This is a genomic window from Escherichia sp. B1147 (genome assembly GCF_001660175.1).
GTDB lineage: Bacteria > Pseudomonadota > Gammaproteobacteria > Enterobacterales > Enterobacteriaceae > Escherichia > Escherichia whittamii.
This window is the reverse complement of the sequence record NZ_LFHY01000007.1, coordinates 115,343-173,013: the sequence shown is the minus strand read 5'-3', so window position 1 is coordinate 173,013 and position 57,671 is coordinate 115,343. Positions and strand designations below refer to the sequence as shown.

Here is a 57,671-nt window from a genome sequence, read left to right as displayed (position 1 = left end):
TCACAACGTGTTACCCCACGATGGCAATATGTTGCACGTTAAAGGCCATCAGGGACGCGCACTTGGGCGTGATGGTGTTATTGATGTGACGGTGACTATTCGGGACAACCAACCGGAGAAAGTCACCATTTCTGGCACAGCGGTGATTCTGTTCCATGCTGAATGGGCCATTGATCTCTGAAACCGTTGCCTGATGCGCTTTGCTTATCAGGCCTACAACCGGGCTAATGTAGGCCGGATAAGGCGTTTACGCCGCATCCGGCACTCTGGCAGAAACTATTTCCCCGCCTCCGGATGTGTATCAAACGCTGCCATCACCAACGCTAACTCATCCACAGTAACCCCATGTTTCGCATCATCCACGCCCAGTCCAAACTGCTCCTGCATAACGGCATACAACGACACCACATCCGGTAGATTTAGCTGCTCCACTGCATGTCCATTTTCATAATGGGTAAAATGAAAATTGGTCAGTGTCAGTTTGCCACCGTCCGGTAAATGGCGGCACATCAGCAAATGATGGCGGAAATGCGATTGCGGCCAGTGCGCCGACCAGAAATTACCCATCACATAATCGCTTTGTTGTTGCTCGCAGAGATCAAAACGGTACATCGACTGCCAGTGCTGATGATGATTAAACTGCAAAATCCAGTCGTCCCCTTCCTGTAACAGCCGATATTCGCCATGTGGCGTTGTTTGCGCGATATCCGCCACTAAACGAATCGGCGCAGTCAATGTCTGACCTCCGAAACCGACATCAGCAATCCATTTTTCACCTTCCAGTTCCACCAACAGCAAACGATGGGTACGCGGCGGTAATGCTGGAGGATTAGATAACACTACGCGCCCTAAAAGACTGCGTACATGAAAACCCAGCTCGCGTAATACCCGCTCAAACACGCCATTCTGTTCAAAGCAGTAACCGCCACGCCGGGCGAACACCAATTTCTCTTCCAGAGATTGATCATCAAGCTGCATTTCCCTCGGCAGCAGAACATCAAGATTTTCAAATGGAATGGTGCAATTGTGTTTCAGGTGTAATGCACGAAGCGTATCGATATTGACCGCAGCGGCTCCCGACCAGTTAATGCGGGCAAAGTAATGATTCAGAATGGGCGTCATCAGGCGTTTCCGTTAGTGGTTTTATCAACTTATAACCTGGAATAGACACCGCACAGGCGATTTTGTGCGATCGTGGACATGCATCACGTTCGCAAATCGCCGATCCCGTTAATTTTGTTGCTTATTGCGTTACGAGCTACGCTTTTAAAACACCCTTCATAGCGAGGCGCTATTGTGAGCCGATTTATCCCCGTCGATTTGCATCATGCCAGCCGTCTGTTAAACCACGGCCCTACCGTCTTGATAACCAGTTTCGATGAGCAATCCCAGCGACGTAACCTTATGGCTGCGGCCTGGTCGATGCCCGTAGAGTTCGAACCGCCACGCGTGGCAATTGTGGTAGATAAATCGACATGGACCAGGGAGTTGATTGAGCGTAACGGTAAATTTGGCATCGTTATTCCGGGCGTTGCGGCGACTAACTGGACGTGGGCGGTAGGAAGTGTGTCGGGTCGTGAAGAGGATAAATTTAATTGCTACGGCATTCCGGTAGTGAAAGGCCCGGTGCTTGGTTTACCGCTGGTCGAGGAAAAATGTCTGGCGTGGATGGAGTGCCGCTTGCTACCTGCGACTTCCGCGCAAGAAAAATACGACACACTATTTGGCGAAGTAGTATCAGCAGCGGCAGACGCTCGGGTATTTGTCGAAGGCCGCTGGCAGTTTGATGATGATAAACTCAATACACTACATCATTTAGGCGCTGGCACCTTCGTTACCAGCGGCAAACGTGTTACGGCAGGTTAAGCATTACATGCTGTAACCCGGTTTCTTTATCAAAGTCTCCATTTGGGGCGCGATTTCGGCGTCCCAGATAGCTTGCCATGATTCTGGTTGAATCTGCTGTAGAGCAATGCTTATCGAACTGTCTTTACTGTTCAGATGGCGAATAATAACGGCGGTAATATCTGCAGCAAGCGCTGCTTTTTGTTGTTCGTCCAGTTCACGCGGAAAACATTTGATGTCTATGTGCGGCATTTTTGTGCTCCTTTTGAAAGATGTCAGTAAAATTAACACACGTTGTGAGTGTCATGTGTCCGATGATGCGTTTTTACGGCAATAATGCCTGCTTGAAATTGTGCATATTTGTACTACTGCCTTTTAAATAAAGCGCCAGCACAAACGTTAACTTGCAGAATATATTCTTCTGCCAACATACCATTAAGAAAACATCAAGTTCCCGGCTTGCCAATTTATTAACGCCAATTATAGTTATTCTTGCCCTCACTAAAATTTTTCATTCGTAATTACCCCCAATAAAAATCCATTCTGGAGACACTTAAGATGCAGCTTAATCATATTGTTAAAAGTCTGCTAATAACGGGATTATTCACCACCAGTTCGTTACCTCTCCTCGCGGCGGAAGCCCCTAAAAACGCCACCGCAGCCACGCAGCAAGCAAACAATTTACTCTATAACCAGCTGCCGTTTTCCGATAACACTGACTTTACTGATGCCCATAAAGGTTTTATTGCCCCTATTCCTCAAGACGTGATTAAGGGCGAGCAAGGAAATGTTATCTGGGACCCACAACAATACGCTTTTATCAAAGAAGGCGATAAAGCCCCTGATACGGTGAATCCAAGTTTATGGCGTCAGGCGCAACTGATAAATATCAGCGGTTTATTTGAAGTGACTGAAGGTGTCTATCAGATTCGTAACCTCGATTTATCAAATATGACCATCATTGAAGGCAAAGAGGGTATTACCGTCGTTGATCCACTTGTTTCAGCAGAAACAGCCAAAGTGGGTATGGATCTTTATTACAAAAATCGCGGCAAAAAACCGGTAGTGGCGGTTATCTACACACACAGTCATGTCGATCACTACGGTGGTGTTCGCGGTGTAATTGATGAAGCTGACGTTAAATCAGGAAAAACAAAAATCTATGCGCCAGCCGGATTTTTGGAGGAAGCCGTTTCCGAGAACATTATGGCTGGCAATGTGATGAGCCGACGAGCCAGTTATATGTATGGCAACTTATTGAAACCTGATGTTAAAGGCCAGGTCGGCGCGGGGCTGGGGACAACCACTTCAGCAGGAACGGTTACGTTGATTGCTCCTACTAACTACATCACCAAAACCGGGCAAAAAGAAACTATTGACGGGTTGACCTATGATTTCCTGATGGCACCAGGTTCCGAAGCGCCTTCTGAAATGCTGTGGTTTATTGAAGAAAAGAAACTGATCGAAACCGCAGAAGATGTCACGCACACCCTTCATAACACCTATTCGCTGCGTGGGGCTAAAATTCGCCAACCGCTGCCGTGGTCAAAATACATTAACGAAGCACTCAATTTATGGGGGGATAAAGCCGAGGTTATTCTCGCTCAACATCACTGGCCAACCTGGGGCAACGATAACGTGGTCAAACTGCTTAAAAGCCAGCGTGATTTGTATCGTTACATCAATGATCAAACTCTGCGAATGGCAAATCAGGGGATGACCCGTGATGAAATTGCCGCAAACTTTAAACTGCCCTCTTCGCTGGCTAACACCTGGGCGAATCGCGGTTATTACGGTTCGGTAAGTCATGACGTGAAAGCAACTTACGTGCTTTATCTCGGCTGGTTTGATGGTAACCCCGCGACGCTTGATGAACTGCCGCCAGAAGAAGGCGCAAAAAAATTCGTCGAGTATATGGGCGGTGCTGATGCCATTTTACAAAAAGCCAAACAGGATTATGACCAGGGCAATTTCCGCTGGGTTGCTCAGGTTGTCAGTAAGGTGGTGTTTGCCGATCCAAACAACCTGGCAGCGAGAAATCTGGAAGCTGATGCGCTTGAGCAGTTAGGCTATCAGGCTGAATCTGGGCCGTGGCGTAATTTTTATCTCACTGGCGCACAGGAATTGCGTAGCGGCGTACAAAAATTACCCACACCAAATACTGCCAGCCCTGACACTGTGCGTGCAATGACGCCGGAGATGTTCTTTGATTATCTTGCCGTCCATATTAATGGTGAGAAAGCGGCAGATGCCAAAGCCGTGTTGAATTTCGATTTTGGTGAAGACGGCGGCAACTATAAAGTGGAGCTTGAAAATGGAGTTCTCAATCATACCGCCGGTGTAGAGGCTTCGGATGCTGATGCCACTATCTCTCTGACTCGTGATGTATTGAACAAAATTGTATTGAAAGAAGAGACACTGAAAGAAGCCACGGACAAAGGAGATGTCAAAATTACTGGCAATGCGGAAAAACTCAACGAACTGTTAGGTTATATGGATAATTTTGAGTTTTGGTTCAATATAGTGACACCATAAATTTACTCTGTATCGGGCAGGTATCCTGCCCTTTTTTGGTTAAAAAATGGCTGAAAGAAGAAAACCGCATCACTCGTGGCAAACACGCCGCGATATGGTTATTCGCGGCATGACAATTAGTCTGCCATGGTTTGCTTTTATCAATGTAAGTTTTGCATTGATGATTTTGCTGCGTCATGTTCTGTTTAATGACCTTACTCCTCCATGGTTAAATGAAAAAAACCTTATACATTCTATTGATATATCCGCAATGGGTATTCTGCTGATTTGCAGTGGCTTACTACTAATCCCTCGGCAAAACGCATTACCTATCCAGGTGCTATTAGTGGCCCTGAGCCTGCTATGGTCCTGGTGTAGTTATCACTTTATTGCGCACTGGACGCTGCAGTTTGCTTATCCACTATGTGTATTATTAATGCTTAGTGGCGTTGTCGCACTTTATTTCCATACCCCATCATTGCTCGCATTTATAATTCCTTTATGGCTCACTACTCCAATAGCGAGTCTTATGCTTAATCAACAGATTAATATTCATTTTGCGGTTATCTGGTGTATTTTTTCACTGGTGCTGTATGGTGGGCGACTTATTTTGTTACGTTGGTTTGAAGAAGCATGGGAACAAAACAGCTACAACAACCAGTTAATTAATCGCCTTGATGCATTAGCACATCGTGATCCTTTGACTGGGGCAGCAAACCGACGTGCGATGAACAGTATCTTATACGACGCGATAGATAACGGCGGGTCATTTGCTCTAATTATGCTGGATGTCGATTTTTTTAAACATTACAACGACACTTACGGGCATCCAGCTGGTGATCGTTGCCTGATACAAGTTGCCGACGCTCTACAGCGTTCAACTCGCCAGTCAGAGGATGTTGTTGCCCGTTATGGTGGCGAAGAGTTTGCCATCATACTGTTTAATGCAACATTGCCGGAAGCTGAGGCGGTAGCAGACAGAGTGAAGCAAGAACTTAAACTGACAGCAATCCCGCATCAGGCATCTGCTGTCAGTACATTCGTTACGGTTAGTCAGGGGATTACCTGTTCTGCTCCCGCAAAAACGGCTGAACAAATTGTTTCAGATGCCGACGCCGCGTTATACCGGGCGAAAGAAAGTGGGCGAAATCGATGGGCTTTATAAGCATTACGGGACTGGCCAGATTACGTCTCTCCGAGCTTAACAAGGACTGACGGGGGATGATAATTGTCTATAGCTATCTTCTCTGCGATGTCTTTCTGGCATCTCATTGTTTAGTACAAAAAGTGTACTTCTCATGTTCTTTCCCTGACGGGCAGGCATAGAGGTGATCTCATTGAATTTGTTAACGCAATCAGTCGATCACAAAACCCTATGCCTGTCTTCTTTTCTGGGGATTCCTCAGCCTCAAAGAAGGAGAGACAAAAAACAGCGCTATTAAATACACGCAATTGATATTATAGCATTTAATCAAGGCTACTTATTAACATCTCTTTGCTTTTAAGAATACTAGTTAACTATTTTTGGATATTTCAAGCAATATATTTAATTCATCTTTTGGTAAATTCATTTTCCTCAGATATTGCTCTGGCATGGCTATTTTTTTCTTTTCCTCCAGCGAAAGTTTCTTATAGTAATCCATATTGAGTTTCTCATAGGGATAAAGCTGATAGGATTGAAGTTTAGGGATATACAAATCGAAAATCTTTTTTAAATGCTGGGGATGATCCTCATAAATAACAGAAGAGTATTTTTTAAAATACTCTTCCTGAGGTAGCGTTGCATCAGTTGTTGCCAGAGGATTGTTCCTTGCCACATCAGATCTTCTGCTATAATATTTTAAATAAACATGATCGCCTTCACGAAAAACATAAAACATATTAACATCATGGCCTTCCCTGGCATTTTTTGGAATCTCAGCATCTATTTTAAACATTCCAACCTGCTGCCTGTAAGTATAATGGATCACATAGTTTACTATGTCATCATTATTTTCAGAGAATTGAAATCGCTTGCCTTTGCATAAGAGACTGACGACTTTCCATATAGAAAATCCTGGATACTTTTCACTGTTAGCATAGATTTCCATATTAATTGTCATGTCATCAAGAACACTTTTCTCACCATAGACCTCAAATACTGGATTGATCAGATTTTTTTTCATATCGCACCCGCATATAATAAAAACACACACTAACAAATAAAAACAGTTAACTGACAATTTTCGATTTATGGTCATTAAATACTCCCTGGTGATTGCTTCCAACCTTAACACCATTTATGAACTTATTCATAAATCTGGCATTCGGATGAGGGCCTGTTATCGCTTTACTACCTTCCCCCGGGCCACCACCGACCATATAGGTTTGACCAACATCCCATCCCGTATTCATTGATCTTGCTGGAGTGGTAATTCTAATATTAGGCTCAAATGAAGGAAATGAGGATGCTGATTGGCCCCAAATAGCAACATTCCGAAAATTTTTCTGTTGTGAAATTCTTAGAGCAAAACCTTCAGGTATATCATGCCCAGAATTACAACCATAAAAAACACACATAGCGCAATTACTTTTCCAGTTGAAGTCAATAGAATCCCATCCCCCCGAGATGCCCATTTGTATTGACCAATTAGGAGCTGGGGGGATATTTGGCGTGTCATAACAAATTGGCCCATGCAAAGTAGCAGAATGTGAAAAAACACCAACTTCTCTTACTGTTACTTTATCTCTTCCACCATATTTATCTATCCATACAGAAACAATTGTTTTAATCTCATGAAATGCCTGTATCGGAGGGCAATGGACTTTATGTATATTCTCATCATACCATGATGCTCGTTTTATATTTTTCAAACGCGTCTGACTAGCCTCTGAAAACATCTTTTCCCCTTTATCATCTTCATTAATCCAAAATAATAAAAATAATTCCTTAGGCCGGGTTATCTGCTGAGTAATTATATTATTCCCATGAGCTTTCGTAGTTCCTGTTGTAACTTTTTCCATATTTTACCTCACAAGTAATTAATCATACATACCACTATTAAATTCTGGCATACCTTCCTTTTTATGCTAGCCAATAATGACAATTTATGTTCTACTTCCCGGGCTTGTCTGTAATCGGGGATAATCGGAATATGTTCTATCTATTTTTCAAATTCCATTTTGCTCTCCTTGTTTATATAAGGAGCATTTGATTATACAATTTCAAGCAATGAGGAATATCTCATTTTTTGAACATAATATACAAATCATTTAGTACAAAAAGCGTGTCCCCGATGTTCTTTCCCTGGATTACGATCCCTTAACATTAAGCCTCAATACCCTTATTTATCTTCAGCATCAATAATTGATATACATAATTGCACAGATAACATAGCTTATATCAATTAATTAATATCCGTAAACGCTACCGCCCCACCCTGAGATTTTAATCTGCACCTGGCTATCTTAACGTTATGCCCCAAACATTAGTAATGTAAATTAAGAATTAGGAATATATCAAATTCACTTCACAAATTAATATCGAGAATGATATACACATTAATTATATTGAAGTAATTTTTAAGCGTTGTAATTCCCCTGGAACAGGACTAATTCAAGAAGTTCCTGTTGGGCAATAGCGCGTGTATCAACCAACATTCCTCTTACATTTTTTGGCACCTTCTGTAACGTCGGCAACTGGCACATCAAATCTGCAATTGTATTGGTATTTGGCGTATTACCCCTGAAACCAGTCCCCTCACTATTCAATGATAATCAGCGAAGGGATATGTTGGCGACCAACCACACTAGTGTTCACTGCAACCACTGGCGTTCAGAGCGACGAACGAGTGACGAAAGAGTCGGACTGCAGCCGAGTATCATCAAAGCAATAGTGCTTGTTTCTGTCATGATTTCATCAGGTTGCTATTTTGTCGCCAGCCGCCTTTATCCCCGTACATCTATAGTGGGATTATTTTGCATCGTTACACGATAAAAGGTAGGATTCTGCGCCGACCGTTATACCCATAAAGAATAATGGTGAATATTGTCATCGCCAGGATGAATAAACATTGTTCATGGCGACATAAAAGACTTTTTTCATTAAAGCAATCAGGGAGAGCAATGAGTAAACACGACACCGACACTTCAGATCAACACGCCGCGAAACGCCGCTGGCTTAATGCCCACGAAGAGGGGTATCACAAAGCGATGGGCAATCGCCAGGTGCAGATGATCGCCATTGGCGGCGCGATTGGTACGGGTTTGTTTTTAGGCGCAGGGGCCCGACTGCAAATGGCGGGGCCAGCACTGGCACTGGTCTATTTAATCTGCGGCCTGTTTTCGTTTTTTATTTTGCGTGCGTTGGGTGAGTTGGTATTACATCGCCCTTCCAGTGGCAGTTTTGTCTCTTATGCTCGTGAGTTTTTAGGAGAGAAAGCCGCTTATGTTGCTGGCTGGATGTACTTCATCAACTGGGCGATGACCGGGATTGTCGATATCACCGCCGTCGCACTGTATATGCATTACTGGGGCGCATTTGGTGGTGTACCGCAGTGGGTATTTGCCCTTGGCGCTCTGACTATCGTTGGCACCATGAACATGATCGGCGTGAAATGGTTCGCCGAGATGGAGTTCTGGTTTGCACTCATTAAAGTACTCGCCATTGTTACTTTCCTGGTGGTAGGTACGGTGTTTCTCGGTAGCGGTCAACCGCTGGATGGCAACACGACTGGCTTTCATTTAATTACCGATAATGGCGGCTTCTTCCCCCATGGTCTGCTGCCTGCTTTGGTGTTGATTCAGGGCGTAGTGTTTGCTTTTGCCTCCATTGAAATGGTGGGTACTGCCGCTGGGGAATGTAAAGATCCACAGACCATGGTGCCAAAAGCAATTAACAGCGTGATTTGGCGTATTGGCCTGTTTTACGTCGGCTCCGTAGTGCTGCTGGTTATGTTATTGCCGTGGAGCGCATATCAGGCTGGGCAAAGTCCGTTTGTGACGTTCTTTTCCAAACTGGGCGTGCCTTATATTGGCAGCATTATGAACATTGTGGTACTGACTGCTGCCCTCTCCAGCCTGAATTCGGGTCTGTACTGCACCGGACGTATTTTGCGCTCAATGGCGATGGGCGGTTCTGCACCAGGTTTTATGGCAAAAATGAGTCGCCAGCATGTGCCGTATGCTGGGATTCTGGCGACGCTGGTCGTGTATGTCGTCGGCGTATTCCTCAACTATCTGGTACCTTCGCGCGTATTTGAGATTGTGTTGAACTTCGCGTCGCTGGGAATTATCGCCTCCTGGGCGTTTATCATCGTTTGCCAGATGCGTCTACGTAAAGCCATCAAAGAAGGCAAAGCTGCGGATGTCAGTTTTAAACTCCCAGGCGCGCCCTTTACGTCATGGCTGACGCTACTGTTTTTACTGAGTGTGCTGGTGCTGATGGCGTTCGATTACCCTAACGGGACTTACACCATCGCGGCGCTACCGATTATCGGTATTCTTCTGGTTGCAGGATGGTTTGGCGTGCGCAAACGCGTTGCCGAAATTCACAGCACTGCACCGGTAGTAGTCGAAGAAGAGAAACAGGATATTGTCTTTAAGCCTGAAACGGCGAGTTAATTGCAAAATTTGCCCGGCGCAGTGCCGGGCAAATTGAAGCGCTCTTTGTTCATGCCGGATGCAGCGCTAGCGCCTTATCCGTCCTACGAAAGACACACTCCCCCATGTCTGTTACAGCGCAATACGAATCACATCGTCCGGCTGGGTGGCTTCTTGCTGTTTAGTGGATTTTTGTTTCACACTGACATACAGCGTTTTACCATCGGCAGATAGCGCCAGACTGTTCGGATGAGTCGGCGTATCGAACGTTTTAACCACTTTGTAGGTTTTCGCGTCAATCACACTCACTTTACCCGCCTGACGATGAGTCACGTAGGCTTCATTACGCGCTGGGTTAAACAGCACAGCCAGTGATTCCGGTGCCGAAACCTTCGCCAGAACATTACCATCACGGGTATCGACCACTAACACTTCTGCAGCTTTAGAGTCGGTGATAAATGCGCGGTTGTTGTCGGTATCAAGACTGATATTGATAAAGAAATGTTCTTTGCCATCATCCAGAAGCTTTTTACGGCTTAGGATTTTGTTGTTGGCAGTGTCGACGGTGATCAATTCACCATCAGCGTTGGTGGTGTAAAGACGCTTACCTTTGCTATCCAGCGCTAAACCAGTGCTCATTTTACCGGTGTTCTGGATGGCGGTTTTCAGTTTGATATTCTCGCCATCAACGACCCAAATTACGCTCTCTTTACCAATACCACTGATGTAAACGGTATTCGTGGCATCGTCTGCCACCAGCTCACGCGGTTGCAGCGGACGCACCTCTTCCGTGCGCTTACGATCATCCAGCACCAGACGGCCTTTCACCGCCCCCGTTTTGGCATCAATTGCCGTAACCGCGCTATTTACCGTGTTACCAAACCACAACGTTTGAGTAGCGTTGTTAATGGTGGCACCAAACGGCTTGAGATCGTTATGGATCACCTGAGTCACTTCCAGAGTGACCGGATCAAGACGATAAACCACCCCGCCTTTATCCAGTTTTCGGCTTTGCGAAGTAGCAAGCCACAGCGCGTTCTCCTGCTGGCTATAAGCCATTTCGTAGGCACCTTTACCTACCGCTTTACGCAGCATTTCTTCTGCGGCCTGCGTACTGAATGATGAAGCAACGAGCAATGAACCTAACAGTAATGAACCACGCAGGCGCGATGAAAACAGATGACGTAAATGCATGACGACTCCCTTTGATGAACCGATATTTTTGCTGCTTCACAATGCTTCGCTGAACGTAATCTTCGTTACGCCCTTGTTATAAATGGGAATGGTAATCATTATTTTCTCAAATGTGGAGTATTTCTTGCCGTTACGACTACAATTTTTTCAATCAATTAACGTATTGTGCCGTTTCGTTTCCCATAAATTTACATTTTCATTACCATGGCAGCGTTTTTCCATCCTTAACCTGGCTTTTTTCATGAAGATTTTCTCCGTCCGACAAACCGTTTTGCCCGCACTGATTGTCCTTTCACCTTCCGCTTTTGCAACCAATGAACAAACCATGATTGTCAGTGCCGCGCCGCAGGTGATTTCCGAGCTGGATACCCCAGCAGCTGTAAGCGTGGTGGATGGCGAAGAGATGCGCCTGGCAACACCGCGCATTAACTTGTCTGAATCACTGACCAGTGTGCCAGGTTTACAGGTACAAAACCGGCAGAACTATGCGCAAGATTTACAGCTGTCGATTCGCGGATTTGGTTCCCGTTCCACTTACGGTATTCGCGGTATTCGCCTGTATGTGGACGGTATTCCCGCCACCATGCCAGACGGACAAGGGCAAACATCCAACATCGATTTAAGCAGTGTGCAAAATGTGGAAGTGCTGCGTGGTCCCTTCTCTGCCCTGTATGGCAACGCGTCTGGCGGTGTCATGAATGTCACCACCCAGACCGGGCAACAGCCGCCAACCATTGGAGCCAGTAGTTACTACGGCAGTTTTGGCAGCTGGCGCTATGGCCTGAAAGCAACGGGCGCAATGGGCGACGGCACACAGCCTGGCGATGTCGATTACACCGTTTCAACCACGCGCTTTACGACCCACGGCTATCGTGACCATAGTGGCGCGCAGAAAAATTTAGCCAATGCTAAATTAGGCGTACGCATTGATGACGCCAGCAAATTAAGCCTGATTTTCAATAGCGTGGATATCAAAGCAGATGATCCTGGTGGATTAACCGAAGCAGAATGGAAGGCCAATCCACAACAGGCGCCGCGCGCTGAACAGTACGACACACGAAAAACCATCCAGCAAACTCAGGCTGGGTTGCGCTATGAGCGTAGCCTGAGTTCGCGGGATGATTTGAGTGTAATGATGTATGCCGGAGAGCGAGAAACCACACAGTACCAGTCGATTCCGATGACTCCGCAGCTTAATCCGTCACATGCGGGCGGCGTGATTAGTTTGCAGCGCCATTACCAGGGTATAGACACCCGCTGGACACACCGTGCTGAACTGGGCGTTCCAGTCACGTTCACCACCGGTCTGAACTACGAAAATATGAGTGAAAACCGCAAGGGCTACAATAACTTCCGCCTGAATAATGGCGTGCCAGAGTACGGACTAAAAGGTAATTTGCGCCGTGACGAACGCAATTTGATGTGGAACGTCGATCCCTATTTGCAAACCCAGTGGCAACTGACCGATAAACTGTCGCTGGATGCTGGCGTGCGCTACAGTTCCGTATGGTTTGATTCTAACGATCATTACGTCACGCCTGGAAATGGCAATGACAGCGGTGACGCCAGTTACCACAAATGGCTACCGGCAGGTTCACTGAAATATGCGATGACCGATGCCTGGAATATCTATCTGGCGGCTGGTCGAGGTTTTGAAACACCGACCATCAATGAGCTGTCTTATCGTGCTGACGGTCAAAGCGGTATGAACTTTGGTTTAAAACCATCCACCAACGATACAATTGAAATCGGCAGTAAAACGCGTATTGGTGATGGGCTGCTTAGTCTCGCATTGTTCCAGACCGACACCGATGATGAAATTGTTGTCGACAGCAGTAGCGGTGGACGCACTACGTATAAGAATGCAGGAAAAACACGTCGTCAGGGCGCAGAACTGGCGTGGGATCAACGCTTCGCCGGAGATTTCCGCGTAAAAGCATCATGGACCTGGCTCGATGCGACCTATCGCAGCAATGTTTGTAATGATCAGGACTGTAATGGTAACCGGATGCCAGGAATAGCCCGTAATATGGGCTTTGCGTCTTTGGGGTATGTGCCGGAAGAAGGCTGGTATGCAGGCACAGAAGCGCGTTATATGGGCGATATTATGGCGGATGATGAAAACACAACCAAAGCACCTTCTTATACCCTTGTCGGAGTGTTCACCGGATACAAATATAATTTCCATAATATGACCGTGGATTTATTTGGCCGTGTTGATAATTTATTTGATAAAGAATATGTCGGTTCAGTGATTGTTAATGAATCAAATGGCCGATATTACGAATCTGCTCCCGGGCGTAATTATGGCATTGGAGTAAATTTCGACTGGCGATTTGAATAAAAATCAAGATGCCCGGTAATTACTGGGCATCTTTTCGTCGTTATCATTCATGACTATACTGCTGGTTAATAATCGCAATATTCTTTTTCATAATATCTGTCAGATAATGACAGCTTTGCTTTTTATCTTTTTCTTTCAATGCTGCGAGTAGAGCCTGATAAATTTCAATACCATCGCGCAATTCGTCAGTATTTACCGCTTCATAAAGATAATGTAACCCAGGCCCCATCCGAACCCACAGTTGCTCAATTATTTCACACAGGATAGGCATTTTTGAATAACGATAAATTACAAAGCGGAATTGCCGATTAGTATTAATGAGTTGTGCCATATCGCCATTTTCTTGTGCCTGCTGTAATTCCTTGAGTAAATCCTGAAGCTCTGCTATGCCTTCCGGGGAAATATTTTCAACCGCTAAAGCGACTGCCATTAATTCCAGTTCGTAGCGGATACGATTGATTTCATCTAACCGCCCCGCCCCCACTTCCGGTACCGTAAAGGCCTGTGCCGGCGCGACAGATAGCGCATTAACAGAAACCAGACGCAATAACGCTTCGCGTACTGGTGTAATACTCATACCCAGTTGCTCCGCCAGATTTTTGGTGATCAACCGTGCGCCAGGTTTCAGTGCACCAATACTAAGTTGGTACTTCAGATTATTTTCAACCTGCATGGTCAAACTGACATGCTGCATTTTTTCAGTTCCAGGCATTTTACTTCCTTAAAAGTGTATTCTTTCCGACTCTGCCCACAAGGCAGAAGTAGTTTACCTGGTGTAATAATTAGATAATTAATAACCAATCACTTTTTTAGTTATTAGCAGTCGAACAGTGACGTGGTTAGTTAATTAAAGCTGGGATTAAGATTTTTGCCTGGGTTTTTGTGGCGGCTTTACGCCGCCGTTGAATTGTTAGCCGTCAGTCGCGACACGGATCACCACCTTGCCGAAGTTTTTACCGTTCAACAGACCGATAAATGTCTGTGGAGCGTTCTCTAAACCGTCGGTAATTTGTTCACGATAGTGAATTTTTCCCTCTTTTACCCACTGCTCCATCTCTTGCTGGAACTCATGGATGCGATGACCATAATCCTGATTAATAATAAATCCTTGCAGACGAATGCGTTTTTTCAGCACTGTGGCCATCAGCAGCGGTAAACGATCCGGACCGGAGGGTAATTCCGTAGCATTATAGCCGCTCACTAACCCGCAAACGGGGATCCGCGCGGATGTATTGAGTAAAGGCAGCACCGCATCAAATACCTTACCGCCAACATTTTCATAATAGATGTCCACGCCTTTTGGACACGCTTTCGCCAGTTGTTCGGCAAAATCATCCGCGTGATGATTAAGGCAAACATCAAAGCCCAGCACCTCAGTAGCATGACGGCATTTTTCCGCGCCGCCTGCTACCCCCACTACGCGACAGCCTTTCAGTTTGCCGATTTGCCCCACCGTTGCACCAACCGGCCCTGTTGCTGCAGCAACTACCAGCGTTTCGCCCTTTTTTGGTTGACCGATATCCAGCAGCCCCATATAAGCCGTAAAGCCTGGCATCCCCAGTCCCCCCAACGACCACGAAGGATTTTCTGGCTGATCGCCAAGTTTCACCAGCTCATCGCCACTGGATATGTCGTAGTCCTGCCAACCGCTGTAACTCAGCACCCAGTCGCCTGGCTGGTAATCAGGATGATTCGATTCGACTACCCGGCTCACCGTACCGCCGACCATCACGCCCCCAATATCAACTGGCGGTGAGTAAGAGGGCTCATCGCTCATACGTCCACGCATATACGGGTCCAGCGACAGATAAACAGTACGCAGTAACACCTGCCCCTCACCTGGTGTTGCGACCTCGTCTTCTTCAAGACGGAAATTCTCGGGAACCGGTGCGCCATGCGGACGCGAGGCCAGAACCCAACGGCGGTTACGCTGCTTTTGTTGCCCCATAATGCTCTCCTGTGCTTTTGGCATGAATCGATCAATAGTAGCAGGCTCACGGGATTGGATTTGTTTACGACCGTCACAACGCCTCTGCGACACGCAATAATTTCATCGAGGAATCCGTTGCTTCGGGCTGTTTTCGATAGTATTGATAACGTCATCATCAATATTTAATCGAGGCCAGATATGTCCATCCGTTTTGCCCGCAAAGCCGATTGTGCTGCAATTGCGGAAATTTATAACCACGCCGTGTTGTATACGGCAGCTATCTGGAATGACCAAACAGTGGATGCAGACAATCGCATTGCCTGGTTTGAAGCGCGGACTTTATCGGGTTATCCGGTGTTGGTGAGCGAGGAAGACGGCGTAGTGACTGGGTATGCCTCATTTGGCGACTGGCGTAGTTTCGACGGTTTTCGCCATACTGTGGAACATTCAGTTTATGTTCATCCTGATCATCAAGGCAAAGGTCTTGGGCGCAAATTGTTAAGCCGATTGATCGATGAAGCCAGGGACTGCGGTAAACATGTGATGGTTGCCGGAATCGAATCGCAAAATCAGGCCTCGCTGCATCTCCACCAGTCGCTGGGATTTGTCGTCACCGCACAAATGCCGCAAGTAGGCACTAAATTTGGTCGCTGGCTGGATCTGACATTTATGCAGTTGCAACTCGACGAGCGCACTGAACCGGACGCGATTGGATGAATCAATCGCTCACCCTTGCCTTTTTGATTGCCGCCGGAATTGGCCTGGTGGTGCAAAACACACTGATGGTGCGCATCACCCAGACTTCCTCAACTATTCTCATCGCCATGCTGCTGAACTCACTGGTGGGGATTGTGCTATTCGTCGCCATTTTATGGTTTAAACAAGGGATGGCAGGGTTTGGTGAACTGGTTTCCAGCGTGCGTTGGTGGACACTGATTCCTGGCTTGCTGGGATCGTTTTTTGTCTTCGCCAGTATCAGCGGATATCAAAACGTTGGCGCGGCAACGACCATTGCAGTATTAGTCGCCAGTCAGTTGATTGGAGGGCTGGTGCTGGATATTTTGCGTAGCCATGGTGTGCCGCTGCGGGCGCTGATCGGCCCAATTTGCGGAGCGGTTTTATTGGTAGTAGGCGCCTGGCTGGTGGCCAGACGCACGTTTTAATCACAGGATGGTGCCGCCTTTGGTTAACTGTTCGTGGCGAGCTTCCATATCTTCTTTATGCTTACGCCCGTGATGAGCGATTGCTGTACGCAAACGCTGCTGCTGGGTGTAACGCTCTTCCCGACTTAACTCTGCGTCATCGCTCAGGGCGATTAATAATTCGTTCATATGGGCAATGACGCTCTCCTCAATCGCGGCATCCACGCGCGCGATGACTTCATCCAGATGCGACATACTTTCTCCTTAGCCACTTGTGAAATTTATCGATTCACTCAAATGATATAAGCCTGCGTTGTGCCGTCAAGCTAGCGCTCAAGATTTAAAATAGCGAAATCAGCAGTGCCACCGGAAAACTCATCGGCCAGGTCACCGCCACCAGGAAGGCGCTCAGAAAGCGAATACGCTTCTTATCGTGGGAAAGAAACCAGGTAGTAACAAACGCGATCGCTGCCATAACAGCATAAAAAACAAGCAGGTATTGATAAAGAGACATGTACGGGCGTCCAGCCAGAGGAAGAAAACGCGCGCAAATATGCGTTATTTTTTGATATACATCAAGTTTCCCAACCGTTTTGAGATATGTCTATAACCTGGGGTCTGCCCTTGTCCATCTTCAGAATGAGTATTATTGCGGATTTACTTAACCCGTACTATACACATAGGGGCTATGACAAAAGGTGGCAAAATATGAATGTTTCCAGTAGAACCGTAGTGCTGATAAATCTCTTTGCTGCTGTTGGGTTGTTCGCTCTTATCTCTATGAGATTTGGTTGGTTTATTTGATGTAGCAATATTGCACGCAGTACACACTGTCAGAGAGATATCAACTCTCTGACAGTGCGTTAGATCTTCTCACACTCTTCCAGGCTACAACATTATCCTTAGTGTTTAACCATTACGTGGCGTACTACGGTGTAATCTTCCAGCCCATAAAGTGACATATCCTTGCCATAACCGGAAAGTTTCTGGCCACCATGCGGCATTTCACTTACCAGCATGAAATGAGTATTGACCCACGTACAGCCATATTGCAGACGTGCACTAACGCGATGCGCCCGCCCCACATCTTTCGTCCACACCGAAGAGGCTAAACCATACTGGCTGTCATTTGCCCAGTTAACCACTTGTTCTTCGTTGTCGAAGACAGTCACGCTCACTACCGGCCCAAATACCTCTCTTTGGACGATGGCATCTTCTTGTAACGCACCTGCCAGCAGTGTCGGCGCATAGTAATAACCGTTACCTTTTCGTTTCTCCCCGCCGGTAATCACTTTAATGTGTCCCGTCGCTTTTGCCTCTTCCACTGCTTTGCTGACGCGGTCGAGATGCGCTTGTGAACTCAACGGCCCCAGTTCCGTTGATTCGTCATCCGGCGCGCCCGACTTCAGGGTTGCGACAGCGGCGCCGAGTTTTTCCACCAGCGCATCGTAAATGCCTTTTTGCGCGTAGATTCGACAAGCTGCGGTGCAATCCTGTCCAGCGTTGTAATAGCCAAACGTGCGTACACCTTCGACCACAGCTTCAATATCAGCATCATCAAAAACAATGACAGGCGCTTTGCCGCCTAACTCCATGTGGGTGCGTTTAATGGATGGCGCAGTATGGCTGATGATGTGCTCACCGGTGGCAATAGAGCCCGTCAGCGACACCATGCGCACTTTTTGATGCCCGGTCAGCGGATCGCCCACGGTTTGGCCTCTGCCAAACAGTACGTTGATCACGCCCGGCGGGAAGATATCTTTCGCCAGCTCGGCCAGTTTTAGTGCGGTCAGCGGCGTGATTTCTGATGGCTTCAGTACCACGCAGTTCCCCGCCGCCAGTGCCGGAGCCAGTTTCCATGCTGCCATCATCAGCGGATAATTCCACGGCGCGATAGAGGCCACAACGCCCAGCGGATCGCGACGGATCATCGAAGTATGTCCCTCGAGATATTCTCCTGCCGCCAGACCATTCAGGCAGCGAGCAGCTCCGGCGAAAAAGCGAAAAACATCGACAATCGCTGGAATTTCATCATTGAACGCACTATGCAGAGGTTTGCCACAGTTACGGGACTCCAGTTCGGCAAAAACCTGACCGTTTTCTTCGATAACATCCGCCAGTTTCAGCAGGCATTCTGCGCGCACCTTCGGCGTGGTTTGCCCCCACTCAGCAAATGCCGTATCTGCCGCGCGAACAGCAGCATCAACTTGCTCTGCAGATGCCTCGGCGATCTCCAGTAAAACGTCCCCCGTTGCCGGATTATAGACAGGCTGTTTTTCCCCTTCGCCGCTAACCAGTTCTCCGTTAATCAGTAACTTATGTTGCATAGCATATTCCTGTATCAGTGGTTATTGACCATTGTCGCCTTCGCGGGTTAGCCACCAGGCTCCCAGGATCGGCAAGGTTGTTACCAACATAACCAGCAGAGCCACGACGTTCGTTACCGGTACATCACGCGGTCGCCCAAGTTGATTGAGCAGCCACAGTGGTAACGTCCGTTCATGACCTGCCGTAAAGGTCGTAACGATGATTTCATCGAACGACAAGGCAAACGCCAGCATTCCTCCTGCCAGTAGCGCCGAACTGAGATTGGGCAGCACCACATAACGAAAGGTTTGCCAGCCATTGGCCCCAAGATCCATTGACGCCTCCACCAGACTCCATGAGGTGCGGCGAAAACGGGCGATGACATTGTTAAACACCACCACTACACAAAAAGTCGCATGACCGACCACGATGGTGAAAAAGCCAGGCTCCAGATTGATGGTTTTAAACGCAGTTAATAACGCCAGACCAGTAACAATACCTGGCAGCGCAATAGGCAGCAGCAGTAACAGTGAAATAGCATTTTTGCCGAAAAAGTCTCGTCGCCAGAGCGCAGCGGCTGCCAGTGTCCCCAATACCAGCGCAATTAATGTTGCCAGCGACGCCACTTTAAGTGACAGTGTCACGGCATCAAGGATATCGCTACGCTGCGCCGCCACACTGAACCAGCGCAGTGTCAGGCCTTGCGGGGGGAAGCTAAATGCTGCCTCTTCAGTATTAAAAGCATAGGCAGCAATAATAAGGATAGGAAAGTGAAGGAAAACCACGCCTCCCCAGGCTGCCAGTTTGAGGAAAAACGGTGCGCGTTCAGAGTGCATCGAACGCTCCCAGGCGTTTCACAAACGCCAGATAAAGTGCGATAAGGACTATCGGAACCAGGGTGAAGGCCGCAGCCATCGGCATATTGCCTATTGCCCCCTGCTGGGAGTAGACCATATTACCGATAAAATACCCTGGCGGGCCAACCAGTTGTGGGACGGTAAAATCACCAAGCGTCAGCGAGAAAGTAAAAATAGACCCGGCTGCTATCCCCGGGACCGCCAGCGGCAATACCACATAACGGAAGGTTTGCCGTGGACGCGCGCCGAGATCTGCCGACGCCTGTAACAATGACGGAGGTAAACGCTCCAGCGCCGCCTGCACGGGGAGAATCATGAACGGCAGCCAGATGTAGAGAAACACCAGAAAGCGGCCCAGCCCTGAAGTTGACAGCGTATTACCGCCCACTGCCGGTAGTGTAAGAAACGCCGTGAGTAGTGGCTCCAGCCCCAGATGCTGTAAAAACCACTGCGCTACACCGTCTTTAGCCAGCAATAAGGTCCAGGCATAGGCTTTGACAATGTAGCTTGCCCACATGGGCAACATCACCGCAATGTAAAAGAACGCTTTCATTTTGCCACTGGTATAGCGCGCCATATACCACGCCATCGGGAAGGCCAGAATGGCACTGGCGACAGTCACTGCCACTGCCATCGTCAGTGTGCGGATAATGATGTCGTAATTAGCCGGGTTAAACAGCGCACGGATATTCGCCAGTGTCAGTTCTGGCATTACTGACATGGTGAAATCGTCAAAGGTATAAAAACCCTGCCATAACAGCGTCAGCAGCGAGCCAAAATAAACGATGCCAAACCACATCAGTGGACCAAGCAGTAGTAAAAATAGCCCCAGTCCTGGTTTACGCCAGAAAAATCCGGATATCTTTCCAACTCCCGGGCGCGAAGGTGACTGCAATACGTTCATCGCCATTCACCTCTCCTCAACCAGCGGCACCATCACATCACGCGCCCAGGAAACCATCACCTGTTGACCGGGTATGAGCGTGTCGGGTAAGTCTTCGCCCGTTACATTTGCCTGGCTAACCAGCAGTTTTTCTCCACCGCTAAGTTTCAGTTCAAAACGTGTGGCTGCTCCCTGATATTGCACCGCCTGAATCGTGCCATTGGCCTGCACTTCACCAGGTGTATTCAGGCGGATATGTTCCGGCCGCAGGGCAAAACTGCCCATCATGCCGCAAAGACTCTCGGCCATTAGCGGATCAAAAACGTTGGATGTCCCGACGAATCCCGCAACAAACGGCGTGCGTGGGCGCATATAGAGATCGCGCGGGGAATCGACCTGTTCTATGCGTCCATTATTGAAAACCGCCACACGATCGGACATCGATAACGCTTCGCCCTGATCGTGGGTAACGAAGATAAACGTGATGCCGAGAGACTGTTGCAGCTTTTTCAGCTCCAGCTGCATTTGTTCTCGCAATTTGAGATCCAGCGCGCCGAGCGGTTCATCCAGCAACAATACGCGCGGTTCGTTCACCAGTGCTCTGGCGATGGCGACTCGCTGGCGCTGACCACCAGAAAGCTGTGACGGCTTACGTTGCTGAACAAAACCAAGCGCCACTTTCTCCAGCGCTTCTTGCGCCATAGCATGTCGCTGTTTTTTATCCACGCCTTTAACCATCAGCCCGTAAGCCACATTCTCGAGAATCGACATATGGGGAAACAGCGCGTAGTCCTGGAAGACGGTATTCACATCCCGCTCCCAGGGCGGCAGATTACTGGCCGGTTTGCCGAAGATAGCAATCGCCCCGCCGGAAAGCTGTTCGAAGCCAGCAATCAGGCGCAGACAGGTGGTTTTGCCGGAGCCGGACGGCCCCAGCATAGAGAAGAACTCACCATCTTTTATCGCAATACTGACGCCATCTACCGCGCGCACGTCACCGTACAACCGCGAGACGTTGTCAAACTCCACTGCGTACGTCATAACACACCCCAGTGAAGTTAGCGGCCGCCCATAATGGCAATGTAATCCTGCGTCCAGCGACTGTACGGGACAAATTTGCCCCCTTGCGCAATGGGCGTTTTCCAGAAGGCGATTTTATCGAAATAGTTAAACCCGTTGGTTTCACAGCCTTTATCGCCCAGCAACGGACTGGCTTTGCAGCCTTCCGGCACTACCGGAAGCGAACCAAACCAAGCTGCTACATCGCCCTGCACCTTCGGCGTTAATGACCAGTTCATCCATTTGTAGGCACAAACCGGATGTTTCGCTTCACTATGTAGCATGGTGGTGTCAGCCCAGCCGGTAACGCCCTCTTTCGGGAAGACGGTGGCGATCGGTTGCCCTTCGCCTTTCAATGCGTTGGCCTGATACGGCCAGGCACTGGAAGCCACCACACCCTCGTTCTTGAAATCGCTCATTTGGACGCTGGTGTCATGCCAGTAGCGATGGATCAAGCCATGTTGATCGCGCAGTACTTTCAGTACCGCCTGATACTGTTCTTCGGTGAGTTGGTATGGATCGGAGATGCCCAACTGCGGCTGAGTCGCTTTGACGAACAGCGCAGCGTCCGCAATGTAGATAGGACCGTCATAAGCCTGTACGCGACCTTTATTGCTTTGGCCGTCTGGCAGATTCTGCTCAACAAAAACCACTTGCCAGCTATCTGGTGGTGTCGGGAAGGTTTTGGTGTTGTACATCAACAGGTTAGGACCCCATTGATATGGCGTGCCATAAACCTTTCCCCCCACGTTAAACCAGTCGCCCTTCACGACCCGAGGATCAAGCGTTTTCCAGTTGGGGATTAACGCAGTATTAATCGGCTGCACGCGTTTGCCCATAATCAGGCGTAGCGAAGCATCGCCGGATGCTGTGACCAGATCGTAACCGCCTTTGGTCATCAGGCTGACCATTTCATCGGAAGTCGCCGCAGTTTTCACGTTTACCGCGCAACCTGTTTCTTTTTCAAATTGCGTCACCCAGTCGTATTGTTTATCGGTTTGTCCGCGTTCGATGTATCCCGGCCAGGCGATAATATCCAGTCGCCCTTCCGGTTTATCTAAATTTAAGGGAGGTTCGGCGGCGTGAGCGGTCATTAATGTCATGGTAAGCGCACACAAGCTGCTGCGGGCAAATGTCTTGCTCATAAAGTCTTACTCCTGTCGTAATTAATTGTTCAGCTGCCGTGCCGTAAAAATATCTCCTTGCTTAACCATAGACGTCGGCTTGCAGGCGCACCCTTGCCCCCGAGAAAATTTAATCAGGATGTGAGCTAACGCGCATTATGCCGTTTGTGAAGCTATCTTCTGGAGTATAGACAAGGGGTTAGGAAATATAGCTTCTATTCGAAATTCATATTACCCAACCTGAGAGAAATTAAATGAGGATCTATTTCAGGTATTCTTTAATAAGGTGGCCTAATTGTTTAACCGCCTTTTCTTCACGCTCGCCCCACTGCCATGCAGTATTAAAACGGAAAAAACGTGACCAACTTTCGCCAGTAGAAAACATTTTACCCGGTGCGATGCTGATGTGATGCGCCAATGCCTGAACACTTAATTCGCCCGCATCTAACGGTTCGGGAAGCTCCAGCCAGAGAAAATAACCACTGTCGTTATGGTGTATTTTGACTTCCGCAGGCAGGTATCGCAGCAGCGCCTGCCAGGCGCGTTGTTTACGTTCGACAAGCTGGCGACGTAGACGACGAAGATGGGCATCGTAACGGCGAGTAGAAAGGTAATCCACCAGTGCAAGCTGCATCGGTGAACTGGTGGAAAGCGTGCTCATCAACTGCAATCGCTGGATTTTGCGTGCATGTTTTCCTGCAGCGACCCAACCAATGCGAAAGCCTGGCACCAGACATTTAGAAAATGATGAGCAAAGCAGAACACCATCGTGACGATCCCACGCTTTCGCGGGTAGCGGTTTTTACCGGCCAAAGAAAAGCTCACTATAAACGTCATCTTCAATTAACATCACATTGTACTGATTGAGCAACTCTACCAGTTGCACTTTTTTCTGCGGTGTTAAGGTAAATCCGAGTGGATTCTGGCTATTAGTCATTAGCCAGCAGGCTTTGACCGGATACTCCTGTAACGCCAGTTCCAGCGCCTGAAGATCTATCCCTTCTTTAACATCCGTCGCTACCGACAACGCCTTCAACCGTAGCCGCTCCAGTGCCTGCAACGCGCCGTAGAAACAAGGATTCTCTACTATCACCCAATCGCCCGGTTCAGTTACCGCTTGCAAACTGAGGTTTAATGCCTCTAACGCCCCGGCGGTGATAACGATTTCATCGGGTGAAATAGTCATGCCCTGCAAGGCATAGCGGCGAGCAATAGCCTGACGCAGTTCTGCATTCCCTGGCGGCAAGTTTTCAATCACGCTCATCGCCGTTGCGGTTTTACTCACCTGCGCCAGTGAGCGGTTCACCTGCTGTAGCGGGAACAGGTGGGGATCGGGAAAGGCTGAAGCAAACGGCACCACTGACGGATCGCGACTGGCCTGCAACATGTCAAAAATATAGGTGTTAATATCGACCGCTTCATCACGCGTTACCGGAATAGCTGGTGCCTGCGGTGATTTCACCGTGCGTGGCGCAACGTAATAACCTGACTGCGGCCGCGCAATAATATACCCCTGACTTTCGAGCAACTGATAAGCATGACCGACGGTCATAAAACTCATGCCAGAAAGCGCTACCTGTTCACGGAGAGAAGGCAGGCGATCGCCGGGTTGCCAGATATCCGACGCAATTTGCTCGCGTTATTGTTCTGCCAGCTGCTGGTATTTTTTCATTATCGGATCGTTTTTATGTACAGGTGATCCGGCAGTCTATATCAGTTGTTAAAAATGACAACTTTTCGTTAACTGTAATTAAACCATCACCAGCGATAACTCTTTGCCCAGGGCTTTAGCCGCAAGCTGGACGGCGTCGATTTTCGTCGCGTGATGTAAATCAAACAAGCGGGTAATCTCCTGCTTAGGTTTACCAATTCGCTTCGCCAGCTCTTGCTGGGTGATTTCTGACTGCAAAAAAGCATTTAGCAGCAATACCTTAGAGGCAACGCTTAAAGGTACTTCAATAAAGTGGTCGTTATTATTTAATGGCGAAGGCAACGGGATAAGCTCGTTGTCTTCAAAATAAAAATCAAATGCGGTGATTAAGGCATCTTTTGCTGCCTCCATCGCTTCAGCGACAGTTTCTCCCTGAGTCAACGCTTCAGGGATATCTACAAAAGAAACCACATAACCGCCTTCCGGCGCGGGTGTAAGAGTGACGGGATAACGCATAATTTCGACTGTCTCTCGCATGTCATTAACCTTTTAATTGGCGATTAACTCAAACCGAGTTGTTTCAGAATTGCTTTACGCAACGGTTCTTTGATCTCATCGCCAGGGTGGCGTGGCATAACACTGCGCCTCCCGCGAAATCTGAGTTTCAAATGGTTGCTGCCATTCGCCACATCGACGCCCTGAGATTCGAGCCAACGTCTGAACTCGTTTTGTTTCACATCGCCTCCCTGCCGCTGAGTATACCCATAAAGTAAACATAAATGCTTACCTCCTTTTGTGGTTTTCTCGAAAATAGCACTTATTCGCCGCACCGACAGAAAGCAATGCCAAATCAGGAAGGCTGATTCCAGAATTTCTTTGCGCTAATTTGCAAAACTGAATAATAACCTAAAGAAACTATCGGCATCATAGCGGCAAAGAGTAATAAAAGGGTGGCGGGATGTTTACGAAAGCGTTATCAGTAGTCTTATTAACCTGTGCACTGTTCTCTGGACAGTTGATGGCAGGACACAAAGGGCATGAATTTTTATGGGTGAAGAATGTAGATCATCAACTGCGTCATGAAGCGGACAGTGATGAATTGCGCGCCGTGGCGGAAGAGTCGGCAGAAGGTTTGCGCGAGCATTTTTACTGGCAAAAGTCACGCAAACCAGAAGCAGGACAGAGTTGAGTCGTTTGTTGCCGGATGTGGCGTGAACACCTTACCCGGCCGTAGATTCAATGAGTTGTGAATAACCCTGAAAATTTGCGTTTTATCCTTTCCGCTTCGGCAATGTTTTCAGCAGCTCATCCGGGCTTACGGATGCGACAACGCTTCCCGGTAACGGCATTTTCAGAATGTGATTTTTGATTTTACCGATGACGTGCATCTCACACGGGCGGCAATCAAATTTCAGCGTTAGCACTTCATCGCCGTTAACCAGTTGCATCGGCGTTGCCTTCCAGCTTTTAATGTTGCCTTTCGCCTGTTTCGGACACAGATTGAAGGCAAAGCGCAGGCAGTGTTTGGTGATCATCACCGGGACTTCGCCCTTCTCTTCATGCGCTTCATACGCCGCATCAATCAGTTGTACGCCATAGCGATGATAGAACTCGCGTGCTTTATGGTTGTAGACGTTCGCAAGGAAGCTCAAATGCGTTTGCGGATAAACCGGTGCAGGTTCAGCAACCGGTTTACGACTGCCACGCTGGTAGCTGGCAAGACGTGCAGCATCCAGCATTTCGACGGCTTCACGGCGGAACTGATTTAACAGACTGTTTGGCACAAATAACGCCCCCGGCAAATTAATTTGCACATCGCGGGCGTAATAGATGGTTTGCCCCAGTTTTGCCAGCCCATCCTTAAGGTTGTTCAGCGCTTTTTCGGCGTTATTCGCTTCGTCGAACTGCCCATCCAGGGTATGAGTGATGCTGACGCCCTCTTCGCTGGTTAATGTCAGAATGAGCTGTTCTTGCCAGCCACCCAGTTCAATATCTACCGCGACCCGACGTTCACTGGAGGTTTTGGTCAGTGCCTGTTGCCAGTTATGGTCAAGGTTACGGTTAAGCGGATGGTGTGGGCGAATTTTATGCAAATCCGCAGGCATTTCATTTGGCCAGACGCGGTACTGATTTTCCCCTGTTTTCTCTACCGTATTGGCGCGAAAGCCAACCACTTCACGTTTAATCATCACGTTCAGACCATCGCCGTTAGCCAGCGGTTCGGTAACCTCAACATCGAGATGATCTTTCGCCACTTTCAATACTTCACCCACCGGCAGGCCGATGAATTTTGGTGAATCGAACGCGCCAATGTCGCCTTTACGCGCGTTAACAAAGTAGTCGGTGCTACCACGATGGAAGGTTTTTTCTGTCGAAGGCACAAAGAAATGTTCCGTACGGCCTGATGAAGCACGAGCCAAATCGCCGCGCTCTTCAATAATAGCGTCCAGCATCTGGCGATAATGGGCAGTGATATTCTTCACGTAACTCATATCTTTGTAGCGCCCTTCAATCTTGAAAGAACGCACGCCCGCATCGATCAACGCGCCCAGGTTGGCAGTCTGATCGTTATCTTTCATCGACAGCAGATGTTTTTCATAGGAAACCACCCGCCCCTGATCATCTTTCAACGTGTATGGCAAACGGCACGCCTGGGAGCAATCACCACGGTTGGCGCTACGCCCCGTTTGTGCATGAGAGATGTAGCACTGACCAGAATATGCCACGCACAATGCGCCATGAATAAAGAACTCAATAGTCGCGTCCGTGGCCTGATGAATCGCACGAATCTGCTCCAGGTTAAGCTCACGCGCCAGCACAATCTGGGTAAAGCCGACGTCCGAAAGAAACTTCGCTTTCTCTACAGTACGAATATCACACTGCGTACTTGCGTGCAGTTCAATCGGCGGAATATCAAGTTCCAGAATCCCCATGTCCTGAACAATCAGCGCATCTACGCCTGTCTGGTAAAGATCGGTAATCAGTCGTTGCGCCGGTTCCAGTTCATCGTCATGCAAAATGGTATTAAGCGTGACGAAAATTTTTGCGCCATAACGGTGGGCAAATGGCACCAGTTCGGCGATATCTTTCAGACTATTACTGGCGTTATGACGGGCACCAAAACCAGGGCCGCCGATATAAACAGCATCGGCACCGTGCAAAATAGCTTCGCGGGCAATGGCGGCATCGCGTGCCGGACTTAACAGTTCAAGGCGATGAGAAGATACGGTCACTTTCTTATCCAGTAGCTGAAAAAAGGCGGTTATTTTAGCCACAAGCGCGACGTTGCGAAATAGTTTTCCTGTTCAACTACGCGGGTAATGGATAATGGAATGAAAATGCACGGTTTGCTCGCCACGGTTGCAATAGGCATGGGCGACATCTGCGGCAAAGCGTTCACCTTCTCCACTTTTAAGGCTTCGCCACTCACCATCAACGCACAGGTCAAGCTGCCCATCAATGATGACAACATGCTCGATAACTCCCTTTTCGTGCGGTGTTGATTCGCTTACTGCACCGGGGGCCATCATGATCGAGAAGTGTTCATAGCAGAGTTGCGGATCATAAGGAAATAGAGAAGTGATCACCATTGCCTGCTGTTGTGGATCATAAACGGATGGCGTAGCGGTCTGCGGCGGCGAAATAAACGTCGAAAACGGTACGTTCATTCCGGTAGCTATTTTCCACAATGTTGCGACCGTCGGGCTGGATTCATTACGTTCAATCTGTCCTAACATCGCTTTTGAAACGCCCGTTGCTTCTGCCAGTCGCGAGAGACTCCAGCCTCGCTGCTGACGAAGATGTTTAAGCGTAGTGGATAAAAAGCGAGCGAGATTTTCCATATGACTCCTCCTGCAAAACGGGAGTTTATCACTTGTGCGTTATAACGGACAAATGCTACGGTACCTGTACGCTATAACGCACGAGGTAACTATGCGTCTGTTTTCCATTCCTCCTCCCACACTGCTTGCTGGGTTTCTGGCGGTCCTGATTGGCTATGCCAGTTCTGCGGCAATAATCTGGCAAGCGGCGATCGTCGCGGGGGCCAGCACAGAGCAAATTTCCGGCTGGATGACGGCGCTGGGACTGGCGATGGGCGTCAGTACTCTTGCCCTGACATTATGGTATCGCGTGCCTGTTCTTACCGCATGGTCAACACCCGGTGCTGCGTTGCTGGTCACCGGGTTACAGGGACTAACGCTAAACCAGGCCATCGGCGTTTTTATTGTCACGAATGCGCTAATTGTTCTCTGTGGTGTGACAGGATTATTCGCCCGTCTTATGCGTATTATTCCGCACTCGCTGGCAGCGGCAATGCTGGCAGGAATTCTGTTACGCTTTGGTTTACAGGCATTTGCCAGCCTGGATGGTCAGTTTACATTATGCGGAAGTATGTTGCTGGCGTGGCTGGCGACAAAAGCTTTTGCGCCGCGTTATGCAGTAATTGCGGCGATGATTGTTGGGAGCGTGGTCGTTATCACGCAAGGTGACGTTGTCACAAAAGATATCGTTTTCAAACCAGTTCTCCCCACTTATCTCGCCCCTGAGTTTTCATTTGCTCACAGTCTTAGCGTTGCCTTGCCTCTGTTTCTGGTGACGATGGCATCGCAAAACGCGCCAGGGATTGCAGCAATGAAAGCCGCTGGTTATTCAGCTCCGGTTTCTCCGCTGATTGTCTTTACTGGATTACTGGCGCTTCTGTTTTCTCCTTTCGGCGTCTATTCCGTAGGTATTGCAGCTATCACTGCGGCTATTTGCCAGAGCCCGGAGGCGCACCCGGACAAAGACCAGCGTTGGCTGGCTGCCGCTGCGGCTGGCGTCTTTTATTTACTGGCGGGTCTGTTTGGCAGTGCCATTACCGGGATGATGGCTGCACTGCCTGTAAGTTGGATCCAGATGCTGGCTGGCCTGGCACTGTTAAGTACCATCGGAGGCAGTTTGTATCAGGCTTTGCATAATGAGCGTGAGCGCGATGCTGCTATGGTGGCCTTTCTGGTAACGGCAAGTGGGCTGACGCTGGTAGGTATTGGTTCGGCGTTTTGGGGATTAATTGCCGGTGGTGTCAGTTATGTAGTATTGAATTTGATCGCTAACAGAAACCGATAATCAGAAGCGCCATCTTGCGATGGCGCGACTGGCGTTACTTTTTGTTCACGTCAAACATGGTGGCATCGGTCGCCATGTCATCAATAACTTGCTTAATATTTTCGAAAGCCATTGGTGTGCTTTCGTTGTTCAGGTCCTTACCTTCGCCCTGACGAACCACTTTGATAACCGGTTTGTTGGTAGCCGCATCAATCAGTTCACCTTCAAAGTACAGACGGGTATCCATAGTACGGTGACCGGTTGCCATTTGTGTTCCCGCTACCACTAATGCAACAGGAACCACTTCATAGAATTGCAGCCCTTCTTTGCTGGTATCTACACCAGTAATAGCACCACGGAAAATCAGACTACGAGGCCCAGCAGTAGTAACCAGTGGTTTACGCTGTGAGATGGCTTCTTTCATTTCAGTGTTGGTATAGCTCAAAATTCTATCCAGAACTTTCTGCCCTACCTGGGTAGACGGTTTAGGCACCGGATAATAGGTGATTGGGTTCCAGACGATACTGTCATATTTGCTTTGATCAAAATTTGGATCAACCCAGCGTAATACCGGTTTACCCGTTGCTGAAGTTGTTTCTTGAAGGTTGGAGTAATTGTTTAAAAAGCCAGAATATTTATCTGGCTGGGTGATTTTAGAGGCACAACCTGACAGAGCCAACAAGCCGCATAAAGCCGCAACTTTCGCAATTGATGTGGTACGCATGAATAGTTTCCTGAGATGATTATATTACTTTTTAAGTTATAGCAAAAAGCACCGCTTCGTGTTGTGGCAAAAAAAGTGTTGGTGAAAATAAATTTTCCAGCCCCTTTTCTGACAATATAGTCAATGACGAAAAGGGGGCTGAGTCAATCTTCAGTTGTTAAATTTCAGGCATTTAAGCCGATAAAAAACTTCAACCACTGTGATTTATTTCACATCACATCGATAAAAAATATGCTTACCGAAAAAAAACAGCAGTCACACATCTCAACGTGAGCATTTTCATGCGCCTTTGCCCTGCTAGCTTATTTTTTACGTGCCAGCATCGTCGCGAAACGTAGTTTAATGCGATTACCGTTGGCGTCGGTGCGGTGTAATTCACCCACGTCTTCATTGTATTTCAGCATCTCCCAGCCTTCGTAATATCGACGTAACTCCCCTTCTTTAAAGGCAAAGGGGAAGCCGACGGTACATGGAAAATCTGCTGTGTCCATTGCTGCCACAATCAGATTATAACCACCGGGTTTGGTGCAGTGCTGCATATTGGCTATCAGCCCAGGAATGGTTTTAGCCTCCAGGAACATGAGCACCACGGTAGAAAGAATAAAATCGTATTGTCCATCAAACGTCAGGTTATTCAGATCAACAACCTGGGTGCGTAAATTTTCCAGTTTTTCAATGGATTTGATGCGCTCGACGTTGGCAATGCTCATGGCATTTTTATCCCATGCGTCGACATCATAACCATTGGCAGCCAGATAAAGGCTGTTACGGCCATTACCACAGCCCAGATCCAGCGTTTTACCCGGCTTAACCACTTTCACCGCTTCCAGAACTTCAGAGTGTGTGCGGGTTAATTCATATTTATCAGTGAAGTAGTTTTCATCACGAATGATCATTCTTTGTCCTCAGCTTTCATTAAAACGGCGCGCTCTGTTCTGATTAACAATTTTCCCTGCATCAGAAGCGCGAAAGTACGGATGAGCAGTAATGCGATAATAAAATTGGTAAAAATAAATAGCGGCACCGCCAGGGTATGGAAAAAACCATTGTCGTTACCGCTCCCTAAATGCAACCCGGTAGTTGCCAGTGCGGAAACGCCAAACGAGAAACTCCAGAATGAGGCATTAAACGGCTGGGAGAGATACCACGGCATCAGACGTAACATAAAAAGAAGTTGCAGCAGACCATAACCAAAAAGCATTTTCGCCAGCGTGTCGCCCTCGCCACCATTGACGCTCAACCAGGCGCTACATGCCACCAGTGCAGGTGCAAGCTGAATACCCAGCGATGTACGCAGTGCCGTGGGTAATTCTCCCGAGCTGCGCAGACGCTGAAGGATCACCGGCTCAAGACTTAACCAGGAGAAAACACCAGCCCCTAAAAATACCAGACCGGCATCGGTGTAACCCAATGCGCCACAGGCCATTGCGCTGATGAAGTTGTTGGCAACAGTCGGTAAATAAAGTCCGGGTGTCGTAGCTTCCTCAGGATGGGAACCACGCCATAAACCGGCTGTTTGCCAGGCGGCATAAGCCAGTTGTACCACCACACCAATACTGAACAAGCCCACCGCCAGCGGGCGAAACCAGGGGACAAAACCAATTGCCACCAGCATCGTTGTTGCCGGAAATAAACTAACAAAACTACTCATCACCGGATGGCGTACTTCCGCCAGCACGCTGTGAGGAAAGCGTACCAGTCGGGTAATAAATGCCGTAGTCAGTAATCCCCAAATGATCATCGCCAGAATCACTAGCCCATCGCCCAACCAGTGACTGACCTGCCAAACCTGACTGGCATAGCGCCAGGCAAATCCCATCCCTATCGTCCCCAACACAATGCCAAAGTAGCCTGCCGGTAAATTGAGCACTTTATCGCTCTGCATCTTCTTACTCATTTTGTTTAATTTATAAAGTATATTTGAAATGCATTTTATGGAAATTTGCTAAACATAGCCAGAGTCACAGAATTTGCTACGGTTATAGTAGGTCACCTGCAGGAAAACGCTATGCGCAAATATCGTCTTAGTGAAGAACAACGAGCTTTTAGTTATCAGGAAGATAGCGATAAAAAAAGTGTTTTATTGCGGCAGATTATTGCCGTCGCTGATTTTAATGACGTAATAGCCGGAACGCCTGGCGGCTGGATTGATAATGAAACCGTATTGGCCCAGGACGGAAATTGTTGGATCTATGACCAGAATGCCATCGCGTTTGCCGGAACGGTGATATCCGGTAATACACGCATCACCGGAAGCAGCGAGCTATGGGGCGATGTTTACGCTACGGATAACGTGTGGATCGATAATAGCAAAATCAGTCAGGGCGCTCTGATAAGTGACAACGTCACAATTCATGATTCATTAATATGCGGAAATTGTAGAATTTCTGATCACGTCTGCATTGATCAGAATTCAATGATTGTCGCTGCACAAGGTTTAACGCCCGACCACCATCTTCTGTTGCAAATTTATGATCGCGCAAGAGTCAGCGCCTCGCGCATTGTTCATCAGGCGCAAATATATGGTGATGCCATTGTGAAGTTTGCGTTCATTGAGCATCGCGCCGAAGTTTTTGACTCTGCCCATATTGAAGGTAATGAAGAGAACAACGTCTGGCTGTGTGACTGTGCGAAAGTTTACGGACACGCACGTGTGATCGCCGGAACAGAAGAAGATGCCATTCCCACGCTTCATTACAGTTCGCAGGTAGCGGAATATGCCTCGGTGGAAGGCAATTGTGTGTTAAAACATCATGTTCTGGTGGGCGGTCATGCACTCGTACGTGGTGGACCGGTTTTACTCGATAATCACGTCACCATACAGGGGAACAGCCGCATTACAGGTGCGGTGATGATTGAAAACCATGTCGAAATAACCAATGACGCCGTCGTTGAAGCCTTTGATGGCGACACTGTTCATGTACGCGGTCCAAAAGTCATTAATGGTGAAGAACGCATAACCAGAACGCCTCTGGCAGGGCTATTGTGAATCAATGATGCGCGCATATATATTTACATCATCATAAGTGTCGTTGAGAAATTCAGCCTGTTTCAGACATCCTTCAAGCGTGAAGCCATTACGCAGCGCTACTTGATTGCTTTGTAAGTTCGCTACCCGACATTTAATGACGAAGCGTCTGATTTCTCCACGTTTTGCGTAATGATGAATAAGTGCCTGCAAAGCTTGCGAAATAATCCCCTGCCCCTGATGGGATTCATCCAGCCAGTAACCGATTTCTGCGGTTTTGTTCAGCGGTTCAATGCGGTTAAAAGACAGGACGCCAACAAGTTCATCTTCACTAAAGATCATGAACATTTTGGCATATCCACGCTGATGCAACATCATATTACCCTGCACCGTTTTCCGCGTGTCATCTTCGGTATTAACAGACTGTGGCCAGTTTAGCGAATTCTGCAACCAGCTTTTATTTTTACAGATCAAGTGATGGAGCGGCGTGATGTGATTTTCTTCAACGGCACGTAATTCAATTGAGTCACTAACTTTTATCGTCTCGGTCATGTCAATTTCGGTCAATCTGCGCGGCGATTTAAAAAGCCGCCTGCAAGGCGGCTTAAGGAAGTTTACACCTCTTTGACGCTCTCCTGTTGCAGGATTTTGAGCATCTCATCTTTCAACTGGAGCTTCTGTTTTTTCATGCGGACCACCTCCGCATTGTATCCACGACCATCAGATCCTTCCATTCTGGCAATCTCATGATCAAGTTTGTTGTGCTTATCGAACAAGGACATAAAGCGAGGATTTTCGTTTTTCAGGCGGGATATCAAATCTCGGTATTCTGGAAACATACGCACTCCCTGTTAGTGGCTGACAAAGTGTACATGAAATACACATCATCAGATTACTCAGATAGCTTGGGGAAAAATGCGAGCGGGATCGTGTTTCACCAGACGGCACCTTCCATGAGAAGGTGCCGAAAAAAATGACGAATCAATTCATCTCGCGATCGTCAACGTATTTGCGCTTATCAGGTGCTGGTGGGAAATACTGATACAGCCATGTTTCACTGATGGCATCGCCCTGACAGCGGAGATACATCCGCATATCAACCGGATCAGTAGAGTCCGAAGTCGGATACCAGTCAAACTGAATACGGTAACCATCGATCGGTTCAATGTAGAGAATTTCGATTTGCTTCGCTTCACCGCTGGAGAGCGTAATAACAGGTTCAATCCCCTTAGGTGCAGCCGCTTTCAGGTCACCACCAACAAAATCTACAGCAAAACGACGCGCCCATTTTTCTGGATAATGCTCACCCGGCGCCCAACCTTCCGGAAAACCTCCCATGCCGGTACGCGTCGCCATAACACGAGCCAATGGACATTGAACGGGGGGATGTACGCTCCAGTACAGACGATACTGGAATGCAAGCTCATCACCTGCTTTTACTGCTTTTTCTGGCTGCCAGAAGCAGACAATGTTATCCAGCGTTTCACCCGTTGTTGGGATTTCCATCAGACCAATGGTGCCTTTACCCCATTTATTACGCGGTTCCACCCACAAACTTGGTCGTTTGTTGTACCAGCCCATGATGTCTTGATAATGGGAGAAATCACGATCCAGTTGCAACAAACCAAAGCCTTTCGGGTTATTGTCAGTGTAGGCATTGAACTGCAATTTCTGGGGATTATTTAGCGGACGGCAGATCCACTCACCATTGCCCCGCCACATGGAAAGACGGTCGGAATCATGGATTTGCGGATGAATAGTATCGCACATACGACGTTCGTTAGTGCCGCAGCTAAACATGCTGGTCATCGGCGCAATGCCTAATTGCTTGATGTCTTTACGCGCATACAGATGATTTTCAACATCCATAATCACCTGACTCTTTTCACACTGGATGGTGAACTTGTAAGCACCGGTAATGCTGGCGCTATCGAGTAAGGCATAAACGGTAAAAGTGGTAGCACCTGGTTTTACGGTATCAAACCAGAAGGCGGTAAAGTCGGGGAACTCTTCTTTGCTGTCGGTATAAGTATCAATTGCCAAACCACGGGCCGATAAACCGTATTGATACGTGTCATCAACGGCGCGGAAATAGCTTGCACCGAGGAACGATACCACATCGCGGCGAGCCAGTTCCGGTGCTTTAAATACTCGGAAGCCAGCAAAACCGAGATCGCTTTGCCCTTCTAATTGTTTGGTATCAACACCCGCATCATTGTATTTGAACAATTCTGGACGAAAGTGAATTTCACGCGCCAGATGTGTTGCAGGATCAACCGAGAACATACGAACGCGGCGGCGGAATCCCATCCCCATATGGAAGAATTGAGCGTCCAGCTGGCGGTTCTCAACGTTATGCCAGAGCGATTTTTCGGCGTCGTATTGAATGCTGTTATAAGCCTGCGGGGTCATTGTCGCCAGTGTGTCAGGCAACGGACGCGGCGCACCACGCCACGCTGTTTGCGCTAAGTCGTGCGCCATTGACTGTAAAATGGAGAAGTCAAAACGCTGAGTTTGCCCATCGGCAATATCAGAATCTGCCGCGAATGCCGCCTGAGAAAAAAGAGAAGCAATGCCGCTGGTACCGCACACGGCGGCCATAGCCATTGAACCTTTAATAAATCGTCTACGATCCATACCTGAAAGTGAGTCCTTCTGGTGTTGTGAATGGTCCCGCGCTGGTCTTTTTCAGCGGCAAGAAAGTGCTTATTTATGACCGCTCACTCTAGACAATATTTATTAATAATCCAATTGCTGAACTCAGAGAATATGCATAAATCGGCAATTTTTTTATGTCGATGGGATGAGCCTGATTCGTTTGTAAAATCAGGCAAATTTTTGCAAAGCAGGATGGTCCTATTTTAAAGCAAACCACAGCGGCGTTTACTGCGTTCTTCCGCTTCCTGATAAAGCTGGAACTCATCAAAAACCGGGCAGCCCAACGCTTGTTCGAAGGCTTCGCGGCTGGCATTACCGTGACTGCGTGACTGCGTTTCATTACCCAGATTTGACTGGAAGATCCCCGCCGCACTAACGGGCAAGAAATCTTCATAGGTAATGGGCTGTGCCACTACCCAACCGCGTTCAATTAAGGGCTGTGGATCGTCCCCTGGATGAATCGCCTGACGATGCGCTTCACCCGATGGTGTCAGTCGATAACGGAACCATGCCAGCCCTTGCTGGCGCATCAAAAATTCGCTGTCCGGGAAAGCGCGAAAGGTTTCCTGCAAATGCAGTTGATGAGTGAGATTATCCTGTCCGGTTCCGGCATTACGCAGAAGTTCATCATACAGTTGCCGCCCTTTCGGCGTTAACGCCACTCCGCGCTGCTCTATCTCACCAAATCGCGCGGAATGTCTCCCCTGCTGTTGCCCCACAAACAGAACCGTTTCCTCCAGAGCCTTAAAGCTGGTCTGACGCAATAAAATCGGCACCTCGCGGCGCGGCGGCCCTTCGATGAGAATTTTTGGCTCAATACCGCATTCCGGCATCATCGACTGCACCCGATCAATGTCCAGCGTGCGTGGCGTCAGGTGGTTGATATGACAGCCCGGAAAGCAGACTACATCAGCGATCAGCCGATGCTCGTTATGTAATGCGTGATAGGTTTCTTCATCTACCGTTGCTGACTGATGCCAGCGAAATGTCTCCAGGGCTTCCTGCACAAACTCCCGCGCCTGCGCTTCGCTAAAACCGCCCTCTCGATCATGTTCATCTAACAGTTGCCGACAACGTGGGGTAAAGATATCGCGCTGGCGTAAAATTTCCGCCGCCTTATGGCGCAATGTTTTGTTTTCGATAAGTTCAAGACGGAGCAATGAGGTAAAAACGCGGAAAGGATTACGCGTAAGCGAGGCATCATTGATGGGCCGAAATGCCGTAGAATGTACCGGCACGCCGGCCTGCGAGAGATCGTAATAACTCACCGGATACATTCCCATAATGGCGAATATCCGCCTTAATGTGGCAAGTTCCTGCGCGGTTCCCACACGTATCGCCCCATGACGTTCAACGTTAAGCCTCGCCAGCTCATCCGCATTCACCATTTTTTCATGCAGTTGGGGGTTATTTTCCAGCACAGCCAGATTCACGTCAGCGACCAATTCCAGCAACGTACCGTACTGTGGAACTTCTTGTTGATACATGGCTGACATTGCCTGCGAAAACTGTTCCCGAATCTCATCCGCTGTGATGCTGTTCGCCATGATGTCTACCCCCAGTGGTCAATAATCTGGAGTGTAGGTAACCGCATTCATTCTGGTGGGAAGAATTTACAAACTGTGATCTCGCCGCGAAATCATCAATATTATCGATATTGATGTAACATAATTACTTTAAATGTTAATAATATTTTGCAATCAAGTTATCATAATCAAACAACATCACTTGTCAGCGGCACTGCTTCGTTTTTAACATCGCTTATGGAAAAAAATAGTCTGTTTAGTCAGCGCATCCGTTTGCGCCACCTTCATACATTCGTAGCTGTCGCACAACAAGGAACTTTGGGGCGCGCGGCTGAAACCCTTAACCTGAGTCAACCGGCACTGTCTAAGACATTGAATGAGCTGGAGCAATTGACGGGAGCTCGCCTGTTCGACCGTGGACGTCAAGGCGCGCAGCTTACCTTACCTGGCGAGCAATTTTTAACTCACGCAGTCAGAGTTCTTGACGCCATCAATACCGCAGGACAGTCATTTAATCGTAAAGAAGGCTTTAACAAGGATGTCGTCAGAGTGGGCGCGCTACCTACCGCGGCGCTGGGGATATTACCTTCTGTTATAGGTCAGTTTCATCAGCAACAAAAAGAAACCACACTGCAAGTTGCCACCATGAGTAACACGATGATCCTGGCGGGATTAAAAGCAGGTGAAATCGATATTGGTGTTGGTCGGATGTCAGATCCTGAACTGATGACCGGACTTAATTACGAACTGCTGTTTCTCGAATCACTGAAGTTAGTTGTTCGGCCTAATCATCCTCTGCTTCAGGAGAACGTAACGTTAAGTCGGGTACTGGAATGGCCTGTTGTCGTATCACCAGAAGGCACCGCGCCACGGCAGCATTCAGAGGCGCTAGTAAAAAGTCAGGGATGTAAAATCCCTTCAGGCTGTATTGAAACGTTGTCTGCATCGCTTTCACGTCAGCTTACGGTTGAATACGACTATGTGTGGTTTGTTCCCTCTGGCGCTGTGAAAGACGACCTGCGTCATGCCACGCTGGTGGCCCTGCCTGTTCCGGGGCATGGAGCAGGCGAACCTATTGGAATACTGACCCGCGTAGATGCAACACTCTCTTCCGGTTGCCAGTTGATGATTAACGCCATTCGAAAATCAATGCCGTTCTGAAAAAAAAAGGGATCTTGCGATCCCTTTTTTAGCATTATCACACCGTTGCCAAATCCACTGGATCACCAACACCGCGTTGTTCTGCCAGCACAGCGCGTTTCTTCAGACGGAACACATCTACGGCTTCAGTTAACCGCGCCGCCTGTTCTTCAAGAGACACCGCCGCAGCTGAAGCCTCTTCCACCAGAGAAGCGTTCTGCTGCGTCACTTTATCCATTTCAGAAATCGCCTGGCTAACCTGTGTGATACCTCTGCTTTGTTCATCCGATGCAGCGGCTATTTCTTGCATGATATGCGTGACGCTCGCCACGGCATCAACAATAGCGCTCATGGTTTTCCCTGCCGTTGCCACTTCATCGGCCCCCTGTCCAATTAACCTGACGGACTCACTGATCAAGCCTTCAATCTCTTTCGCCGCTTGGGCGCTGCGGCTTGCAAGTGTACGCACTTCGCTGGCGACAACGGCAAATCCGCGTCCTTGCTCACCGGCTCGTGCGGCTTCAACGGCGGCGTTGAGCGCCAGGATATTGGTCTGGAAGGCAATACTGTTGATAACAGCCGTGATTTCAGAAATTTTCTTCGAGCTACTGGAGATATTCCCCATTGTCCGCACTACACCGGAAACTGTTTGTCCGCCAGCACCGGCTTTAATTGAGGCCTCTTGCGCCAGTTTGCTGGCATGATGTGCGTTATCAGAATTTTGCTTCACTGTTGCGGTGAGTTGCTCCATGCTGGCGGCGGTTTGTTCAATTGCCGCCGCTTGTTCTTCGGTGCGCGAAGAAAGGTCATCATTACCAGCAGAAATCTCACTGGTGCCACGATAGATTGCTTCAGCCCCCTGGCGGACAGCTCCCACCGTCAGCGCCAGCGAATGCTGCATTTGCTGTAGATGGCGACTTAAGCGGCCAATTTCACTGCGGCCAGTGGGTTCGTCAACTGAAGTCAGATCGCCACTGGCTATTTTTTCAATCCGTTGGGCCGCATGTTGCAGAGGACGAATGACAATCCGGCGTAACACCATAAAGGTTATCAGCGTCATGACCAGCGCAAGTAAAAATGCGCCAATCATAAACATCCCTCCCTGACGAGTACGCTGATGCGCCAGTTCCGCAAGCTGGTTTGCTCTGGCGCTACGTATCTCAATGGCTTTGCTTAACTGCTGGTTATAGGCGTTATCAAGCGTTCTGATCTGCTCACTTTCATGATTGATAATGGCTTCAAACATGCCATTTTTGGCATATTTCAACATGGGTTGCAGGCCGGAAATATAAGCCTGGAATCGCTGATTTAATTCGCCGTCCAGCGCATCGTCAGCGGGAGTTTTCACCATGCGAGTACGGTAAACGTTATAGCCTTGTTGCGATCGCTTTATTTGCAATTCCGCTTGCGCAATATTTCGCTTCATCTCTTCCATTTCAGCGATACGACTCGCTGCCCCGGCCTGAATCATATTGATCCGAGCTGAACGCAATAAATCAGAGCTGTTTGCTAAACCCGTGCGTATCTGGATCTCGTCGCTGACATCGCGCTGATCGCGGTCTGCCTGCCAGAGAAAATACCCTGCCAGGGATGAACTCAATGCAAACAGAAACAGGATGCCGCCAAGAATGCAGGCAAATAACGGAACCAGCCTGATGTGATGTAAAAAGCCTAAGCGGTGTGCGGATGTTGTATTCATGACCGTTGTCTCTCTTCCTGGTTTACTCCCGATAGAGAGTCATCGGCAATCGATGGTAATTGCTTACAGCCAAAAACCTGCTCATATCACATTTTTACAACAATTATTTATTACCGTCGGAATGAAGAGACTTACAAGTAGTTATACCTTGTAAGGCGTATTACGAAAAATTCTGGAAAATGCCACGCAATTTCGTGAAGTGATTATTTCGTTGATAAGGGTAATTGCATAGGATACTTGCGGGCGCCTGAGACTTTCTGTTTTCAGGCTTACCGGGAATCAGAAAGACGAAGGCCCCGACCGATATTTCTATCAACCGAGGCCAACGAATGAACCTAGCAATTCAGATGTTAGCCTCTTACCTGCCATCCGGCAAGGAGAAAGGCTATGAAGCGAAATCCCCTGGTAGTGTGTCTGCTCATTATCTGTATCACGATTCTGGCATTCACCCTCCTGACCCGGCAAACGCTCTACGAACTGCGATTCCGGGACGGTGATAAGGAGGTGGCGGCTCTCATGGCCTGTCAGTCCAGGTAAGGGCCTGCGCGGGGAACTCTCCCCGCGCATCTGGTTGACGAGTTCATTTTCTCATGGCGCCCCTTATTCATGCCTCAACTGGAAGCTCACTCGCATTAAGTCTTGCAAGTGTTCTCTGATAACGATTTACCGGAAGCCGCCACACAATTTCGTGAAGTGATTATTTCGTTGATAAGGGTAATTACATAGGATGTTTGCGGGCGCCTGAGACTTTCTGTTTTCAGGCTTACCGGGAATCAGAAAGACGAAGGCCCCGACCGATATTTCTATCAACCTAGGCCAACGAATGAAGCCAGCAATTCAGATGTTAGCCTCTTACCTGCCATCCGGCAAGGAGAAAGGCTATGAAACGCAACCCCCTGGTGGCGTGTCTGCTCATTATCTGTATCACGATTCTGGCATTCACCCTCCTGACCCGACAAACGCTCTACGAACTGCGATTCCGGGACGGTGATAAGGAGGTGGCGGCTCTCATGGCCTGTCAGTCCAGGTAAGGGCCTGCGCGGGGAACTCTCCCCGCGCATCTGGTTGACGAGTTCATTTTCTCATGGCGCCCCTTATTCATGCCTCAACTGGAAGCTCACTCGCATTAAGTCTTGCAGCGAGTGTTCTCTGATAACGATTTACCGGAATCCGTCACGCAATTTCGTGAAGTGATTATTTCGTTGATAAGGGTAATTACATAGGATGTTTGCGGGCGCCTGAGACTTTCTGTTTTCAGGCTTACCGGGAATCAGAAAGACGAAGGCCCCGACCGATATTTCTATCAACCGAGGCCAACGAATGAACCCAACAATTCAGATGTTAGCCTCTTACCTGCCATCCGGCAAGGAGAAAGGCTATGAAGCGAAATCCCCTGGTGGTGTGTCTGCTCATTATCTGTATCACGATTCTGGCATTCACCCTCCTGACCCGACAAACGCTCTACGAACTGCGATTCCGGGACGGTGATAAGGAGGTGGCGGCTCTCATGGCCTGTCAGTCCAGGTAAGGGCCTGCGCGGGGAACTCTCCCCGCGCATCTGGTTGACGAGTTCATTTTCTCATGGCGCCCCTTTTAGTTAGTGCATGTTTTTTTCGATGCGCTGATAGAACCATCGTTACAGACAAATTTGCCGCCAGTTGTACAGTGAGAGATCCCCCCTTTCGCACCAGAACAGGGTTTGCGCCCGGCATCAACATAAAAAGACATCAGTAATCCCATCAGTAAAATAAATAGCAACTTTTTCATACAACCTCCATGGTTTGCCGAATCTTATGTTCGGTATAAAAGTTATACGCTGTGCGGTTTTTATTTCACTTAGGGAGATCAATGATTGGGGAAATTGAATTTCAATCTTAACAGAAGATATTTTGATTAAATATCAATCAACTAAACATATAAATTCGGATTATGGTTTTATTTGTCATACAAATAAATATAATAGGCGCTTCCGATGTAGGCCCGTATTCTTCGCCTGTACCACGGGTCTGGTTTAGTACAGGCGCTTTCTTCTAATACCCTCAGGAGCGCTTGCGCGGCATCATGCGCAAAAGCGTGTTGTCTTTCCATAAATAGTGGTGTGCCAGAGCGGCCGCCGCATGAAGCCCGATAACGAAATATCCAAGATTCGCTAACGTTTCATGCCACCACTTTAATCTGTCCACCAGGTCAAAATTGGCCTCTGACGCGTAAGGCATCGTCACACCAAACGCAAACCACGGATTACCCCGGTTATACATCATCACCAAACCAACCACTGGCAACACAATAAACAGGAGATAGATCACCAAATGTCCCAAATGAGCGAGTCCCGTCATCATGGGCCTGGGTTTCGGTACAATAGGCGGCGTTGGGTATTTCAATCTGAGTAACAGACGAACCACCATCAGCACGAGAATTGAGATGCCACATGAAACGTGGATCATGTTGATCACCGGTCGATCGCTACGCGGGAAAAAACCACGAAACTCCATTGCACAATAGGCTGCGATAACCAGCAAAAAGACCAGCCAGTGAATGCCAATTTGTAACCTTGAATATCTAATTCCCATAACATTTCCTGCTTTAACACAATTTTCCGTTAACATAACGAGCTTTTCTTAAAATTTCATTAAATATTGTTCACCCGTTTTCAGTACGTTATGTTTCACGGCAAAAATGTAGATTGCCCATCCCGTCATCCTGGTCTAAGCCTGGAAAGGACTCATTTTTACCCACAAGTTCTTGACAGGAGAAAACCATGAGCAAAGTTGGCATTAACGGTTTTGGTCGTATCGGCCGGCTGGTATTACGTCGGCTACTTGAGATTAAAAGTAACATTGACGTTGTCGCCATTAATGATCTTACATCTCCGAAAATTCTCGCCTACCTGCTAAAGCACGATTCAAACTACGGTCCTTTCCCCTGGAGCGTCGATTTCACAGAGGATTCACTTATTGTTGATGGAAAAAGTATTGCGGTTTACGCCGAAAAAGAAGCAAAAAATATCCCCTGGAAAGTAAAAGGTGCTGAAATTGTCATTGAATGCACCGGTTTTTATACTTCCGCAGAAAAATCCCAGGCGCATCTGGACGCTGGCGCGAAGAAGGTGTTGATTTCCGCTCCGGCAGGAGAAATGAAAACCATCGTTTATAACGTCAATGATGACACTCTGGATGGCAACGACACCATTGTTTCTGTGGCGTCATGCACAACCAACTGCCTTGCGCCGATGGCCAAAGCATTGCATGACAGTTTCGGGATAGAAGTTGGCACAATGACAACGATTCATGCCTATACTGGCACCCAGTCTCTGGTGGACGGTCCGCGTGGTAAAGATTTACGCGCATCGCGGGCGGCGGCGGAAAATATCATCCCCCACACTACCGGTGCGGCAAAAGCCATTGGCCTGGTGATCCCGGAACTTAGCGGCAAACTTAAAGGCCATGCGCAACGCGTGCCAGTAAAAACAGGTTCAGTGACCGAGCTGGTGTCTATCCTGGGGGAAAAAGTGACTGCTGAAGAGGTGAATAACGCACTTAAAAAAGCCACGACCAATAACGAGTCATTTGGTTATACCGACGAAGAAATTGTCTCTTCCGATATCATTGGCAGCCATTTTGGTTCGGTGTTTGACGCTACCCAGACGGAAATCACCGCCGTGGGCGATTTACAACTGGTGAAGACCGTCGCCTGGTACGATAACGAGTATGGTTTTGTCACTCAACTCATTCGTACCCTGGAAAAATTCGCCAAACTGTGACCAGCACAGGCGGAGGAAAAACCTCCGCCTCTTTCATACATTACGACTGTAAATAGACCACCTGAGTCTGCAGATACTCATGCAAACCATGTTTGCCATCTGCGCCGCCAATACCCGACTTACGCCATCCAGCATGGAAACCTTGCATAGCTTCGAAGTTTTCTCGGTTGATGTAGGTTTCGCCAAACTTGAGTCCTTTGATGGCTTTCATCGCCACGTTAAGATTCTCGGTATATATCGATGACGTCAGGCCATAATCGCTGTCGTTGGCCATGGAGATAGCGTGTTCCAGCGTGTCAAAAGCGACTACCGGCAGCACTGGCCCAAAGGTTTCTTCGTGCATAATGGACATTTCCTGGCGGACATCCAACAGCAACGTTGGCGGATAATAATATCCTTTCCCTTCTACAGCCTTACCGCCCAACGCGATTCTCGCGCCCTCTTCTACTGCCCGCGCCACCTTTTGTTTCACCCTTTCCAGAGCCGCAGCGTTAATCAGCGGCCCCATGGCAATGTCGTTACGTTCGGCGGGGTTACCAAATTGAACTGCCTGCATTGCCTCACCCAGTCGATTAACAAAGCGATCGTAAATACCTTTCTGCACATAGACACGTTCCGCACAGTTGCACACCTGTCCGGTATTTATCACGCGTGAATCAACAATGGCTTTAACTGCCAATTCAAGATCGGCGTCATCCATGACGATAGCAGGGGCTTTGCCCCCCAGCTCCAGACACACTTTGGTGATATTTTTCGCCGCGGTCGCCATGATTTTTTCTCCGGCAGCGACGCTGCCTGTCATACTGACCATTGCGACCTTCGGGTTCCCCGCCAGTTCCTGACCAACCGTTTCACCGCGCCCTAATACAAGGTTAAACACGCCACGCGGCAGGCCAATTTCGTCGACGATTTTAGCAAATGCGATCGCATTGTTTGGCGTAAATTCACTGGGTTTAATAACAATGGTATTGCCTGTAACAAGTGCAGGCGCCATTTTGCGGGCAATAAGGAAAAACGGGAAATTCCACGGTAGGATACCGGTCGTTACGCCCAACGCACGTTTAAACAGCAGGATGTTTTCCCCGGGACGATCACTTTGAATAATCTCGCCCTCATAGCGACGAGCCCATTCCGCCATGTAATCGATATAGTCAGCAGTAAAAGCGACTTCGACTTCGGCCAGCTGTTGAATTTTGCCACCTTCCTCGACGATCAATGAGCTAATTTCACTGGCCCGTTCGCGGATCCCCGCAGAGATTTTCCGTAACCAGTTAGCTCGTTCGATCGCGGGTAATGCTTCCCATTCTGGCTGCGCACGCTCTGCTGCGTCGATAGCTTTGCGAGCATCTTCAGCCTGACCATCAGGAATACGCGAAATCACTGCCTCTGTTGCGGGGTTAATCACATCAATCCATGCGTCGCCGCGCCAAGTGACAAACTGTCCATCGATATACATAGGATGTTGAACGGGTACAGACATGAGCTACTCCTGTGATTGATGTGTTTATATTTTGTAATTCGCATGTTAATTAACATCAATCACAGCAGAGAAGGCATCGTAGATGTGCAATTTTGTGAAAGGCTTCATAAAAAGAGATGCGACGGGAATAAAGAGAGGAAGAAAAAGATGAGATTATTACCCGTTTGCAAGCATGTGTTCACAAACGGGCAATTATTAGCGCAGTGAGCGACTCTCCATTGCCTCAATAAGCACAGCGTCATGCTGTAATATCTGCCATGCCTGCGTAACTTCTGGCGGGAAATCAACGTGAACGATAAAATCGCGTCCACGTGGCCCATAGCCATCGCTGTCATCGCGCAAGCGTGGCAGCTCGCCAGTAAGTAGGGACAAATATCGTTCAACTGGCCATAGTCCTGTCAGCGGATTAGCAAACGTCACACTGCCTGCATCATTTTCCAACAGTGGAACGAATCCCGGATAACTTAGCCAGCGAGGTGCATCAGGGTTATCTCCTGTAATACGACGAAACGTCGCCATGGTTCGGCGTTGCATAGTGGGATCCTGGACGACGATCGTTGTGTGGACTCGCTCTGCTAACTGATCCAATAATGCGATACTGAAACGGGCATTTTCTCCACAGTTAGTTGACTGATCTTCAATCCAGATTTTTTCACGTGGAATATGCCAGAACTGATGGGCGATATCCGCAAGGATGGTAGCCTCTGATCTGCCCGTAGTGCGAATGGTGTTGTAATGCGGATGCTGTGCGACAGCGCTATACAAAAAAGTTGTCGAGTGACCTATACCACCACTGATCATTAATGGAATTTGCTGATCTCTTGCAATTTTACAAGCGGCATCGATAGTGGGAATGACAGCATTGCCTGCAAGTATTACGCAATCGGCCTGATACGGAGCTTCACCGGAGAAATCATCCTGCGCCAGCCATCGACCGATAACGTTTATAGCATCAATGGTTGACGCTGAAAGCGTCGGAAACGGGTTAATATTCATGGTCCCTCCTTCTCATTTCCTTAAGAATACTGCGTGAGATAATAATGAGAAGCGGAGCACTCTGAAAGGAAGAACTCGAATTTTTTCAACCGCCCCTTTACCAGGTTGCTATTAAGTTTACTCATACTGTATATGCGGAGAAAGCGTAGATAAAACATCAACGACATCATTAGATGCTGCAATCACATAATGCTCGATCATTTTATTTTCATGGATCCCACAACTTTGCTCAATAAACCATGCCAGGTAAGATGAATTGACTACCCGATAGATCCCCGTTTGATTAATACCGTGTACTCCCAACATATCTAAAAGGTCACCTTCATCAGTGACGCGAAATGAATGTATCCAGTCAAAGGATATTTTGATATCTGACTTGATCGCCGGGCATATCAGCGTGATTTCAAGCCTGGCATTCTTATAGCTTAATCCAGACAGGTCAGCGTTTTTAAACGATAACGAAGTTGGTGTGATATTTATATAATATTCATTCATATCGACAGCCCTCAATATATTATGCTGCACTCGATAGCAGACACATTAACTTGCTGCAAAAATGGTGCGAGTGTGTTTAAGTACCATGAGTAATCAATAATACGTTTCAGCTCATTGATATAAATACGCTTGATTTTCTGTGACAGTGATAAACACTCATGGTTAATTATTTAAGATAGATGCAGTAGAGATGCCCATCAAATTTACTCACCACTTCCTGAGCATTAACAATTGCCCATCTGTATTCATTTTCCCAAAAAACAAGATTGGGCGTACGTTTTGTATATCTTTCTAAAATTTTCTGAATACTCTGTTTTTGGTTCTCATAAAATATTGTGTTCGCACTTGAAATTTGTCGACTCATTCGCCAACGGATTTTTTCTTCATAAAAAAGGAAATTCTCACCTTCATAAGGGGTAGTATTCATTGTCTATGATTCACAACTTCCTGAATGAGAATTTCAAAAAAAAGAATAAATTAATCATTATTTTATATTTACCCTTCTTATACAAAATCATTGCATCTTTAATATTCCCAGCACCAGGGTAAGATTACGAAAGCCCGCACCCCGCAAGGACTGACGCCAGGTAGTTTCTGTCCATGGCTGCTTTTCGCATCTTACTAATTTCACCGGTAGCAAGATTTTTATACGCAATAAAGTCAGCGCTCGCCGTCCGCAGGCGAGCGTCTTTAATTCGCCCGGCATCTCCGCCAGTATCGCTAAATAGCACCAGTATTTCTTCGTCATCATGTTGATACAGCCGCATAACTTGTTGATATTCTGTTGAATAAACGACCATCCTGGATCTCCTTTTCATTTAGAATTGCGCCCTGCTCCACGGCTTATCCCATCGGCACATGGCGTGCTACCGCCCCACCCTGATTGATGTATCTGCACGCAAAAAGGTTACACTTATCTCCGGGCTTACCCTATTGCACGGGGGCTTTTTCGGAATTCATAAAGAAAAAACCCGGCAGCTTTGAACTGACCGGGTTTAGATTTATCAACCAGATAGCAGCGTTATCAGCTAATTTGCTCCATCGCCTGCAAAATACGCTTATCTGATATCGGATACGGTGTACCGAGTTGTTGGGCGAAATAACTGACGCGCAGCTCTTCTATCATCCAACGGATCTCTTTTACGTCTTCATCCTCACGACGTGCTGGCGGCAGTTTGTTGATCCATTGCTGCCATGCCTGTTGAACGTTTTCAACTTTCAGCATCTGAGCGCGATCACGATGCGGATCAACCGCCAGTTTCTCCAGGCGTTTTTCAATCGCCTGCAAATAACGCAGCGTGTCGCCCAGACGTTTGAAGCCATTCCCGGTGACAAAGCCGCGATACACCAGCCCGCTCATCTGCGCTTTAATGTCCGAGAGTCCCAACGCCATCGTCATATCAACACGCCCTTTCAGCCGTTTGTTGATATTGAACACCCCCGTGAGGATTTGTTCGACCTGCTTCGCAATATCCACCACCGTGTCGTTCAGTTCTGCCCGCACTTTTTCATGCAACGCAGCAAAACCTTCTTCGGTCCAGACCGGACCACCGTTGGCGTCAATCAGTTTATCCACGCCACAGGAGATACAATCGTCGATCAGCTCCAGAACTTTACCATACGGGTTAAAGTACAGCCCCAGCTTGGCTTTGTTTGGCAACTTCTCATGCAAATACTTGATGGGCGATGGAATATTCAGCAGCAGTAAACGGCGAAGACCATTCCACATCGCTTGCTTCTGTTCGAGCGGGTTATCAAACAGTTTGATCGCCACGCTGTCGCGTTCATCCACCAGAGCAGGCCACGCCTTGACTTTGTAGTTGCCACGTTTCTGCTCGTAGCTTTCCGGCAGTTTACCAAAGCTCCAGATATGCAGGCCACTCTGCTCAATGCCGTCATCGGCCACTGCAGACAACGTTTCCTGTACTTTGCCTTTCAGCGCATCTTTCAGATCCTGTAATGAGCGCCCTTCTTTTAGCTTCTTGTTTTTGTCATCCACTACACGGAAGGTGATTTTCAGGTGATCGGGCACCTGATCCCAATGCCAGTCTTCGCGGTCAACGGTGACGCCAGTCATCCGCCTCAGTTCGCGCTCAAGGCTGTCGAGCAACGGCAGTTCCAGCGGCGTGACGCGGCCTAAAAACGCTTCGGCGTAGTTTGGCGCAGGTACAAAATTACGGCGTACCGGTTTCGGCAACGATTTTATCAGTGCAATAACCAGCTCACGGCGCAGGCCTGGGATCTGCCATTCAAACCCGCTCTCCTCAACCTGGTTAAGTAACGGCAGCGGAATATGCACGGTCACGCCGTCAGCATCCGCTCCCGGCTCAAACTGATAACTTAAACGCAGCTTGAGATTGCCCTGATGCCAGAAGTTCGGATAATCCAGCTTGCTGATCTTTTCTGCGCCCTCTTTAATCAACATGCTCTTTTCAAAGTTGAGCAAATCAGGCGTATCGCGGCTGACTTTTTTCCACCAGCTGTCGAAGTGACGTGCGGAGATCACATCGTGGCTGATGCGCTGGTCGTAAAACTCAAACAACGTTTCGTCATCAACCAGAATATCGCGACGACGCGTTTTGTGTTCCAGTTCTTCCACTTCCGCGCGCAGTTTAAGATTCTCACGGAAGAAAGCGTGACGCGTCTGCCAGTCTCCTTCCACCAGCGCATGCCGGATAAAGAGTTCGCGGCACAACGCCGGATCAATCTGGCTGTAGTTAACCTTACGCGCGGCAACAATCGGCAGGCCATAGACGGTGACTTTTTCCGTCGCCATGACTGCGCCCTGCGCCCGTTCCCAGTGCGGTTCACTGTAGGTACGTTTGAGCAGGTGCTGGGCGACGGGCTCCACCCATTCCGGATCGATGCGCGCGGCAATACGCCCCCACAGGCGGCTGGTTTCTACCAACTCCGCTACCATCACCCATTTCGGCGGTTTTTTGAATAAACCGGAACCAGGGAAGATGGAGAAACGCGCGTTACGTGCGCCGGTATATTCCTGTTTATCGGCATCTTTCATCCCGATATGCGAAAGCAATCCGGTCAGCAACGCGATATGAATTTCACGATACTCTGCCGGTTCGCTGTTAACCGGAATGCCGAGTTCTTTCACCACCTGACGCAACTGGGTATAGATGTCCTGCCATTCGCGTACACGCAGATAGTTGAGGTAATCGGTGCGACACAGTCGACGGAAGGCGTTCGAAGAGAGCGCTTTTTGTTGTTCGCCGAGATAATTCCACAGATTCACAAACGCGAGGAAATCGGACTCCTTATCATGGAAGCGACGATGTTTTTCATCCGATGCCTGCTGCTTGTCCATTGGCCGCTCGCGCGGGTCCTGAATAGAGAGCGCGGAAGTGATAATCATCGCCTCACGCACGCAACCGTGTTTCTGCGCTTCCAGCACCATACGAGCCAGACGTGGGTCAACGGGTAGTTGTGATAACTGGCGACCAAGCGGCGTTAGTTTATAGGCGCTGGCCTGTTCATCCGTGGTGATGGCTCCCAGCTCTTCGAGCAGACGAACACCATCCTGAATATTGCGTTTATCCGGCGCTTCAACAAACGGGAACGCGGCAATATCGCCCAGCCCCAGCGCGGTCATCTGCAAAATAACCGATGCCAGGTTAGTACGCAGAATTTCCGGGTCGGTAAACTCCGGGCGCGAGAGGAAATCGTCTTCCGAATAGAGACGAATACAGATCCCTTCGGACACACGTCCGCAGCGACCTTTACGCTGATTAGCTGAAGCCTGCGAAATCGGCTCAATCGGCAAACGCTGCACTTTAGTACGATAGCTGTAGCGGCTGATACGCGCCGTGCCGGGATCGATAACGTATTTAATACCCGGCACGGTCAGCGAGGTTTCCGCGACGTTGGTCGCCAGCACAATTCGCCGTCCACTGTGCGACTGGAACACGCGGTTCTGTTCGCTGTTAGACAGTCGCGCATAAAGCGGCAGAATTTCCGTATGGCGTAAGTTCAGCTTGTTCAGCGCATCGGCGGTATCGCGAATTTCCCGTTCGCCACTCATAAAGATCAGAATGTCACCCGGGCTTTCCTGGCTTAATTCGTCCACGGCATCGAAAATCGCCTGCAACTGGTCACGTTCGGTGTCATCCGCTTCTTCAACAATCGGACGATAACGAACTTCTACCGGATAAGTCCGACCGGAGACTTCGATGATCGGCGCATTATTAAAATGGCGTGAAAAACGTTCCGGATCGATGGTCGCCGAGGTGATGATCACTTTCAGGTCCGGGCGACGCGGCAGCAGCTCTTTCAGGTAGCCGAGCAGAAAATCAATGTTCAGGCTACGTTCATGCGCTTCGTCGATGATGATGGTGTCGTATTGCATCAACAGGCGATCTTGCTGGATTTCTGCCAGCAGAATCCCGTCAGTCATCAGCTTGACCATCGTGTTATCGCTAACGTGATCGCTAAAACGGACTTTATAGCCGATACAGCCGCCCGGCTCCGTTTTCAGCTCTTCGGCAATACGATTCGCCACCGTTCGTGCTGCCAGTCGACGCGGCTGGGTATGGCCAATCAGCCCTTTAATCCCGCGTCCCAGCTCCATGCAGATTTTCGGTAGCTGTGTGGTTTTACCGGAACCCGTTTCCCCGGCAACGATAACGACCTGGTGGTCACGAATTGCTTCGAGAATGTCCTGTTTTTTCTGGCTAACCGGTAAATTGTCCGGATAAGTAATGTCCGGACGTGCCGCTTCACGCAGCAGAACTTTCCCTGCCGCCTGGTCAATTTCTTTCGCCATCTCCTGGAAAATAGCCTGTTGTGCATCAGGATTTTTAACCTTCTTCACGCCGTGCAGACGGCGAGAAAAGCGCAGTCTGTCACGCAGCATTAGCGTATCAAGTCGCTGCTGCAAGGCATTGAAAGTCAATTTTTGTTGTTCTGTCATAACGTTAGAGGGCAGCGTAGTGCCTGATTAAAGTTCTTTTAAATGATAGATATAGAGTACCACATCGCGGCTTTTTATGTGTTGTTCAATAAATTCGAACATAGGCTTCGATATATTGCGCTATCTCTGTGGCAGGATTGTGAATAAAGTGTCAACAAGCAACGGGGCATCGCCCATTCAAACATCTATAAGGAAACACCATGAGCAAGGTATTAGTTCTTAAATCCAGCATCCTGGCAGGGTACTCTCAGTCAAATCAGTTGTCCGATTATTTTGTTGAACAGTGGCGTGAAAAACATTCCGCTGATGAAATCACCGTTCGTGACCTGGCGGCAAATCCGATCCCGGTCCTGGATGGTGAACTGGTTGGCGCTCTGCGTCCGAGCGATGCGCCATTAACCCCGCGTCAGCAGGAAGCCCTGGCACTTTCTGATGAACTGATTGCCGAGCTGAAAGCTCATGATGTCATCGTTATTGCAGCACCGATGTACAACTTCAACATCTCAACTCAGCTGAAAAACTATTTTGACCTGGTTGCGCGCGCAGGCGTTACTTTCCGTTACACCGAGAACGGCCCTGAAGGTCTGGTCACGGGTAAAAAAGCCATTGTTATTACCAGCCGTGGCGGGATCCATAAAGATGGACCAACGGATCTGGTGACGCCATATCTGTCCACGTTCCTGGGCTTTATCGGCATTACTGATGTGAAATTTGTCTTCGCTGAAGGGATCGCGTACGGTCCGGAAATGGCAGCAAAAGCGCAGGCAGATGCAAAAGCGACAATTGATAGCATAGTTGCTGCATAATCGGACTGACAGATAGTAATGTGGGCTGCTCTGCTAAATCGTGCAGTCCACACTTACCCGCTTAGACGCAAACTACCTGACTGCCGATATCATGGCGGTTATGGTCGCCTACGCGGTTAACTATGAATGAAGAAGAAAAACGGGGCCAGCAACAATACTCAGCCGGCTCCTTGTCGCAATACGCTCCGGCCTTCAGCTGTCACGACGCACCGCCATCGAAACCGTAAAGATCCCCCACTCATCGATCCGTTGTGTACATTTATCAAATCCGGCATCACGCACTAGCGAATCCATCTCCCCTTGCGAACGCACGCGCATGACCCACGGCTTGCCATCTTTATGACTGGTTAACACTCCGGCTATCATTTCCAGTTGTGGATGCCAGGGCTGCCCGGTATAGATGAGAATACCGCCCGGTTCGATGGCATTCGTCAGACCAGCGAGTGAGTTTTTCACCTGCGCATTTTCGGGAAAAAGCTCATAGAGGCCAGATACAATCGCCAATGTAGGCCGCGGAGTTAACGCGCTGAGTTCTGTCGGGTTAAACGCATCGCCTTGTTCAAAACGCGCGCGCCCAGACATCCCCCGTAGGGCAATCATCTCTTGCCCTTGTGCAACATTTAACTCACTGTAATCACGCAACAAAATATCGCTTACAGCAGACTCGTTCTCCAGCGCATCCAGTACATAGCGTCCATGCCCTGCTGCAATATCAATCACGCGGACAGGTAAACCTTTGGCGTTGAGATCGGCAACGGCCTGTTTAATCAGCATTTGTAAATGGGTTTTGCGCTGGCGAATACCACGCCAGCCGATACTGTTCAGGTATATTTTGTCGATTAAGCGCCCAAATGCGTTACTGCCTTGCGGTTTATTTTGATAGACATAATCCAGCGTGCTGCCAGAATCAAAACCAGTGTTCATTCCAAGATGCAGGCCCGCAGATTGCGCCCCGAACAATTTCATCGCCTTACGCATAAAGCGATACGCCATATCAACTGGCGATAATGGTACCTGACCACCTGAAAGCAGCCGCCATCTATCCGCCGATGGCCCTAAGCGATCTTCATGCTGATAATCAAATCTTTGCGACTTGTTAGCATATAATCGACTAATAAAGCTTTGCATTTTTTCAAATGCCTGCGCCCTGTTCTCTTCACCCAACGTGTCGTGATAAAAACCCGGTAGCAGATGCAGCTCTTTCATAGGGCTACGTAATCGCTGATAAAAATCAATTTGCGGTTGGCGATGCACAACATAGTCGTCGCCCGATATCAGAAGTTGCGTGGGAAGCGTAATCGCCATCGCATCGCTAACAATACGTTCAGACGTTTTATAGAGATCGAGCAAAATATTGACGGCAATCGCCCGTGTAATCAGCGGGTCATTATTGAAACTCGCCACCCGTTCCCGATCGTGGGTCAAATAGCGCCCTTTCACATAGGAATTAATAAAAAACAGGCCACGCAGACGATGCAATAGCGCCAGTCCCGGGCGCGCAAATGGTACATACAATTTTACTTTAAAGGCCGGAGAAGCCAGCACCAACCCGCGAATGCCTGGTGCATAATCATGCGCCCATGTAGCAGCCAACACTGCGCCGACGCTTTGCGCGATAACGACAACATCTTCCAGTCCGGCCTGGCTATCGCTGGCAGCAAAACGGACAAATTCATCGACATCCTGCACTGACCGTGTAAGTGATGGGCTATAACCACGCGGCCCCGAAGTTTTTCCATGCCCTCGGGCATCCCATGCATAAAAAGCAGTATCTGGCATCGCCAGTTCATCAACAATATGTTGCAATCGACCAGAATGTTCATGCCCGCGATGAAATAAGACGATGACTTTTTTCACCCCTGACTGTATGGCGGGCCAGTGGCGATAAAACAATACGGTATTATCACTGGTGGTAAAAAAATGTTCCCCAGGGATGCGTGAATTTTCCATTTTCTCTATTTTCCTTCAGTAACAGCAGTAGCGAATAAAATAAAAAAATACCGGGGCGGTGAAAATTAATGAGTCAATCCTGTCAAGGAGTCCGCCATGTCCTGGTAATAGTGTGCCACTGTCTTTAACCCCGATATCACGCTTGATAGCTGACATCACCACATCGCCGCAAAAGCCACTAAGACCAATTAACAAACCCGCCAATAATGCCTGCGGTGCATTTAACGGTGTCAGTAATGGTCCAGTGATCAGCGCTATCATCATGGTGGTGATTACGCCTCCTGCCAGGCCCTCCAGCGTTTTCCCCGGACTAACGTTGGGTACCACTTTTCTCCTGCCGTAGGATTTCCCCCATAAATACTGCGCAATATCATTTGACTCGGTTAATGCCAGCAGAAATAACACCAGCAACGCGCCCCCCTGAATATTTATGGACGGCAACATCAATAACCAGGCTGCATGACTCAGCGCAAAAATCGTCATTATCCAACCCATGAAGATGTGACTGACGAAATTCAGAAAATCTGCTGTTTCACCGGAGAATGCCCGCCATGTAGCCAATATAAGAAAGCTTGACAGTGGTATAAATAGTAGAAATAACTCAAATCGATTAAAGCCTATAAGCAAATAGTTAAGGGGGATGATTAGATATAACCAACTCGGGTATTGCGCGGAGATAAGCGTAAAATATTCTTTCAACGCCCAGAAACTCAGTAGTGCAAAAAAAGTCAACGTAATCCAACGCGGGCCTGATATTGCCAGTGAAAAACAAATGACGATGCCCCACCAACTACGAATACGTAATGTGACTTCATCCCCTTTTCTCTCTGGTAAACGCCAATCCAGATAACAGTTTATCAAAGTTGCTAAAATTAACAGTAAAAATATTATTACCAGCGATTTTTCGAGCATTATTTTTTTGCTCCAGGGGGAAACACGCTTCTACAACGATTAATTGCAGTCCAGAAAATAAGAATTACCGCAACACCCCATAAAATATTATTCCATTGCATCCACTGTGGATGAATAGCAATAACAATACCCCAAAGACCAAAAAACAATGCGCGATCACTTTTACCTAATGGCCCGGCATAACTGCGGATACCACTAATTGTCTGTGCCAGTAAACCGCAGAACTCAGTCAAAACAGCCCCAAATAACATCAACATCACGAGTGGCGTGTTACTGTAAGGTAAAAATAAAAATGGGGAATAGAGAGCCATATCAGAAATAACATCGCCAATTTCATTTAATATCGCGCCAAGATGTGTTACCTGGTTATACTCTCGCGCCAACATGCCATCCAGCGCATTGAACGCCATACGAACAAAAAGCACGATGGGTAATAGCAGAAACACGATGGGTTGCGGTACTAAAATCAATAGCAAACCGGTAATAAGAGAAAGCGCCAAAGCAGCAAGAGTGATGTGATTTGCTGTGAAATGGTGCTTGTGAAGCCAAAACATCGTTGGTCTTAACAGCGACTGAAAAAGCGGTTTAATCTGATAGAGTGTCATTATCAATCCTTGATAATTCAGTTTGCGATATGTTGTATCAACTCACCTAATGGAGAGTGTTGCAATATCAAGATAATTTTGAAAAATATGAAAGCACAAGAATTATAATTTTTATATCACATATAATTACCCTCATATTTATATCATGGTACAAAATGCTACTTTACAAGTCAATGAATCATATCCAACGTCTTCATTGCCTGTTCCCGGATAGTTCGTGTTTTACCCTGAAGCGCCAGTTGACGAATTAACTGCGGATCGGGATTTGCCAATTCTAATACCAGTAACGGTTCGCGTTTTAGTCTTGCCGACAACACATTAGCGGGAAAATGGGGATTATTCATCGCCACAATCCGCCACTCTGAATCAGTTTCTGCCGCCAGTGCCGCAGGTGGTGTGTGTCGATTGTTAAGTGCGCCTAATTTGAAAAATGTTAGATTATTTTTTGCCAGCGAACTCCACCAAATGCGGTCCGGTTCTTTTGCCAACTTATCCAGTTGCGCTAACGCATCAGAGTCAAGTGCATAATAAACACGTAACGCTTCGTTAACTTGCGCACGGGTACTGTTTTCCTGCCTGAGAAAAAACTTCGCCCAAATATCATTGCGTGGCATATTTTGCTGCAATTTATTCAATACTACGGCGGGCAAATTATCCCAACTAAATAAGGCACTCTCTAAATAGGCCCAGTCTTCCAAACGTATCAGGGTAGCGGCATTCAATAGCATCTGGTTATCAACTTCACCGTTGCTAATCAGTTCAGACAAAATCATATCGGCACTGGTTTCATATGCGGCTGAATCTGCTTCAGGATGATGTTTTCGATGCGATAAAGCGCGTTGCCAAATTTTTTGTTTCATCGCCGTACTCAGATACTTATTTTTCGCCAGATTACTCCACCCTTCTGGATCGTTGAAACGTGTCAAGAACCATTGTAAAGCAGCGTCTGAATGAATTACCTGCATGTCCCGACAGCAAAAGGAGGCAGGAAATTTTCCCGCCATCTTTTTAATAAACTTAAACTGTAAGTTATCTGGCAATGCTAAAAATAACGCATTTATTAAATTATCGTCAGTTTCGAATTTTTGGTATAAATATGCTGCAATTTTGTCACTCTCTTCTGGCGTCATCCGCAACAATTGACCATGGTGTTTCATATCTGCAAGCTTAAACGCTAAACTTTTGACAACATCGTTTGATGAATCGTTCGCTAACCGCATTGCCTGATTGTAAGTGAGTTGTCCTTCAGCGCCGACCTGACGAATAGCAGGTTCATCACTGCGGATATAGCCATCTATTATTGATTCGGGCAATAACCACGCATCTTTATAAAGCCCCTGAATGATCATGTCCCAGTCTCTTTTCGCCAGATTCATGACGATATCCAGAGGGAGATCTTCACGTAGAGCAAGATTCAGCGGGCCGACGCCATCAGGTAGAAGACTCATTCGCGTCATTATTTCGACAGAGAGAGGTTCACGGTCGAGCAATCCCATAACAACTGGTTGGTAAC

Annotated in this window: 55 protein-coding genes and 3 pseudogenes (2 of these 58 running past the window's edge); 18 read left to right on the top strand and 40 right to left on the bottom strand. The window is 48.1% G+C overall.

Annotated features, from left to right (window positions below):
* Positions 1-181 carry the 3' portion of a PhzF family isomerase gene (locus tag A9180_RS07210; protein WP_064527482.1) on the top strand. 713 nt of this gene lie to the left of the window's left edge, so only the last 181 of its 894 coding nucleotides appear in the window; the start codon falls outside the window, past its left edge; the stop codon is at positions 179-181.
* A gap of 95 nt (positions 182-276) precedes the next feature.
* On the opposite strand, the gene nhoA is transcribed toward A9180_RS07210, so the two are convergent.
* Positions 277-1,122 carry an N-hydroxyarylamine O-acetyltransferase gene (nhoA, locus tag A9180_RS07205; RefSeq protein WP_064527480.1) on the bottom strand — a complete coding sequence of 282 codons (846 nt, stop codon included), beginning with the start codon at positions 1,120-1,122 and terminating at the stop codon, positions 277-279.
* A gap of 174 nt (positions 1,123-1,296) precedes the next feature.
* Here nhoA and A9180_RS07200 point away from each other — a divergent pair, with 174 nt between their 5' ends.
* Positions 1,297-1,866 carry a flavin reductase family protein gene (locus tag A9180_RS07200; protein WP_064527477.1) on the top strand — a complete coding sequence of 190 codons (570 nt, stop codon included), beginning with the start codon at positions 1,297-1,299 and terminating at the stop codon, positions 1,864-1,866.
* A gap of 3 nt (positions 1,867-1,869) precedes the next feature.
* Here the strand turns inward: A9180_RS07200 and pptA are convergent, their stop codons facing one another.
* The gene (gene pptA / locus A9180_RS07195; RefSeq protein ID WP_064527476.1) at positions 1,870-2,097 is read right to left on the bottom strand and encodes a tautomerase PptA; all 228 of its coding nucleotides are present in this window, start codon (positions 2,095-2,097) and stop codon (positions 1,870-1,872) included.
* A 306-nt stretch (positions 2,098-2,403) separates the two neighbouring features.
* Between pptA and A9180_RS07190 the strand changes: the two genes are divergently transcribed.
* A complete protein-coding gene (locus tag A9180_RS07190) occupies positions 2,404-4,380 on the top strand; it encodes an alkyl/aryl-sulfatase (protein ID WP_064527474.1) in 1,977 nt (658 codons plus the stop codon).
* A 94-nt stretch (positions 4,381-4,474) separates the two neighbouring features.
* Positions 4,475-5,524, top strand: a complete 1,050-nt coding sequence (locus A9180_RS07185; protein WP_064527523.1) for a diguanylate cyclase — start codon at positions 4,475-4,477, stop codon at positions 5,522-5,524.
* Positions 5,525-5,873: 349 nt separating this feature from the next.
* On the opposite strand, the gene A9180_RS07180 is transcribed toward A9180_RS07185, so the two are convergent.
* Both A9180_RS07180 and A9180_RS07175 read right to left on the bottom strand, forming a co-directional pair.
* Positions 5,874-6,524, bottom strand: a complete 651-nt coding sequence (locus A9180_RS07180) for a hypothetical protein (RefSeq protein ID WP_064527472.1) — start codon at positions 6,522-6,524, stop codon at positions 5,874-5,876.
* A gap of 46 nt (positions 6,525-6,570) precedes the next feature.
* Positions 6,571-7,362 (bottom strand): hypothetical protein, encoded by a 792-nt coding sequence (locus tag A9180_RS07175; protein WP_064527470.1) that lies wholly within the window; start codon positions 7,360-7,362, stop codon positions 6,571-6,573.
* Between the two features lie 1,101 nt (positions 7,363-8,463).
* On the opposite strand from A9180_RS07175, the gene ansP reads away from it, so the two are divergent.
* Complete coding sequence (gene ansP, locus A9180_RS07170) at positions 8,464-9,960, top strand: L-asparagine permease (RefSeq protein ID WP_064527469.1); 1,497 nt, start codon at positions 8,464-8,466, stop codon at positions 9,958-9,960.
* 111 nt (positions 9,961-10,071) lie between these two features.
* Here ansP and A9180_RS07165 read toward each other — a convergent pair whose 3' ends face one another.
* Complete coding sequence (locus A9180_RS07165; RefSeq protein ID WP_064527467.1) at positions 10,072-11,133, bottom strand: YncE family protein; 1,062 nt, start codon at positions 11,131-11,133, stop codon at positions 10,072-10,074.
* Between the two features lie 241 nt (positions 11,134-11,374).
* Between A9180_RS07165 and pqqU the strand changes: the two genes are divergently transcribed.
* Positions 11,375-13,477 (top strand): TonB-dependent receptor PqqU, encoded by a 2,103-nt coding sequence (pqqU, locus tag A9180_RS07160; protein WP_064527521.1) that lies wholly within the window; start codon positions 11,375-11,377, stop codon positions 13,475-13,477.
* Between the two features lie 43 nt (positions 13,478-13,520).
* On the opposite strand, the gene A9180_RS07155 is transcribed toward pqqU, so the two are convergent.
* Positions 13,521-14,189 carry a GntR family transcriptional regulator gene (locus tag A9180_RS07155; RefSeq protein ID WP_064527465.1) on the bottom strand — a complete coding sequence of 223 codons (669 nt, stop codon included), beginning with the start codon at positions 14,187-14,189 and terminating at the stop codon, positions 13,521-13,523.
* 198 nt (positions 14,190-14,387) lie between these two features.
* A complete protein-coding gene (gene curA, locus A9180_RS07150; protein WP_064527463.1) occupies positions 14,388-15,425 on the bottom strand; it encodes an NADPH-dependent curcumin/dihydrocurcumin reductase in 1,038 nt (345 codons plus the stop codon).
* A 180-nt stretch (positions 15,426-15,605) separates the two neighbouring features.
* Between curA and A9180_RS07145 the strand changes: the two genes are divergently transcribed.
* Together A9180_RS07145 and A9180_RS07140 are read left to right on the top strand one after the other, a co-directional pair.
* Complete coding sequence (locus tag A9180_RS07145) at positions 15,606-16,124, top strand: GNAT family N-acetyltransferase (RefSeq protein WP_064527461.1); 519 nt, start codon at positions 15,606-15,608, stop codon at positions 16,122-16,124.
* Positions 16,121-16,570 (top strand): DMT family transporter, encoded by a 450-nt coding sequence (locus A9180_RS07140; RefSeq protein ID WP_064527459.1) that lies wholly within the window; start codon positions 16,121-16,123, stop codon positions 16,568-16,570. Before A9180_RS07145 ends, A9180_RS07140 begins: the two co-directional genes overlap by 4 nt.
* On the opposite strand, the gene ydcY is transcribed toward A9180_RS07140, so the two are convergent.
* Together ydcY and A9180_RS07130 are read right to left on the bottom strand one after the other, a co-directional pair.
* Positions 16,571-16,804 (bottom strand): DUF2526 family protein YdcY, encoded by a 234-nt coding sequence (gene ydcY / locus A9180_RS07135; RefSeq protein WP_000018638.1) that lies wholly within the window; start codon positions 16,802-16,804, stop codon positions 16,571-16,573. It abuts the gene before it with no gap.
* Positions 16,805-16,889: 85 nt separating this feature from the next.
* Complete coding sequence (locus A9180_RS07130; RefSeq protein WP_064527458.1) at positions 16,890-17,063, bottom strand: GhoT/OrtT family toxin; 174 nt, start codon at positions 17,061-17,063, stop codon at positions 16,890-16,892.
* Between the two features lie 194 nt (positions 17,064-17,257).
* Between A9180_RS07130 and yncL the strand changes: the two genes are divergently transcribed.
* Complete coding sequence (gene yncL, locus A9180_RS22685) at positions 17,258-17,353, top strand: stress response membrane protein YncL (protein WP_074399477.1); 96 nt, start codon at positions 17,258-17,260, stop codon at positions 17,351-17,353.
* Between the two features lie 98 nt (positions 17,354-17,451).
* Here yncL and patD read toward each other — a convergent pair whose 3' ends face one another.
* The 8 genes and pseudogenes from patD to hicA all read right to left on the bottom strand — a co-directional run bounded on the left by patD (position 17,452) and on the right by hicA (position 25,167).
* Complete coding sequence (gene patD, locus A9180_RS07120) at positions 17,452-18,876, bottom strand: aminobutyraldehyde dehydrogenase (RefSeq protein WP_064527456.1); 1,425 nt, start codon at positions 18,874-18,876, stop codon at positions 17,452-17,454.
* Positions 18,877-18,897: 21 nt separating this feature from the next.
* Positions 18,898-19,692 (bottom strand): ABC transporter permease, encoded by a 795-nt coding sequence (locus A9180_RS07115; RefSeq protein ID WP_064527454.1) that lies wholly within the window; start codon positions 19,690-19,692, stop codon positions 18,898-18,900.
* The gene (locus tag A9180_RS07110) at positions 19,682-20,623 is read right to left on the bottom strand and encodes an ABC transporter permease (RefSeq protein ID WP_064527452.1); all 942 of its coding nucleotides are present in this window, start codon (positions 20,621-20,623) and stop codon (positions 19,682-19,684) included. Before A9180_RS07110 ends, A9180_RS07115 begins: the two co-directional genes overlap by 11 nt.
* On the bottom strand, positions 20,624-21,637 hold the full coding sequence (locus A9180_RS07105) for an ABC transporter ATP-binding protein (RefSeq protein WP_064527450.1): 1,014 nt from the start codon (positions 21,635-21,637) through the stop codon (positions 20,624-20,626).
* A gap of 17 nt (positions 21,638-21,654) precedes the next feature.
* Positions 21,655-22,800 (bottom strand): putative ABC transporter substrate-binding protein YdcS, encoded by a 1,146-nt coding sequence (gene ydcS / locus A9180_RS07100; protein WP_064527448.1) that lies wholly within the window; start codon positions 22,798-22,800, stop codon positions 21,655-21,657.
* A gap of 241 nt (positions 22,801-23,041) precedes the next feature.
* Positions 23,042-24,409, bottom strand: a pseudogene (locus tag A9180_RS07095) (PLP-dependent aminotransferase family protein).
* A 120-nt stretch (positions 24,410-24,529) separates the two neighbouring features.
* The gene (hicB, locus tag A9180_RS07090) at positions 24,530-24,946 is read right to left on the bottom strand and encodes a type II toxin-antitoxin system antitoxin HicB (RefSeq protein WP_077630331.1); all 417 of its coding nucleotides are present in this window, start codon (positions 24,944-24,946) and stop codon (positions 24,530-24,532) included.
* Between the two features lie 44 nt (positions 24,947-24,990).
* Entirely contained in the window at positions 24,991-25,167 is a 177-nt protein-coding gene (hicA, locus tag A9180_RS07085; protein WP_064527446.1) for a type II toxin-antitoxin system mRNA interferase toxin HicA, read from the bottom strand.
* 221 nt (positions 25,168-25,388) lie between these two features.
* Between hicA and A9180_RS07080 the strand changes: the two genes are divergently transcribed.
* Positions 25,389-25,619, top strand: a complete 231-nt coding sequence (locus A9180_RS07080; protein ID WP_000494240.1) for a DUF2554 family protein — start codon at positions 25,389-25,391, stop codon at positions 25,617-25,619.
* Positions 25,620-25,701: 82 nt separating this feature from the next.
* On the opposite strand, the gene rlhA is transcribed toward A9180_RS07080, so the two are convergent.
* Together rlhA and A9180_RS07070 are read right to left on the bottom strand one after the other, a co-directional pair.
* Complete coding sequence (rlhA, locus tag A9180_RS07075) at positions 25,702-27,663, bottom strand: 23S rRNA 5-hydroxycytidine C2501 synthase (RefSeq protein WP_064527520.1); 1,962 nt, start codon at positions 27,661-27,663, stop codon at positions 25,702-25,704.
* Between the two features lie 72 nt (positions 27,664-27,735).
* Positions 27,736-28,272 (bottom strand): helix-turn-helix domain-containing protein, encoded by a 537-nt coding sequence (locus A9180_RS07070; protein ID WP_064527445.1) that lies wholly within the window; start codon positions 28,270-28,272, stop codon positions 27,736-27,738.
* A gap of 52 nt (positions 28,273-28,324) precedes the next feature.
* Between A9180_RS07070 and ydcO the strand changes: the two genes are divergently transcribed.
* Complete coding sequence (gene ydcO / locus A9180_RS07065; RefSeq protein ID WP_074399472.1) at positions 28,325-29,536, top strand: BenE family transporter YdcO; 1,212 nt, start codon at positions 28,325-28,327, stop codon at positions 29,534-29,536.
* Positions 29,537-29,570: 34 nt separating this feature from the next.
* Here the strand turns inward: ydcO and A9180_RS07060 are convergent, their stop codons facing one another.
* From A9180_RS07060 to tehA, 3 genes are all read right to left on the bottom strand, one after another.
* Positions 29,571-30,239, bottom strand: coding sequence for a DUF3313 domain-containing protein (locus A9180_RS07060; protein WP_064527441.1), 669 nt, complete (start codon positions 30,237-30,239; stop codon positions 29,571-29,573).
* Positions 30,240-30,541: 302 nt separating this feature from the next.
* Positions 30,542-31,135 carry a tellurite resistance methyltransferase TehB gene (tehB, locus tag A9180_RS07055; protein ID WP_064527439.1) on the bottom strand — a complete coding sequence of 198 codons (594 nt, stop codon included), beginning with the start codon at positions 31,133-31,135 and terminating at the stop codon, positions 30,542-30,544.
* Positions 31,132-32,124 (bottom strand): dicarboxylate transporter/tellurite-resistance protein TehA, encoded by a 993-nt coding sequence (tehA, locus tag A9180_RS07050; protein ID WP_074399471.1) that lies wholly within the window; start codon positions 32,122-32,124, stop codon positions 31,132-31,134. The genes tehB and tehA overlap by 4 nt, the downstream gene beginning before the upstream one ends.
* A 123-nt stretch (positions 32,125-32,247) precedes the next feature.
* On the opposite strand from tehA, the gene ydcK reads away from it, so the two are divergent.
* Positions 32,248-33,228, top strand: coding sequence for a YdcK family protein (ydcK, locus tag A9180_RS07045; protein WP_064527435.1), 981 nt, complete (start codon positions 32,248-32,250; stop codon positions 33,226-33,228).
* Here ydcK and rimL read toward each other — a convergent pair.
* The 4 genes from rimL to A9180_RS07020 form a co-directional block, all read right to left on the bottom strand.
* On the bottom strand, positions 33,220-33,759 hold the full coding sequence (rimL, locus tag A9180_RS07040; protein ID WP_064527433.1) for a 50S ribosomal protein L7/L12-serine acetyltransferase: 540 nt from the start codon (positions 33,757-33,759) through the stop codon (positions 33,220-33,222). The two genes, ydcK and rimL, sit on opposite strands and share 9 nt — an antisense overlap.
* A gap of 62 nt (positions 33,760-33,821) precedes the next feature.
* The gene (locus A9180_RS07035; RefSeq protein WP_064527431.1) at positions 33,822-34,046 is read right to left on the bottom strand and encodes a YdcH family protein; all 225 of its coding nucleotides are present in this window, start codon (positions 34,044-34,046) and stop codon (positions 33,822-33,824) included.
* 142 nt (positions 34,047-34,188) lie between these two features.
* Complete coding sequence (opgD, locus tag A9180_RS07025) at positions 34,189-35,844, bottom strand: glucan biosynthesis protein OpgD (protein ID WP_064527430.1); 1,656 nt, start codon at positions 35,842-35,844, stop codon at positions 34,189-34,191.
* Between the two features lie 224 nt (positions 35,845-36,068).
* Complete coding sequence (locus A9180_RS07020) at positions 36,069-37,412, bottom strand: VOC family protein (RefSeq protein ID WP_064527428.1); 1,344 nt, start codon at positions 37,410-37,412, stop codon at positions 36,069-36,071.
* Between the two features lie 216 nt (positions 37,413-37,628).
* On the opposite strand from A9180_RS07020, the gene A9180_RS07015 reads away from it, so the two are divergent.
* Entirely contained in the window at positions 37,629-38,552 is a 924-nt protein-coding gene (locus A9180_RS07015; protein WP_064527426.1) for a LysR substrate-binding domain-containing protein, read from the top strand.
* 37 nt (positions 38,553-38,589) lie between these two features.
* On the opposite strand, the gene A9180_RS07010 is transcribed toward A9180_RS07015, so the two are convergent.
* The gene (locus A9180_RS07010) at positions 38,590-40,230 is read right to left on the bottom strand and encodes a methyl-accepting chemotaxis protein (protein WP_064527424.1); all 1,641 of its coding nucleotides are present in this window, start codon (positions 40,228-40,230) and stop codon (positions 38,590-38,592) included.
* Positions 40,231-40,617: 387 nt separating this feature from the next.
* Here A9180_RS07010 and A9180_RS07005 point away from each other — a divergent pair, with 387 nt between their 5' ends.
* From A9180_RS07005 to A9180_RS06995, 3 genes are all read left to right on the top strand, one after another.
* Positions 40,618-40,767, top strand: coding sequence for a type I toxin-antitoxin system Hok family toxin (locus A9180_RS07005; RefSeq protein ID WP_064527420.1), 150 nt, complete (start codon positions 40,618-40,620; stop codon positions 40,765-40,767).
* Positions 40,768-41,111: 344 nt separating this feature from the next.
* A complete protein-coding gene (locus tag A9180_RS07000) occupies positions 41,112-41,261 on the top strand; it encodes a type I toxin-antitoxin system Hok family toxin (RefSeq protein WP_064527421.1) in 150 nt (49 codons plus the stop codon).
* A 347-nt stretch (positions 41,262-41,608) separates the two neighbouring features.
* On the top strand, positions 41,609-41,758 hold the full coding sequence (locus tag A9180_RS06995; RefSeq protein WP_064527420.1) for a type I toxin-antitoxin system Hok family toxin: 150 nt from the start codon (positions 41,609-41,611) through the stop codon (positions 41,756-41,758).
* Between the two features lie 65 nt (positions 41,759-41,823).
* Here A9180_RS06995 and A9180_RS06990 read toward each other — a convergent pair whose 3' ends face one another.
* Together A9180_RS06990 and cybB are read right to left on the bottom strand one after the other, a co-directional pair.
* Positions 41,824-41,997 carry a hypothetical protein gene (locus tag A9180_RS06990; protein WP_064527418.1) on the bottom strand — a complete coding sequence of 58 codons (174 nt, stop codon included), beginning with the start codon at positions 41,995-41,997 and terminating at the stop codon, positions 41,824-41,826.
* Positions 41,998-42,269: 272 nt separating this feature from the next.
* Positions 42,270-42,800: a cytochrome b561 gene (cybB, locus tag A9180_RS06985; protein WP_064527416.1), complete on the bottom strand. Its 531-nt coding sequence runs from the start codon at positions 42,798-42,800 to the stop codon at positions 42,270-42,272.
* Positions 42,801-42,988: 188 nt separating this feature from the next.
* Here cybB and gap point away from each other — a divergent pair, with 188 nt between their 5' ends.
* Complete coding sequence (gene gap, locus A9180_RS06980; protein ID WP_064527414.1) at positions 42,989-43,990, top strand: type I glyceraldehyde-3-phosphate dehydrogenase; 1,002 nt, start codon at positions 42,989-42,991, stop codon at positions 43,988-43,990.
* 40 nt (positions 43,991-44,030) lie between these two features.
* On the opposite strand, the gene aldA is transcribed toward gap, so the two are convergent.
* From aldA to hrpA, 7 genes and pseudogenes are all read right to left on the bottom strand, one after another.
* Complete coding sequence (aldA, locus tag A9180_RS06975; RefSeq protein ID WP_064527412.1) at positions 44,031-45,470, bottom strand: aldehyde dehydrogenase; 1,440 nt, start codon at positions 45,468-45,470, stop codon at positions 44,031-44,033.
* A 195-nt stretch (positions 45,471-45,665) separates the two neighbouring features.
* Complete coding sequence (ydcF, locus tag A9180_RS06970) at positions 45,666-46,466, bottom strand: DUF218 domain-containing protein YdcF (protein ID WP_064527409.1); 801 nt, start codon at positions 46,464-46,466, stop codon at positions 45,666-45,668.
* 117 nt (positions 46,467-46,583) lie between these two features.
* Positions 46,584-46,961 carry a hypothetical protein gene (locus A9180_RS06965; protein WP_064527402.1) on the bottom strand — a complete coding sequence of 126 codons (378 nt, stop codon included), beginning with the start codon at positions 46,959-46,961 and terminating at the stop codon, positions 46,584-46,586.
* Between the two features lie 166 nt (positions 46,962-47,127).
* Positions 47,128-47,388: a hypothetical protein gene (locus tag A9180_RS06960; RefSeq protein WP_074399469.1), complete on the bottom strand. Its 261-nt coding sequence runs from the start codon at positions 47,386-47,388 to the stop codon at positions 47,128-47,130.
* A 124-nt stretch (positions 47,389-47,512) separates the two neighbouring features.
* Positions 47,513-47,581 (bottom strand): annotated as a pseudogene (locus A9180_RS24720) (hypothetical protein); the annotation flags it as partial.
* A 9-nt stretch (positions 47,582-47,590) separates the two neighbouring features.
* Positions 47,591-47,728 (bottom strand): annotated as a pseudogene (locus tag A9180_RS25000) (hypothetical protein); the annotation flags it as partial.
* A 257-nt stretch (positions 47,729-47,985) separates the two neighbouring features.
* Positions 47,986-51,885 carry an ATP-dependent RNA helicase HrpA gene (gene hrpA, locus A9180_RS06950; protein WP_064527398.1) on the bottom strand — a complete coding sequence of 1,300 codons (3,900 nt, stop codon included), beginning with the start codon at positions 51,883-51,885 and terminating at the stop codon, positions 47,986-47,988.
* A gap of 200 nt (positions 51,886-52,085) precedes the next feature.
* On the opposite strand from hrpA, the gene azoR reads away from it, so the two are divergent.
* Positions 52,086-52,691: an FMN-dependent NADH-azoreductase gene (gene azoR / locus A9180_RS06945; protein ID WP_064527396.1), complete on the top strand. Its 606-nt coding sequence runs from the start codon at positions 52,086-52,088 to the stop codon at positions 52,689-52,691.
* 192 nt (positions 52,692-52,883) lie between these two features.
* On the opposite strand, the gene A9180_RS06940 is transcribed toward azoR, so the two are convergent.
* The 4 genes from A9180_RS06940 to A9180_RS06925 all read right to left on the bottom strand — a co-directional run.
* Entirely contained in the window at positions 52,884-54,641 is a 1,758-nt protein-coding gene (locus A9180_RS06940) for a bifunctional alpha/beta hydrolase/class I SAM-dependent methyltransferase (protein WP_064527395.1), read from the bottom strand.
* A gap of 15 nt (positions 54,642-54,656) precedes the next feature.
* Positions 54,657-55,553 carry a phosphatidate cytidylyltransferase gene (locus A9180_RS06935; protein ID WP_064527389.1) on the bottom strand — a complete coding sequence of 299 codons (897 nt, stop codon included), beginning with the start codon at positions 55,551-55,553 and terminating at the stop codon, positions 54,657-54,659.
* The gene (locus A9180_RS06930; RefSeq protein WP_064527387.1) at positions 55,553-56,158 is read right to left on the bottom strand and encodes a CDP-alcohol phosphatidyltransferase family protein; all 606 of its coding nucleotides are present in this window, start codon (positions 56,156-56,158) and stop codon (positions 55,553-55,555) included. Before A9180_RS06930 ends, A9180_RS06935 begins: the two co-directional genes overlap by 1 nt.
* A gap of 170 nt (positions 56,159-56,328) precedes the next feature.
* A protein-coding gene (locus A9180_RS06925) for a DUF2773 domain-containing bactofilin (RefSeq protein WP_064527379.1) crosses the window boundary here: on the bottom strand, positions 56,329-57,671 show its 3' portion. Its footprint extends 964 nt past the window's final position; the window shows 1,343 of its 2,307 coding nt (coding positions 965-2,307); the start codon falls outside the window, past its right edge; the stop codon is at positions 56,329-56,331.

What these genes read in the sequence shown, in the direction of transcription:
- nhoA (WP_064527480.1), bottom strand. Translation starts at nt 1,122, where the DNA reads ATGACGCCCATTCTGAATCATTACTTTGCCCGCATTAACTGGTCGGGA.
- pptA (WP_064527476.1), bottom strand. Translation starts at nt 2,097, where the DNA reads ATGCCGCACATAGACATCAAATGTTTTCCGCGTGAACTGGACGAACAA.
- A9180_RS07190 (WP_064527474.1), top strand. Translation starts at nt 2,404, where the DNA reads ATGCAGCTTAATCATATTGTTAAAAGTCTGCTAATAACGGGATTATTC.
- A9180_RS07185 (WP_064527523.1), top strand. Translation starts at nt 4,475, where the DNA reads ATGGTTATTCGCGGCATGACAATTAGTCTGCCATGGTTTGCTTTTATC.
- A9180_RS07180 (WP_064527472.1), bottom strand. Translation starts at nt 6,524, where the DNA reads ATGAAAAAAAATCTGATCAATCCAGTATTTGAGGTCTATGGTGAGAAA.
- A9180_RS07175 (WP_064527470.1), bottom strand. Translation starts at nt 7,362, where the DNA reads ATGGAAAAAGTTACAACAGGAACTACGAAAGCTCATGGGAATAATATA.
- ansP (WP_064527469.1), top strand. Translation starts at nt 8,464, where the DNA reads ATGAGTAAACACGACACCGACACTTCAGATCAACACGCCGCGAAACGC.
- A9180_RS07165 (WP_064527467.1), bottom strand. Translation starts at nt 11,133, where the DNA reads ATGCATTTACGTCATCTGTTTTCATCGCGCCTGCGTGGTTCATTACTG.
- pqqU (WP_064527521.1), top strand. Translation starts at nt 11,375, where the DNA reads ATGAAGATTTTCTCCGTCCGACAAACCGTTTTGCCCGCACTGATTGTC.
- A9180_RS07155 (WP_064527465.1), bottom strand. Translation starts at nt 14,189, where the DNA reads ATGCCTGGAACTGAAAAAATGCAGCATGTCAGTTTGACCATGCAGGTT.
- curA (WP_064527463.1), bottom strand. Translation starts at nt 15,425, where the DNA reads ATGGGGCAACAAAAGCAGCGTAACCGCCGTTGGGTTCTGGCCTCGCGT.
- A9180_RS07145 (WP_064527461.1), top strand. Translation starts at nt 15,606, where the DNA reads ATGTCCATCCGTTTTGCCCGCAAAGCCGATTGTGCTGCAATTGCGGAA.
- A9180_RS07140 (WP_064527459.1), top strand. Translation starts at nt 16,121, where the DNA reads ATGAATCAATCGCTCACCCTTGCCTTTTTGATTGCCGCCGGAATTGGC.
- ydcY (WP_000018638.1), bottom strand. Translation starts at nt 16,804, where the DNA reads ATGTCGCATCTGGATGAAGTCATCGCGCGCGTGGATGCCGCGATTGAG.
- A9180_RS07130 (WP_064527458.1), bottom strand. Translation starts at nt 17,063, where the DNA reads ATGTCTCTTTATCAATACCTGCTTGTTTTTTATGCTGTTATGGCAGCG.
- yncL (WP_074399477.1), top strand. Translation starts at nt 17,258, where the DNA reads ATGAATGTTTCCAGTAGAACCGTAGTGCTGATAAATCTCTTTGCTGCT.
- patD (WP_064527456.1), bottom strand. Translation starts at nt 18,876, where the DNA reads ATGCAACATAAGTTACTGATTAACGGAGAACTGGTTAGCGGCGAAGGG.
- A9180_RS07115 (WP_064527454.1), bottom strand. Translation starts at nt 19,692, where the DNA reads ATGCACTCTGAACGCGCACCGTTTTTCCTCAAACTGGCAGCCTGGGGA.
- A9180_RS07110 (WP_064527452.1), bottom strand. Translation starts at nt 20,623, where the DNA reads ATGGCGATGAACGTATTGCAGTCACCTTCGCGCCCGGGAGTTGGAAAG.
- A9180_RS07105 (WP_064527450.1), bottom strand. Translation starts at nt 21,637, where the DNA reads ATGACGTACGCAGTGGAGTTTGACAACGTCTCGCGGTTGTACGGTGAC.
- ydcS (WP_064527448.1), bottom strand. Translation starts at nt 22,800, where the DNA reads ATGAGCAAGACATTTGCCCGCAGCAGCTTGTGTGCGCTTACCATGACA.
- hicB (WP_077630331.1), bottom strand. Translation starts at nt 24,946, where the DNA reads ATGCGTTATCCCGTCACTCTTACACCCGCGCCGGAAGGCGGTTATGTG.
- A9180_RS07080 (WP_000494240.1), top strand. Translation starts at nt 25,389, where the DNA reads ATGTTTACGAAAGCGTTATCAGTAGTCTTATTAACCTGTGCACTGTTC.
- A9180_RS07070 (WP_064527445.1), bottom strand. Translation starts at nt 28,272, where the DNA reads ATGGAAAATCTCGCTCGCTTTTTATCCACTACGCTTAAACATCTTCGT.
- ydcO (WP_074399472.1), top strand. Translation starts at nt 28,325, where the DNA reads ATGCTACGGTACCTGTACGCTATAACGCACGAGGTAACTATGCGTCTG.
- A9180_RS07060 (WP_064527441.1), bottom strand. Translation starts at nt 30,239, where the DNA reads ATGCGTACCACATCAATTGCGAAAGTTGCGGCTTTATGCGGCTTGTTG.
- tehB (WP_064527439.1), bottom strand. Translation starts at nt 31,135, where the DNA reads ATGATCATTCGTGATGAAAACTACTTCACTGATAAATATGAATTAACC.
- tehA (WP_074399471.1), bottom strand. Translation starts at nt 32,124, where the DNA reads ATGCAGAGCGATAAAGTGCTCAATTTACCGGCAGGCTACTTTGGCATT.
- ydcK (WP_064527435.1), top strand. Translation starts at nt 32,248, where the DNA reads ATGCGCAAATATCGTCTTAGTGAAGAACAACGAGCTTTTAGTTATCAG.
- rimL (WP_064527433.1), bottom strand. Translation starts at nt 33,759, where the DNA reads ATGACCGAGACGATAAAAGTTAGTGACTCAATTGAATTACGTGCCGTT.
- A9180_RS07035 (WP_064527431.1), bottom strand. Translation starts at nt 34,046, where the DNA reads ATGTTTCCAGAATACCGAGATTTGATATCCCGCCTGAAAAACGAAAAT.
- opgD (WP_064527430.1), bottom strand. Translation starts at nt 35,844, where the DNA reads ATGGATCGTAGACGATTTATTAAAGGTTCAATGGCTATGGCCGCCGTG.
- A9180_RS07020 (WP_064527428.1), bottom strand. Translation starts at nt 37,412, where the DNA reads ATGGCGAACAGCATCACAGCGGATGAGATTCGGGAACAGTTTTCGCAG.
- A9180_RS07015 (WP_064527426.1), top strand. Translation starts at nt 37,629, where the DNA reads ATGGAAAAAAATAGTCTGTTTAGTCAGCGCATCCGTTTGCGCCACCTT.
- A9180_RS07010 (WP_064527424.1), bottom strand. Translation starts at nt 40,230, where the DNA reads ATGAATACAACATCCGCACACCGCTTAGGCTTTTTACATCACATCAGG.
- A9180_RS07005 (WP_064527420.1), top strand. Translation starts at nt 40,618, where the DNA reads ATGAAGCGAAATCCCCTGGTAGTGTGTCTGCTCATTATCTGTATCACG.
- A9180_RS07000 (WP_064527421.1), top strand. Translation starts at nt 41,112, where the DNA reads ATGAAACGCAACCCCCTGGTGGCGTGTCTGCTCATTATCTGTATCACG.
- A9180_RS06995 (WP_064527420.1), top strand. Translation starts at nt 41,609, where the DNA reads ATGAAGCGAAATCCCCTGGTGGTGTGTCTGCTCATTATCTGTATCACG.
- A9180_RS06990 (WP_064527418.1), bottom strand. Translation starts at nt 41,997, where the DNA reads ATGAAAAAGTTGCTATTTATTTTACTGATGGGATTACTGATGTCTTTT.
- cybB (WP_064527416.1), bottom strand. Translation starts at nt 42,800, where the DNA reads ATGGGAATTAGATATTCAAGGTTACAAATTGGCATTCACTGGCTGGTC.
- gap (WP_064527414.1), top strand. Translation starts at nt 42,989, where the DNA reads ATGAGCAAAGTTGGCATTAACGGTTTTGGTCGTATCGGCCGGCTGGTA.
- aldA (WP_064527412.1), bottom strand. Translation starts at nt 45,470, where the DNA reads ATGTCTGTACCCGTTCAACATCCTATGTATATCGATGGACAGTTTGTC.
- ydcF (WP_064527409.1), bottom strand. Translation starts at nt 46,466, where the DNA reads ATGAATATTAACCCGTTTCCGACGCTTTCAGCGTCAACCATTGATGCT.
- A9180_RS06965 (WP_064527402.1), bottom strand. Translation starts at nt 46,961, where the DNA reads ATGAATGAATATTATATAAATATCACACCAACTTCGTTATCGTTTAAA.
- A9180_RS06960 (WP_074399469.1), bottom strand. Translation starts at nt 47,388, where the DNA reads ATGAATACTACCCCTTATGAAGGTGAGAATTTCCTTTTTTATGAAGAA.
- hrpA (WP_064527398.1), bottom strand. Translation starts at nt 51,885, where the DNA reads ATGACAGAACAACAAAAATTGACTTTCAATGCCTTGCAGCAGCGACTT.
- azoR (WP_064527396.1), top strand. Translation starts at nt 52,086, where the DNA reads ATGAGCAAGGTATTAGTTCTTAAATCCAGCATCCTGGCAGGGTACTCT.
- A9180_RS06940 (WP_064527395.1), bottom strand. Translation starts at nt 54,641, where the DNA reads ATGGAAAATTCACGCATCCCTGGGGAACATTTTTTTACCACCAGTGAT.
- A9180_RS06935 (WP_064527389.1), bottom strand. Translation starts at nt 55,553, where the DNA reads ATGCTCGAAAAATCGCTGGTAATAATATTTTTACTGTTAATTTTAGCA.
- A9180_RS06930 (WP_064527387.1), bottom strand. Translation starts at nt 56,158, where the DNA reads ATGACACTCTATCAGATTAAACCGCTTTTTCAGTCGCTGTTAAGACCA.